The sequence below is a fragment of the Helicobacter sp. 16-1353 genome (assembly GCF_003288815.1).
In the GTDB taxonomy this organism is placed as follows: domain Bacteria; phylum Campylobacterota; class Campylobacteria; order Campylobacterales; family Helicobacteraceae; genus NHYM01.
This window is the reverse complement of the sequence record NZ_NHYM01000001.1, coordinates 115,344-172,650: the sequence shown is the minus strand read 5'-3', so window position 1 is coordinate 172,650 and position 57,307 is coordinate 115,344. Positions and strand designations below refer to the sequence as shown.

Here is a 57,307-nt window from a genome sequence, read left to right as displayed (position 1 = left end):
TTATAAACAAAATTATTTTAAACACATTCTATGTCGCCACGAGCAAGGGGCAATCCACGCTGCAGATGGATATGCTAGGGTAAGTGGGAATGTCGGTGTTGCGATTATCACCAGCGGACCGGGCTTTACAAATGCAGTTACTGGAATCGCCACTGCTTATACGGATTCAATCCCGCTAGTGGTTATTAGCGGACAAGTTCCAATAACACAAATCGGCACGGATGCATTCCAAGAAATCGATGCGGTTGGAATCTCTCGTCCTTGCACGAAGCATAATTATTTAGTTAAGAATATTAAGGAATTACCTAGAATCTTAAAAGAAGCGTTTTATATCGCTAGAAGTGGTCGTCCGGGACCTGTTTTGATAGATTTACCAAAAGATGTAAGTAGTGCAATTGGAGAGTTTAGTTATCCAGAGCATATAGAATTACGCACTTATAAGCCAATAACAAAGGGCAATGCAAGGCAAATATCAAAGCTTTATGAAGCTATAAAAAATGCTAAAAAACCGCTATTTTATATCGGTGGTGGAGCTGTTATATCAAATGCCACTCCAGAGATTAGAAAGATTCTGGAATTAACCCAGATTCCAGCTGTGGAAACGTTAATGGCTAGAGGCGTTTGTGGGGATTCTAATCCGCTATTTTTAGGAATGGCAGGAATGCACGGAAGCTATGCTTCAAATATGGCTATTTGCGAATGTGATTTATTAATATCACTTGGGGCTAGATTCGATGATAGGATAACAGGAAAATTAAGTGAATTTGCTAAAAATGCCAAAATCGCCCATATTGATGTTGACCCAAGCTCGATTGGGAAGATTGTAGATGTTAATTACCCGATAGTTGGGAATCTTAAAAATGTTTGTTTGGATTTAATCCCGATGTTAAATGATTTTGATAAAACTAAAATCAAACAATGGCTTGAAAATGTGGAATCCTACAAGGAAAAGCATTCATTTAGATTTGAGGATTCTAATAAAGTCTTAAAACCACAATGGGTTATAAGAAAGGTAGCAGAAATGGTAAAAGGAAAGGCGATTATATCCACAGATGTAGGACAACATCAAATGTGGGTGGCACAATTTTATCCATTTATGAATCCTAGGGAGTTTATAACAAGTGGTGGACTTGGGACAATGGGCTTTGGGCTTCCAGCGGCAATTGGAGTAAAGATTGCAAAAGGTGATTTGTATTCCATCAATATTTCAGGCGATGGGTCTATTATGATGAATATACAGGAGCTTATGACCTGCATTGAGCAGAGCATTCCTGTTATTAATGTCATTCTTAATAATAGTTATTTAGGAATGGTTAGACAATGGCAGACTTTCTTTTACGATGAGCGATATTCAAGCGTTGATTTATCCTATCAACCAGATTTTGTGAAATTAGCAGAATCTTTTGGCGGAATAGGATTCAGCGTTAGCACAAAAGCGGAGTTTGAATCTGCATTTAGGGAATCTATGCAAGCAAATAAGGTTTCTTTAATTGATGTGAAAATCGATAGATTAGAATCTGTTTTCCCGATGGTTCCAAGTGGCGAAGCCTTGAATAATATGATGTTAAATTAGGAGTTAAAGTTGAAAAAAAGACGAGTTGTATCAGTAACAGTTTTAAATGAACATAGCGTATTATCGCGTATTTCAGGGCTTTTCGCAGGTCGTGGATATAATATAGAATCTCTAACTGTTGCCCCATTGCCAGATAGGGAATTATCACGAATTACTATTGTTACAAGTGGCGATGAAAAGGTGTTTGAGCAGATTATCAAACAACTTCATAAATTAATTCCTGTTTTAAGTGTAATTGAAGATGATGATATGCTTGAGAAAGAAACGCTTCTTGCTAAAATATCCATTAATGAGGCATTAGGTGATATTGATGTTTTATGTAAGGCATATAATGGTAAAATCGCAAATGCGAATGATAAATATATCATTGTTGTGGTTACTGATAAACCATCAAGACTTGATAATTTTATAAAAGCATTAAAGCGATTTAAACCAAAAGAAATTGTTCGTAGCGGGGTAATAGCAATTGAGCGATATTAATGTTTAAGGAAAGATTATGCGATTATATGAAATGCTAGAAATCTCCAATATAGAGTTTGATAAAACGAGATTAAAGGATTTTGAGGTTAAGTCATTGCTACCGCCTGATTTTGCATCTAAGAATGATATTAGCTATATTCACGATGATAAATATTTATCACTTGTGGATAATTGCAAAGCTGGAGCGATATTTATAGATATAAAATATAAAGATAATTTTACTAATGAAAATATCGTTTTTGTGCCAAATCCATATCTTGTTTTTGCTAAATTATCGCATTTTTTCAAATCCACTCAATTACAAAATACCAAATCCAATAATCTACCCGCAAACGCTAGAATCTATCAAGGTGTTTTTATCGGGGAAAATGTTTTTATCGGGGAAAATTGCGTTATTATGCCAAATGTCGTGATTTGCGATAATGTAAATATTGGAAATAATGTCATAATCTATCCTAATGTAACCATATATGGGAAAACGATTATTGGAAATAATGTCATATTGCAAGCTGGTTGTGTGATTGGTGGAGATGGCTTTGGATATGCTCACACGAGTGATGGCAAACATATCAAAATTGAGCATTTTGGGAATGTAATTATCGAAGATGATGTTGAGATTGGTGCGAATGCTACTATAGATAGAGCAGTTTTCAATAGCACTATTATAAAAAAAGGTGCTAAAATTGATAATTTGGTTCAAATCGGGCATAACTGCGTTATTGGTGAGTATTCTATCTTGGTTTCGCAAACAGGTTTTGCAGGAAGCACAACAACAGGAAGAAATGTCGTCTTTGGTGGGCAATCTGGCACAGGAGGACACATACATATCGGTGATTTTACGCAAGTAGCTGGACGCGGAGCTGTATCGAAAAATCTCCCACCAAATACAAAATGGGGAGGACACCCGATAACAGAGATTCACGAATGGCAGAAAATGCAAGTAATACTAAGAAAACTAGTAAAAAACATAGATAAAACTAATAAAAACTAAATATTATTAAGTTTCATTTCTTTAAGATTCTCTTAGATTTAATCAATATTCTATATTTATCCTAAAGCCTAAATAGCTAGACTTTTAGGATTCTGCTTTAAATTATTTTAATTATTTATAGAAATAAACATCAACCCTTCGTTCTTCTTTTCTTTGCATTTCTCTACTTTTTTTGTCTATATCTCTAGGTGGTGCTTTGGCTTGACCCTCATTTGAAAAAAGTATTTCCATTGATGGATTTTTATCTTTAATATCATTAACTATAAAATTTATTCTTTTTTGTATTAGATTATTATTATAATCTTTATTACCCAAATCACAAGCATGTCCAACTATAATAGCCAATCTAGCAGTATTAATAGAATCTCTAGAATCTGCATTAAACTCATTTATTTTTTCTTTATTAATATTGGAGCGATTTCTATCAAAAAACACACTACTATTTTGCATAAATTTATTAGAAATTATCCCATTCTCAATAAAATCTTTTTTAATGGCAATAAGTTCATCTACAACTTCAACTTGAGCTGGAATCTCCTCAATAATTATTTCCTCTTGAATGATTGGTGTAATAACTACTTCTTCTTCTACTACATTGCAACTTCTGCAAGTAGAGCAAAATACAAATGCTAGTATAAGCAATAAAATGATAATTGCTATAAAAATAATTAATGGTCGTTTTATACAAGCTGGGCAACACATTTAACTTCTCCTTTTTAGAAATTTCTCCCTAATTAAACTTTAAAATACTAATTATACCTATTTTTTAAATCTACATAAAGCTGTGCTTCTTTTTTGATATTTAAAATTTCCTCTTCTCTTAGTGGACGAACGACTTTTGCGGGATTTCCAGATATTAACGACATTGGCGGATATTTTTTACCTTTTGGTAATAAGCTAAATGCACTTATAAAGCAGTCTTCGCCCACCACAACATCGTCCATTACGATTGAACCCATTCCAACTAAACATCGATTATTTATTTTACAAGCGTGTAGTGTTACCCTATGCCCGATTGTTACATCATCGCCCACAGTTACACTTAGTCCATTTGGATAGTTGCCATTATCTGGCTGATAAGTATGGATAATCGTCAAATCTTGTATATTCGTGCGTTTGCCGATTTTGATGCTATTCAAATCGCCCCTAATTATACTTCCAAACCACACACTAGAATCCTCGCCAATCTCCACATCGCCGATAATATTTACATTTGGGAAAATCTTTACATTATTGCCTAGTTTGGGAGTTTTGCCATTAAAATCAATAATTGCCATTTTTTATCCTTATTTCTAAAATTTTAAATATTATTGTTATACTTAAAAATCATTTTAAACTATCTTAAAATCAACTTTGTTATTACATATTATTCACTTTTTGATAAAATAAGAAATTTTATTTTAAAACTATTTGGAATCTTTATGAAAGTAAAAATTAACTTTAATGATTTATTATCTTATTTTAAAGTCAAAAAAAATATTGAGAATCTAATATATATTTTTCTAAATATAGTTTTTTGGATTTTTGTTTTTATGATTTTACTTATGAATGCCTATTCCGCTGGGAGTATTTTTCTCTACCACGATAATCACGACCATCATTTGGCATTTTTATCATATCTAGGCGGAATGGCGGCAAATGGGATATTGCCCGGAATCGATTTCTACTCCCCACATTCGATTTTTATCCCGCTTGTAGTTGGGATATTTTTTAAGATTCTAGGGGTTAATCAAGTAAATATAGGAATCGCCGATGGAGTGGTGATTTTTCTAACTATGGTTTTTGTATATAAAACTGCTAGATTTTTCCTACCAAATATTTTTGCGAAACTTGCTGTTTTGACTTTGCTTTTAAGCCACACGGGACGAGATAATCCGTGGTTTAATGACTTTATTATGCTTTTTGTGGCTATGGGTGTATATATTTTTGCTTCATATATCAAAGAGAGAAAAAACTATAAATTAATCATTCTAGGTATTGTTATCGCTTCTTTGCCCTATATGCGTCAGCAAGGGCTTGTAATAGGTTTTACTTTTCTTGCTCTGCCAATTATTTTATTCTATGCTGGGGCGATTATAAAGGAGCAGTATCAGCATATTTTTAAAACCTTAATTAAAACCTTTATAATCTCAAATCTCATCTTTTGGCTGTTTGTATTGCTTAGAAATGGATTTGAGGGATTGGAGATTTTATTTTCTTCGCTTACAAGCCTAGTTGATATGGCACAACCAGCGATTGGATACGAAAATACCATTCCAACAATAGCAAACTATCTTTTCAATTATACAACTGATGGAATGGATTGGCACGGGTATTTTATGCGATATTTATCCTATTGGTTTATTGTGATTTTACCCGCTCTCTACTTTGTCTATCGCCCATTTAGCCTAAATGCTAGTAAAATCGCCATTTTAAATGAAGATAGCATAAGATTTATAGTCGCTCTAATCACGCTCTCAACGATGATTTTCAATTATCCAATTAATGAAGATGCAAGGCTTCGAGTGCAGTTTGGCATTGGGATTGCGTTATTTATCGATGTTTTATATCTATGCTTTTGGAATAAAAACATCAAGATTCTATCCATAATCGCCCTAAGCATCGTATTTTTATTTATAAACCATACTAAGGTAAAACAATTTGTTGAAACTAGTATTAATAATTTTAATAATATCAAAACAACAAAAAGCAATTATTATAAAATGGGCTATGATACGCCATATGCGGGAATGAAATTTAAAGCAGATTATGCTTCACATTTACAAACATTACTCTCTAGCATAGAATCTTATCATCAAAGCCACCCAGATAAGGAGATTATTTTTGATGGTGAGTTAGTCGATATTAATAATTATTTATTTTTACTTTTTAGTAGCCCTAAAATCGCCTTGCAACACAAGTTTCCATATTATTATGGCACATTTAGTAGAGAGAGTTTTTTCCCAGATATACAAAATAAATTTGATGAGTTTGTGGCGACAAATAAGCCTATAATAATTGGCTGTGAAGATACTAGCAATAGGGCAATAGAGCAGGGCTACAAGGTATTAAATAAGATAAATGAGGCTTGTAATATCTTAGTTCCAATTGAGAATGAAAAAATTGAAAATTAGTAAGAGAAACTCTATAATTTATGGAAATTTTACAGATTCCATACAAGTAAATTAAGGAAAAATATGAAATTATCTTTTAGCGACATACTTTTAAAACTCCAAGAATTTTGGAAAAATCAAGGGGCGTTATTACTCCAACCCTACGATATACCAGCAGGTGCGGGGACTTTCCACCCAGCGACTTTGCTTAGAAGCCTAGATTCCAAAGAGTGGAATGTGGCATATGTCGCCCCCTCCAGACGCCCGACAGACGGCAGATATGGGGAAAATCCAAATCGACTTGGCAGCTACTATCAATTCCAAGTTTTAATCAAGCCCAGCCCGGAAAATATCCAAGAGCTGTATTTGGAGAGTTTGCGGCATTTGGGGATTGATACGAATAAGCATGATGTGCGATTTATCGAAGATAACTGGGAAAGCCCAACGCTTGGTGCGTGGGGACTTGGCTGGGAAGTGTGGCTTGATGGTATGGAAATCACGCAATTTACATATTTTCAACAAGTGGGCGGTTTAGAGTGCTTCCCTGTGCCGATTGAGATAACTTACGGCGTGGAGCGACTTGCGATGTATATCCAAGGCGTGGAATCTATCTTTGATATTGAGTTTAGCTCTTATAATGGAAAAAGCGTAAAATACGCTGAGGTGCATAAGGAGGGCGAATGGGAGTTTTCAAAATATAATTTTGAGGTGGCTGATACCAAAATGCTATTTTCACTTTTCGAGCAAATGCAAAATGAGGCAAAAAATGCCCTAGAAGCCGCTCTTCCGCTCCCAGCGTATGACTGCACGATGTTTAGCTCACATTTTTTTAATATGCTTGATGCAAGAGGGGCGATTTCAGTGACGCAGAGGCAGAATTATATCCTTAAGATTAGGGAGCTTGCCAAGGCGTGTGCGAGTATGTATAAGGAGCAGGAATCCCAAAGAGAGGAGCGAGTAAATGCGAGGTAAGGGCGTTAAAAATGCGAAAAAATCGGCGAATCTAGATTCTGCAGATTCTACAAAATTAGCGGCAAATCTTGCAAAAAAGCCAAAAGATTCCACGAAATCACAGAATCTAGGGCAGAATCTAGATTCTCTAAATCCAGATTCCGCGAATCTAAAATCCGCAAACTTTAAGAATCTAAAATCCGCTATAAATCCCCTAACACTCGGCGAAATCTACAAGATTCTAGATTCTATCTCGCCATTTGAATTGCAAGAATCTTGGGATAACTCCGGGCTTATAATTGGGAATTTGGATTCTAAAATAAGCCACATTTATCTAAGCCTAGAGGCGACAAAAGAAATCGCTCTAAATTTAGAGCCAAATTCGCTTTTAGTAACCCACCACCCGCTTATTTTTTCTCCCCTAAAATCCCTAGATTTTAAGAGCTATCCAAGCAATATAATTGAGATTCTAATCAAAAAAAATATCGCTCTAATCGCCCTTCACACGAACTTTGACAAAACGCACTTAAATAAATATTTCGTGGATAAAGTCTTAGATTTAAAAGATTTTAAACAAATAAAAAGCGAAAATATCGCAATTATTTTGGAATCTAAATCCAAAAGCCTAGAATCTATCGCCACTCACATAAAATCCCGCATAAATTCCACCATAAAAATCACCAAAGCGACGAACAAAATAAGCAAAATCGCCGTAGTTTGCGGGGCTGGGATAAGCGAGTGCGTGGGGCTAGAAGTCGATTTAATAATCACTGGCGATGTGAAATACCACGACGCAATGAAATTTCAAAGTTTGGGCGTCTCCATAATCGATGTGGGGCATTATAACTCCGAGTGCGAATTTGGGCGGATTCTATATCCTTATTTGAAAAAGATTCACTATAACGCTATAATACTAGATTCACAAAATCCATTCATCTTTAATTAAAGGAAATATATGAATAAAGATTTGCAAAATTTAATAAAACTATCAAAAATAGACAAAGAGGCTACAAAATTAGAGCCACAAATAGCAGAGATTGAAGATGAGGTAAATATAAAGATTAAATTACAAATGCAGTCTCAAGATGAGTTAGAATCGCTAAAAACTGATACCAAAAGAATAAAGCTTGAGATAGCAAATAATGAACTTTTGATTAATGAAAATAGTGAGAAATTAGCCCAAATCGATAAAAAAATAGCCAATGTTAAAAGTGAGTATGAGCTACGAGCACTTGATGCTGAAAATGGTCTTGCTAAAGAGAAAATCGCATTTGCAAATGAAGAAATATCTAGATTAGAAAAAGAACTTGAAGCTATTAAGGATAAAGAAAAAGAGCTATTACAGGCAATAGAACTAGCCACTAAAGACATTGAAGAAACAAAAATAGAAGTGCAGAAAAAGACAGCAAAAATCAAATTAGAATTACAAAAGATATTTGATAGCAAGGAAAAACTTGCAAAAAGTATAGATAATAAAGTCCTTGTGTTTTATGAAAAAATACGAAAATGGGCTAAAGATACAAGTGTTGTTGTGGTCAAAAAACAAGCTTGTAGCGGGTGTTTTATTAGGATTAATGATAAGGTTTATAGTGAATTATTAAAATCAGATGATATTGTTACTTGCCCTCATTGTGGCAGAATCCTATATATACAAGAATAATTAGGTATTAAAAGCGAATGTTTGCCACTATTTATTGGATTCTATGTGGCATTTTATATATTATTTCTTTACCTATTTTAATCTTTCTATCTATATTTAAGCCGAAATATAAAGATTCCATTCCAGCGAGATTCTTTCTAAGGAATCCGCCATTTAGTGGCGATGTGTGGATTCACGCTTGTTCGCTAGGCGAGATAAATTCACTCGAATCTTTGATAAATAATATTGATGAACGCATTATTTTATCAACTATTACAAATACCGGCTATAAAAGAGCAGTAGAGCTTTTTGGAGCAAAACCAACTATAAAAATATATTATTTACCTTTTGAGATTTTTATCCCATTTCTAATGCCAAAAAATATAAAAAGATTGATTGTTTTAGAGGCTGAACTTTGGTATATGTTATTTTATTGTGCAAAAAGGAGAGGTGCGAAAACAATATTGCTTAATGCCAGAATCTCATCAAAATCATTTCCAAAATATAAAAAAGTAGCATTTTTCTATAAGCAGATTTTCAAACAAATTGATGTTGTTTTATGTCAAATGGAAGCAGATAAGGAGAGATTATCAAATCTTGGTGCAAAAAATATAGAGGTTTTTGGCAATATAAAAGCTTTAAATTCTTTTCATATTACAAAAGAATTACCAAAATTTGATGGAGAATTAATTTTCGCCGCTAGCACACATAAAGGCGAGGAGGAGATGATTATCTCAAGTTATATAAATGTATTTAGAGATTCTAACAAACATCGCTTAATTATCGCTCCTCGCCACCCTGAGAGATTTGAGGAGGTTTGGGAAATATTGCAAAACTATCCACTAAAAAGTGCCAAATTTAGCGAAGTGGGAATGAATTATGACTATCAAATCATTCTTATTGATAAACTTGGCGAATTAATAAATATCTACAATATCGCTGATTGCGTGATTTTGGGCGGTAGCTTTGTAAAAGTGGGCGGACATAATCCTTTAGAATGTGCGTTTTTTCATACAAAAATTCTAAGTGGAACATATATTTTTAATCAATATGCTTTATTTGATTTAATTGAAGGTTATAAGATTATAAAAGCTAGTGAATTAATAGAATCCTTGCAAAATATAGAATCTCTTCCAAAAAGTTATATCAAAAATCAAGATTCCAAGCTAGAATTGGCACTTCAATACATAAAGTAAAACGATGGAAAAAGCCTATAAAATCCTATCATTAAAAGAAAATATATCACATAGAAAAGCTAAAGAAATGCTTGATTTGGGGCTTGTTTATTCAAATGGTGTGAAATTAAAAGCAAGCCAAATTATCTCTCCTAATATAAAACTAAAAATCATCAATATAGAATCTCCAAAAATTATTTTTGAAGATGAATATATCCTAGCTATAAATAAACCAGCATTTTTTGATAGCTATGATTTGGAGAATATTTATAAATCTTGGGTTTTATTAAATCGTCTTGATAAGCATACAAGTGGGGTTGTTTTGCTTACAAAAGAAAATGGGGATTTTAGGGAAAATGCCATAAAAGAGTTTAAGAATGAAATAGTTTATAAGGAATATTTGGCATTAGTAAAAGGAATAGTTGCAGAAGATTCTACGATAACTAAGCCCATAATGACTAAAAAGGGTAGTTATGCCACAAGTAAGATTGATTATAAATTTGGCAAAAAAGCAATAACTTCCATTTCACCTTTAAGGATTATCAATAAAAATACATTGCTTAAGGTGGTTATAAAAACAGGTAGAACACATCAAATAAGAGTTCATTTAAATGATATAAACCACCCGATTTTAGGTGATAATCTTTATGGTAAGATTCCCTATGAGCGATTAATGTTGCATAGCTATAAAATAAAATTGTTTGATTATGAATTTTGTGCTAAAGAAGGTGATTTTTGGAAATATCTAAAAGATTAATAGATAAGAATTTAGAATTTCTATTAAATGGAAAAATGAATAATTATGATGAATATATGGAAGTAAAGTATTTTATTAAAAGCAATATTGAGAATATTACTAATATTACATTTTATTTTGTAAATGCAGATTCCATAGATGCATATATTTTAGGATATATATTGAAATTAAAAGATATAAATAAATTAAATATAAATATTATTGTAAGCAATGCTAGATTGTATAACTTTTTGCAATATGCGGATTTTCATAAATTATTTGATGTAAAGATAAAAGAGTATGAATAGCTGGAATCTAATCTATCAAAATATGGATAGAGTGGCAATAAGTATATTTGGATTCAATGTCTATTGGTATGGAATCTTTTATGTATCTGCTTTGATAGTCGGGCTTTTAGCAGTGAAATATTTTATAAAAAAAGATAAATATCCAATAACAAATAATGAACTAGAGATATTTTTTATATATGCTGAAATAGGCATAATATTGGGAGCTAGAATAGGATATATTCTCATTTATGACCCAAATACGATTTATTATCTAACCCACCCTTGGGAGATGTTTAATCCATTTGTAAATGGTAAATTTGTAGGTATTAGCGGTATGAGCTATCACGGAGCAGTTTTTGGGTTTATTCTTGGGACTTTTATATATGCTAAAAGATATAAAAAATCAATATTTTTATTGATGGATTCTACTGCTATAGCACTTCCTTTGGGGTATATTTTAGGTAGAATTGGAAATTTTCTAAATCAAGAATTAATCGGCAGAGAAACTACACTAAAAATTGGAATCTTAGTAAATGATAAATTAGTCCATCCCAGCCAACTTTATGAAGCATTTTTAGAGGGATTCTGTGTATTTATTATATTATTTTTTATTCGCCATAAAGTCAAATTTCAAGGCGAGTTAATAGGGCTTTATATGCTATTTTATTCCATTGCTAGATTCTTTGTGGAATTTTTTAGAGAGGCAGATTCTCAAATGGGATATTTTTATGGAATCTCAATGGGGCAAATATTATCTATAATAACATTATTAATTTCAATTTTGTTTTTATATTTTGTTAGAAAAAAAGGTATTAAAAAACTACAACATTAAATAAAGGTGATTTATGATACTTAGCATTTTATTTATTTTATTTTATACATTTCCTGTTTGCATTATCGCATTATTGCAAATTAACCACATCAAACATAATAATAAAGTTGCAATCCTAAATAAAAATGATTTTAATATTGCTAAAGATTATGCAATCATATGCCAATATTTTCATATTTTTGAGAGCATTTTTAGTGGAATCCTATTTATATTTTGGATTAATTTTGGTTTATCTATGATTTATATGCTACTTGGCGATGGGTTTATAAATCAAATTTTATTTGTTATTTTATTTCTACTTATAAATGCCGTTCTTACTCTGCCATTAGAATCCTATAAAAAATTGGTTATTGATAAAGGTTTTGGCTTTAGTAAAAGCACCATTAAACTATATATAATTGATACATTAAAATCTTTATTAATGATGATTGTAATAGCTGGAATCCTATCAAGTGTGCTAATCTATCTAATACAAAATATTGCTAATTGGTGGATTTTTGGATTCTTATTTTTGTTTATCATTGCAATTTTGGCAAATATCATTTACCCAACTATAATCGCACCACTTTTTAATAAATTCACCCCTTTAGATGATGAGAATCTAAAATCAAAAATAACACAAATGATGGATAGCGTGGGCTTTAAGGCAAATGGAATCTTTGTTATGGACGCAAGTAAAAGAGATGGTAGGTTGAATGCGTATTTTGGCGGACTTGGGAAAAGTAAAAGAGTTGTGCTATTTGATACATTGCTCTCTAAGATTACACAAAATGAGCTTTTGGCGATTTTGGGGCATGAGTTGGCTCATTTTAAACATAAAGATTTACTAAAAAATATTTTTATTATGGCAGTTGTGCTATTTGTTTTATTTTTTATTGTGGGGAATCTGCCAAATATGATTTTTGATAATTTTCCTAGAAATGGTGCTACTACTATTTGTGTTTTGGTGCTTATATCTTCGTTTATATCTTTTTATTTTATGCCTATTATTAATTATTTTAGTCGTAAGGCTGAGTATAAAGCAGATAGTTTTGGCTCTACATTAACAAATCCCCAAGATTTAGGTAGTGCACTTGTAAAACTTATAAATGAAAATAAGGCTTTTCCATATTCTCATAAAATTTATATTTTTTTCTATATGTCGCATCCGCCATTAATTGAGCGTTTGAAAGCATTAAATTATGATTATAATAGCTAGATATGTCGATAAAAGATGTTTTAGAAATTGCAAAAAGAAAAAGATTAGGTAATAGAGCGTCTTTAGAATGTGAGATTCTGCTTTGCAATATATTAAAAAAAGATAGAATATTCTTGCATTTATATGACGATTTAAAGGTATCCAACCATACATTAAAAGAGCTTTTAAATCAGGTTGATTTGCTAAATATGGGCTACCCTATCGAATATATCACAAAGCAAGTTAGTTTTTTTTCGCAAACTTTTTTTATTGATGAAGGGGCATTGATACCTAGACCAGAAACTGAGATATTAGTAACTAAAACTTCTAATGTAATAAAGCAATATAATATTAAGCAAATATTTGAGATAGGCGTTGGCAGTGGGGTTGTTAGTATAATGCTTTGTATGTTACATAAAGATTTGAAAGTTATTGCAACGGATATATCGCTTTCTGCACTAAATATCGCAAGAAAAAATATAGAATTAAAATCCGCCATTATCCCGAATCTAAAAGAGAGAATATCACTTGTAAAGACAAATTTATTAGATGGTGTATTGAGAAATAATAATGATTTAATCGTATCTAATCCGCCTTATATCAACAATGATTATGCCATACCTAAAAATCTAAGTTATGAGCCTAAGGACGCACTTTTTGGCGGGAAAAATGGAGATGAGATTATAAAAAAGATAATAAATCTTAATCCAACATTTTTATGTCTTGAGATTGGATTTGACCAAGAATATATACAAGAATATCTAAGTAATTATAAATATATTGATTTTTATAGAGATTACTCTAATTTTATTCGCGGATTTGTGGCTAGAAAGATTTAATTTAAGCAATATCCAAAGTAATCTACTCTAAAAAATAGCATATAGATTACTCCAAAAATTCCATTATTTTTACCATATTATCTTTTTTTATACTTCTCATAATTAAAAACCAATCAATAATAATCCAAGGAAAAAGAGCCCAAGATAATAAAAGTTTAGCGACTCCAAGCCCAATCCGCCCTTGATAGAATCTATCTACACCAAATATCCCAAAACAAAGAGAAAGCACCAATGCCAATATAGGTGATTTTAAATCCAAAAATACAATCTCATCAGCTCTTTTTTTGGGTAAGGTGTCTAATTTTGATTTGATTATCATTAAATCTTCTTTAGAGAGCTTAGATTCTAGATAGAATAAATATTCATTATTATTTTCCATTCTTTTATCCTCATTTTTTTTAACAAATACAAATGAAATAGCACAGCCATTATCGTGACTAATGGAAACATCTATATCTTTTATATTGAAATATTGTATTACATTTTTATCTAATTTAATTTTTGGAGCATTTTTAGAATCCTTAAAAATTGTTATATCGTGGAATCTTAAATCTCCCCCAATGCCACAGCCCAATGCTTTAGAAAGTGCCTCTTTTGTGGCAAAAAAACCTGCTATTCTATTTATATTAAATCCATTATCATTTCTAACTAGTGCGATTTCTTCATTATTTAGAATCTTTTTTAAAAATATTTCCCCATATTTATTTACTAGGGATTCTATTCTTTTTGTAGAAACTAAATCTACACCAATCATTGAATCACAAAATCTATAAAGAAAACATTGCGAATCTTGCCATCAACAAGAAATTCATTTAATCTTTGAACTATTTCTTCTTTTAGTTTTTCTTTACCTCTTGTTGTGCTTACTTCTTCGAGTGATTTCGATGATAATATTTCTACGATAGTATCTCTTATTGCAGCGCGTTTGGAATTTAGCTCATTTTGCAATTCTGGCATAGTCATCTCTAACCCAATTGTAGTTTTTAAATATCTTCTTCCACTTTGCGTAAGTAGATTTACAATAAATTGGTCAAGTTGGTATATAGGTCCAATCCTTATGTAATTTGCATTTGTTTGTGTTACATCAGTTCCTATGCTCATATCTTGGCTTGTTGGCGTAGTTTCTGGTGTATTTGTAGTATTTTGTTTTGTCATAAAATAAAATGCCACACCAAGTAATATCGCAATTATAATAAGTGCAATGATGATGATTAAAACCACTTTACTTTTTTTATTCTTTTGCTCTTCTGCCATTTATTAGTCTCCAAAGGTTTAGATTATATATTTTATCAAAATTCTAAATATTTAAAAATTAGTTTTTATGATAATAACTAATGCTAGTTTTTCCAAATTTCCTATATTTATTTAGTGGTAAATCGCCTATATTTTGTGGCATAACAAAGTTTGATATATGCTCAAAAATAATCATTTTATCTTTTAGATTTGTATTTTCTAGTATATTAAAACATTTATAGTAATACTCGCCATTTGTTCCAAAAGGTGGGTCAAAATACAAAATATCAATGTTATTTGTAGCTAATAAACCACTCAAAAATACTATAGAATCTTTATTGTAAGCCCTAAGATTCTCTAATGATTGTTTAAAAAGATTAATATTACTATCTAGAATCTTAAATGCTAAAATATCTTTTTCGATAAATATAACCTTTTTTGCACCACGACTAAAAGCCTCAAATCCAATGCTCCCATATCCTGCAAAAACCTCTAAAAATACTTTATCTTGGATAAAATTTTGCAATGTATTAAATAAAGATTCCCTAACAATCGCTTTTGTTGGACGCGTATTTGGCAAAATATCCATATTTAATACCTTGCCTTTGTATTTTCCACCTATAATCTTTATACTAGATTTTACCTTATTGGTTGTTCTTTTTGATTGCATTATAAAGCCTATCAGTAAAATCCCTTATTATGTTTTCAATCTCATTTTTTAAGGCATCTTGGTTTGTGTTATCCTTTAAATCATCTTGTAGATTATTAATAGAATCTAGCGATTTTTTAAGATTCTCTAACTCATTCATATCAAGTATATTATTAAATTTTTCTACATTGATTCGCGGAATCTCGCTTATGCTTTTGTTGAATTTTTCTAAATCATTAAATAAAGATTCCCTATGTATTGGTCGCCGAATATCGGAATCCTCACCAAAAGTAACCAAACAAATGGGCTTATTAAAGCTTTCATCGATACAATCAGCGATTATAAAATCGCAATCCTCATAATTTGAAATATAATCTTTAAGGTAGGAATCTAATGTTTTTTGTAATATCACAGATTCGCAAACTATATTTATTTTCATAATAATCCTTATCTATAATAATTGCAAAGGGTCGATGTCGATACTAATCTGCTTATTTTTTAGTGAATAAACGCAATCTAGTAGCTCTTTTGGACTTTTAGCACGAAGTAGCATAAAATACCTCCAAACACCATTTATCCGCTCAATCGGGGCACGATTTAATCCAACTATCTCAATATTTCTATGAGATTCTACTATTTTTTTGCAAGACTCTATATTTTTTAAAGCAGTTTTATCATTTTTATTAGTTGATAAAATAAGGGCTAATTTTCTATATGGCGGATAAAAATCAACCCTATTTTTTAGCTCAAATTTTATAAAATCCTCATAATCGTTTATGAAATTTTGAAAAAATTGCTTATTTAATGTTTGGATAAAAACCTCTCCATCATCTTTCCTAGCACATCTTCCAGCGATTTGATAAAATAATGAAATAGACTTTTCCATAGCACGAAAATCATTGCTATTTAGTAGATTATCAATCCCCAAAATCACCGATAAATAAACATTATGATAATCGTGTCCTTTGCTAAGCATTTGTGTGCCAACCAAAATATCGATTTTGTGATTATTAAAATCATTTAGGATTTTCTTTAGCTTCGAATCTGTGGTGATTTCATCTCTATCAAAAATCTCTAATCTAGCCTCCTTGAAGTGCTCCCTTAGCTCCTTTGCTACTTCTTGTGTGCCAATATTTAAAGCACTAAAATCATTGCCATTGCAATACAAGCAAGATTTAGCAATAGCACGCGCATATCCGCAATAATGGCATATAAGTGCATTTTTCTTATTATGTAAACTCATTGAAATCGAGCAATTTTTACACTTTACACTTTTCCCACAATTTAGGCAAATAAGCGTCTTAAAATTCGCCCTAATGGGGACAAAAACGATGATTTGCTTATTTTTTTCTAGTGTTTTTGCGATTTTATCAATTAGATTTTGCGTGATTTGTGTTGGAGAGTTCTCAAAAATAATGCTTTTTTTACTATCAAAATGCCGACCTTTAAGGCGAAAAACCTCATTTGTTTTATTAAAATGATAGTAGCTCACAATGCTTGGCGTGGCACTTCCTAATATTAACTTAATATTATTTTTTATCGATAGATAAATACTTAAATCTCTAGCATTATATCGTGGAGCGGAGTTTGACTTATACGCATCATCGTGCTCTTCATCAACTATAATTAGCCCTAGATTCTTCACAGGTAAAAATAACGCACTCCTAGCCCCCGCAATAATCCTAAAATTGTCGATAGATTCTAGGATTTTCTGCTTTTTTGGCTTAGAAATCTTAGAATGCCAAATACAAACCAAATCGCCGAAAATATCTTTTAGCCGCTTTTCCATTTGCGGTGTTAGTGAGATTTCCGGCATTAGAAAAATGACATTTTTATTTTGCTTGATTATCTCTAAAATCATATGAATATAAATCTCAGTTTTTCCACTTCCCGTATCGCCAAAAAGTAAGGTTTTGCTATGATTTTTTATAAAAGAAAGGGCAAGATTCTGCTTTTGTGTGAGTGTATTTTGTATATGGATATTATCTAGATTTGCTACTAGTTTGGGCTTATTATTTTCTATACTTTGCGGGACAAACAAGCCATAAGCAATGCCTATATTACTACAATAATAATTACTTATAAAATTTGCTAATTGAATTTGTGTTGTATTAAAATATTCTTCTTTTTTATACGCTTCTTCGCATTGAAAATCTGGCTCTTGGACTTCATCTATAATAACGCCTAATGCATTTTTATTTTTAATCGTAATATTTGCTATTTGTCCTTGCGAAAAATTTGTTTTGCTTTTGTAGATTAATGGGGATAAGTTTAGTTTTAAAGGTGCAATCAAATAATATTTCAGCTACTGCTCCAATTTATAAACTAAATTCTTAATTTCTTCTTCTAGTTCAGCGTATTCTTGCGTTTTTTGAATATAAGCCTTAAGTATATCTTTAATATCAAGATTTGGCTTTAAGAGTAAAGATTCTATTTCATTTTTGGCACTAATATTCATACAAGCAATATTTACTTGAATCTTTTTCCCTCCAAGATATAAATCTACACTTAGCCTAGAATCCACTTATTTTTTCGCCTCATCAATCTTATTTATCAAATCCTCATATGAGCGGTCTCGCAATGCTAATTCCTCATATAGAGTGTTTATTTGTCGCTCTTTTTCTTGGGATTCTGTGATTAATGCACTATTTTCAAGTTGCAATTTTTCTATCTCATTATTTAACTCATTTAGTCTATTTAGCAGCTCATCTATTCGTTGGGTTAGTCTTTCTAAAATACTCATATTTTGCCTTTTTATTTAAAATAAAATATTATAATTGTAACAAAAATAATTTAATAGAATCCAAAAAATAAAATAAATTCTCAAGCAAACTTGTGTGTTTAACTCCAAGTAGGAGGTTTAAGATTTTAAATTTTTTAAAAATAGTGTGGTAGGTGGGATTTGATTTATTTTTGTTTGTTTATAAAGAACTTCGCCAAATCTTATTTTACTAGAAACTTCACTTCGTTCGTTTTACCAGAAACTTCACTTCGTTCGTTTTGACAAGACGAGAGCGAAACTCTAGTTGCAAAAAAGGGAGTTTGGCTAGGTCATATGTCCGCCCTCAATCGTGTGGATAAGTTAAATTCTAGTTACAAAAGGGGATTTGCAAGGAAACTTTGTTAAAGCTTGTTTTATGGAAATGGGGACTGATGAATTTGCTACTTTGATAGGAAAATGAATTTCCTTTAAAAGGCGAAATTCTCTCCTTAATCTTAAAATAATTCCTAAAATGTTAGCTTTCTATAAAGCGAAGTTTCATTACCAATCCATCAACTGCCGTGTTCCGCATAAAATTTTTAAGAATCTTACTTTTAAAAAAGTATTTTTAAAAAGGGCGGTGGATAGCAAAGATTAGCTTCGTTTTAAACGAAGTTCTCGCAGTTAAAGATATTTTTAAAAAAGCAAATAAATTAAAACTAATTTATAAAGATATATGAATATAATCTAACTTTAAAAACAATTTTTCAAGGCATAAAATGAATAAATTTTCCCTAAATTCCGCTTTTAAACCCGCAGGCGACCAGCCGGAGGCGATTGCAAAACTAAGTAAAAGCCTAGAATCTGGCAATAAATACCAAACCCTAATTGGCGTTACAGGCAGCGGAAAGACCTACACGATGGCAAATATCATTCAAAAGCTCCAAATGCCAACGCTTATTATGTCGCACAATAAGAGCCTTTGTGCGCAACTTTACAGCGAGTTTAAGGGCTTTTTCCCTAAAAATCATGTGGAGTATTTCATCTCACACTTTGATTATTACCAGCCGGAGGCGTATATCCCACGCAGAGATTTATTTATCGAAAAGGATTCTAGCATTAATGAGGACTTGGAGCGACTTCGCCTAAGTGCTACTACATCGCTTTTGGCGTATGATGATGTGATTGTAATTGCCACCGTGTCGGCAAACTACGGCTTGGGGAATCCAGCTGAATATATCCAAATGATTGAAAAAATCGAGATTGGTGATAGAAAAAAACACAAGGATTTTTTGCTAAAGCTCGTGGAGATGGGCTATTCACGGAGCGACACATATCTAAAACGAGGCGAGTTCCGCACGAATGGCGATGTGGTGGATATCTACCCAGCGTATATCGAGGACGAGGTGCTTAGAGTGGAGTTTTTCGATGATGAGTGTGAGCGGATTTCATTTATTGACGCCATTGATAATAAGGAGATTAAAAGGCTAGATTCCTATGTGTTATACGCCGCAAATCCCTTTATCGTGGGGCATAATCGCCTAAATACTGCCATTAAAAATATCGAATCCGAGCTAGATTTTAGATTGGCGGAGTTTAAGGAATCCAAAAGGGAAGTGGAGTATTTACGGCTCAAAGGTCGCACGGAGTTTGACTTGGAGATGATAAAAGAGAATGGAATCTGCAAGGGCATTGAAAACTACGCACGGCATTTGACCGGAAAAGCCCCCGGAGAGACGCCATATTCGCTCTTGGATTATTTCGAGCAGAAGCAAAAGCCATATCTAATTATTGTCGACGAATCGCATGTTTCACTGCCCCAGTTTGGCGGAATGTATGCGGGTGATAGGAGCAGAAAAGAGGTATTAGTAGAGTATGGATTCCGCCTACCAAGTGCGCTGGATAATCGTCCGCTAAATTTTGAAGAGTTTATAAATAAGGCTCCGCACTATCTCTTTGTCTCCGCTACGCCCGCAAAAATCGAGCTAGATTTAAGTGGGGGGAATACCGCAGAGCAGATTGTCCGCCCGACTGGGCTTTTAGACCCGAAATGCGAAGTTTTAGATTCCACAACGCAAGTAGAGCGGCTCTATGATGAGCTAAAAATCGTCATTGCTCGTGGGGAGCGGGCGATTGTAGGGACGCTAACGAAAAAAATGGCAGAAGATTTGTGTAAATACTACAACGAGCTAGGGCTAAAAACGCAGTATATGCATAGCGACATCGACGCAATCGAGCGAAATCACCTAATCCGCTCTCTGCGTTTGGGCGAATATGATGTGATTATCGGCGTAAATCTTTTGCGTGAGGGGCTGGACCTGCCAGAGGTGAGCCTTGTGGCGATTTTGGACGCTGATAAGGATGGCTTTTTACGAAGTGAAACCAGCCTAATCCAAACTATGGGGCGGGCAGCTAGGAACACCAACGGCAAGGTAATATTTTTCGCTAAAAAGATTACAAAAAGTATGCAAAAGGCAATTGACATCAGCGAATATAGGCGAAATAAGCAAGAGGCGTTTAATAAAAAACACAATATCACGCCAGTAAATACAAAGCGAAGTATCGAAGATGAGCTAAAAATCGAATCTAGCTCCCAAAAGTCCGCCAAGCTGGGGAAAATCCCGCGAAGCCAAAAGGATAAAATTATTAAAGAATTAAGCAAAAAAATGCACGAGGCGGCAAAAAAGCTGGAGTTTGAAGAAGCGGCAAGAATCCGCGATGAGATTGCAAAAATACGGCGTGATTAGGGGCTTTTTTGGGATTTGAGTTGCATAGCTGGGGTGCGGGAATCTCGGTGGGAAAAGCTTAGTTTAGCGTGGAATCTTGGCTTAAATTTACCACATTTAAAATTGGGGCAGAATCTCGTGCCGTGCTGGAATCTGTGAGCGTGTGAATTGTGGGTGTTAAAACTTGGCTGGAGCGAGAAAATTTCTATGATTAAATTTTTGTATTATAATTGCATTGTTTAGGGATTATCTTCTAACGGAGCTTCGGTGAAGTTAGGAGGTGTGGTATGGGTGAAGTGATAGCTTTTAGCTTGATTTTACTATTGCTTGTCTTAGTGCTGAAACACTAAGACAAAACCACTATTAAATTAAAACAATTTGATTTTAAGGCAACTCCGCTTAATAAATCCTTAAACAACAATCTTTTTGCCGAAGTAAGCGGGGTTGCTTCGGCTTTTAGCTTCATTTTACTTTTTATAAAACGCATCATTTAAATATTATTGCTTTGGATTCCGCTTAGATTCTTACTTTAGATTCCCCCAGATTCCACACTTTAGATTCTCAAAAACTGCAAAAATTCACAAATTCCCACATTTTTAAGAATAGATTCAGCAAAGTATAAGCAAGGGGGGGGGTAAAATCGATTTTTTTAAGCGAGTTTTAAGCGACGCGATAAATAGCGACGCGATAAATTCTAAGAGAATAGGAAATGAAAGGAGTGCAAAAATGTTTGCGAAATTATTAAAAGCTATATTTATACTTGTCATAGGTTTTGTAGGAATAGCGTTGCTTGGGGGAATCTACGCGCTTGTAACGCAATCAGGCTCATCGGCTGTAGCCACATCAGGCTCATCGGCTGTAGCCACATCAGGCTCATCAGCTGGAGAAGGTGCAATTATGCTTACCATAATGACATTAGGTTTGGCTTATGGAGTATTTATCACAATAAGAGCAACATTTAGAGGAGTAAAGAATACAATCAAAGAAAAGCCCGACGATGAGGCGCAAAACGCCCCATCAAACGCTACAGAATATAAGGAAAATTAAAGGAGAAAAACATGTTTTTTATTATTGCAATAGTTTACGGACTAAATGTGCTGTTTACAGAAGGATTTGCGACTTTTAAGAGTGAAATGGGTAAATCTTGGAGAGAGTTTTGGAGGCGGGGATTTGACTTTACGGGCAGGACGACAAGGAGAGAGTTTTTGCTAACTTGGTTTTCAGTGCCGATAGGTCTCCTTGTGATTGGACTTATTGCCATGTTCGTGCTTGCTATTAGCGATATAATTGGTGGTATTTTGCTAATTGTATTATTTATAGCCTTTATCGTGCCTGCTTTTGCTATGTATGTCCGCAGATATAGAAGATGCTGGAGTTAGCATTTGGATATTTATTTTAGCCATTCTCTTAGCTCCAATCGGCGTGGTTATTAATTTTGTTATTTGCTTATTGCCTAGTAAAAAAGTGGAAAATGATTTGCAAAATATTTCACAAAATGGAGAATAAATATAAGACTTAAGCGAGAATCCAAGTTTTTAGAAACTCCCAAGATTCCACAAAACTCGCTAGTTTCTCGCAGAGATTCCACAAAAAAGCAGAATCTAAAAAATGCGAAAAAAGTAATTCAATAATCGCCGTTGGCAATTTTGCATTTGGGCTTGGATACTGTTCTTAAGCCCCAAAACTCGCATAAAATCCCTTTTTGTTTTTGCTTAATTATACAAATTCGCCCCTTAAAATTTCACATTTATTTTCACGCCAAAATCCCCCCTAATTTGCAAGTATTTCGTAAGCAAGTCCCAATCTTTTTGATAAAATAAAATTTTTAAAATATCTTTATTTCAAATCCAACAAATCTCCCTTTAAATTTAAGCTAGATTCCCACTATAAGCCCTTAGCGATTTAATCCTAAATCTTACAAATATTTATAAGAAAATATTGTTAATATAGACTTAGGATTCCAAGAAATAATATTTTTACAGAATCTCTTTGTGATATAAATCACTGATATTTTTTAATGTTTTTCTATATAATGTAGTGCTTTTTAAGCAATATAAAATTTTAGGAGCAGATTATGAAAAAAATAGCAAGTATGCTTTTTGGTTTATTATTAGTATTAGGTTTTACGACTACATTAAGTGCGGCTGAGAAGTGCGGTGCTGGTAAATGTGGAGACACAAAAACAGAAAAACCTCAAAAATGTGGTGCTGGTAAATGTGGAGATTCTAAATAAATTATAGCTATAAAATTAAGATAAATGAAAAATCTATATATTATTTTTTCTAGCATAACTTCAAATTTCCAATCGCTATCTTTGCTATTTATCCGCTTTGGTTTGGCGTATGGATTCTATGAAACGGCGATTATGAAGTGGCACAATCTAGAATCTACTGCTGAATGGTTCGCTAGTATGGGCTTCATTCTTCCCACACTTAGCGTGTATTTTGTGGCGATTTTTGAGATATTAGCAGTTCCTCTTTTTATACTTGGGCTTTTTAGTCGCATTCTATCTATTCCGCTTCTTGTGATAATTCTCGTGGCGATTTTTGCCGTGCATTTTTCAAATGGCTTTAGTGCTGGGAATAATGGCTTTGAGATTCCACTTTATTACGGGATTATGCTATTTACTCTATTCGCCTTTGGTAGCGGAAAATTTAGCATTGATTATTTGATATTTAGAAAATAATGATAATTAATAGAAGAAATGCCATAAAGATTTTCTCTTCATCGTCCTTGATGTGTGTAGTGCCTAAGCTAATCGCTGATGATAATATTTCAAATAGCGATATGTTTAGGCTTTTATCTCTAGTGCAAGAAGATTTATTTCCATATATAAAGGAATTAAATATTGATAGTGCTGCATACTTAAAACTAATCTTAGCTCATTCAAAAGTATCACAAAAAACCAAAAATGCCATTATAAATGGTGCAAAGAATCTAGATAAAGAAAGCCTAGATATGTATAATAAACATTATATAGATTTAGATTTTTCAAATAGAGATAGATTGCTAAAACATATTTCAAAAATATCTTGGGGAGAAGATTGGATTTATGATATGCTTGTTTTTATTATGGAATCCATACTAGGAGACCCCATATATGGCATAAATACGAATGAAAATGGTTGGAAATGGCTAAATCACCACACAGGTTTGCCACAACCAAATAAGCCATTTTTATAAAAGATTAAATATGATTTATGATGTTTGCATTATAGGTAGTGGTGCTGGGGCTTCGTGTGTGGCGTATGAACTAAGTAATTTGAATTATAATGTTATTGTGCTTGAAAAGGGAAAATACTACAAAGAAGATGATTTTAGCAAAGATGAGCTTGCAGTATCTCGTCGCAAAATGTATATACCAAATCTCAAAGATGAATACCATATCATAAATGAGAAAAATGCCGATGGTGGCATAGATACATATATTGGCACTTGGAATTTTTGGAATGGCAGTATGGTTGGTGGAAGTAGTAATCTTATGAGTGGATTCTTTCATCGCCTAAAACCTAATGATTTTAAGCTAAAAAGTGTATATGGTGAAATTGAAGGTGCAAATGTGGTTGATTGGGCTATTAGCTATGATGATTTAGAAGCCTATTATACGAAAGTTGAGAATGTAATTGGCGTATCTGGAAAGGTAGTAAATCATAGATTTTTAGAGCCTCGTTCTACTAAGGATTTCCCATATCCAAAATTAGAAGATAGCGAAGTTACAAAATGGTTTGATAACGCTTGTAATGCCTTAAACATTACAAGTATTCCTACGCCAAGAGCCATTTTGCCATATAGCGATTTGGATAGATATGGTTGTGCGTATTCCCATTATTGCGGGGCTTATCCTTGTGCCACAGGTGCAAAAGGTAGTAGTAGAGCTGCGTTGCTACAAAAATGTAGTGCAAAAATAATCCCAGAAGCCTTTGTTTATAAACTAATTAGTGATAAAACTAGCATAAAAGAAGCCATTTATTACGACGCACATAAAAAATCGCATTCAATAAAAGCAAGAATTTTTGTTCTAGCAGCTCAAGCCATAGAAACATCAAGATTATTATTAAACTCTAAAAATAGGTATTTTCCAAATGGTATTGCAAATAATCACAATCAAGTTGGTAAGAATCTAATTTTTTCTTCAGGTGGCGTTGGTAGTGGGACATTTTATCTAAAAGATTTATCAAGCAATGATGCTTTTGCATTAATGCAAAGAGGTTTATTTTTCAATAGAAGTATTCAAGATTGGTATGAATTTAGCCAAGATTCCAAGATATATAAGGGCGGGACTATCGACTTTTTATTCGAGCATCCAAATATTATCCCAAATGTAATAGAGCAATTCTACGATAATGGCAATATAATCTGGGGCGATAATTTAAAACAAAAAATAGAGAAAAATATATATTCTAGCAGGAGATTGAATTTCGAGGTTTTTAGCGATTGGCTTCCTACAAATGATTGTTTTGTAAGTGTTAGTGAAACACATAAGGATAAATATGGTATTCCTGTGGCTGTTGTAAATATATATTCACATCCACATGATAGAAAAGTAGGGGAGTATTTATCAAAAAAAGCAGTTAAGATTCTACAAAAAATGGGGGCAAAAGATATAGATTTTAGCGTTGGCTCATCGCCCCCGGCGAATCTAGTTGCAGGTGGAGCACGATTTGGCAATGATATTAATAATAGTGTTTTGGATAAAAACTGCAAAGCACATGAATTAACAAATTTATATATCACAGATGCTTCATTTATGCCTACAGGCGGAAGTGTCCCTTATACTTGGAGTATATATGCAAATTCTTTTCGAGTTGCAGATATAATTAAAGAGCATTTAAAATCTTAATTATAATTCTGCCAATAAGGTTACCAAATGATAAATAAACTAACTTTTATCTCAAAACTAAAACCTGCTAATCAGCAGTTAATCAAAGATTCTGCAATCTTTGTGAAAATCAAACGAGATTCTATACTTTTTAATCAAGGCGATATTTGCAATAGTATATTATTCATAACTAAAGGTAGAGCGAAACTCATTCGGCAAAATGAAGCTAAAAGTATATTATTATTCTATTTTAGCTCTGGTGAGCAATGCAATGTAAATTTTATTAATAATGACACAATGCCTGCAATTGGCACAGGAATCGCCACAACAGATATAGAGGGTTATAGAGTTCCATCTAATATTGTTCGGGAGATTTTTATCCAAGATGAGGAATTTCAAAAATATATTTTCCAACAATATGCAGATAGAATCTTATATATGGCAAATTTAGTCGAGGAAGTTCGGTTTAAACGACTTGATTTACGATTAATCGAGTGGCTTAAAATGCAAGATTCTAATGTAATTTTCATATCACACGAGGAATTAAGCGATATTTTAGGCACTTCAAGAGAGGTAATAAGTAGAATCTTAAAAACCCTAGAATCCGATAATCTAGTAAAACTCCATCGAAAAAAGATTGAAATCCTAGAAAGCTTAAGGGCAATCTAATATTATTTGTAAAACCTTATGATATTTTGGATTTTTATGATTTTCTCTCTTGCTTTTTGGAATTTCTTATATCTATTTTCAATATTCATTCTCCACTGCCCAAATCCCCTTCTATATGCTTCTTGTAGGGGAGAATCAAATATATTATATAAAAAATTCTCCAATCTTTTATTAAATATCTCTTTATGATTAGAATCTAAGATTAAAGGCTCATTTAGTATTTCTAAATATCGTTTTTCATCACAATCAATAGCTTTTATAAACTCTATCATTTCATCTATACAAGTAAAATCTGCTAGATTGATAAATGCTTTTTTATTTAACCCCCCCCCATTTTCGTTTAAAGGATATGCTATTTTTATATCACCAAAATATATAGGGATACTTCCTGCTGCCTTTGCATCAAAAATTTTTTCGGTTATATAGCCATTGGTTTGGGAATTTTCAAATGCGATATTGAATTTATATTTTGATAAAAATTCTAACTTATCAGCCACTGCTTCGCCAATATTATTCTTATATTTTCCGCCAGAATCTACTCTTTTATATTTGCTTAGTTTATTAAAAATTTCCTCTCTTTTGCTATCTGCTTTATCATTGCTAACTACAAAGCTACAAAATGAGCGGTTAAATGGATTGGCAATCGTTGTTGTATTATTTAGGCATTTATCAAAGCTTTCATAAGTAAGATATAGCGGATACCGCAAATATCTATCTTCAAATATTAGATAATCAAAAGCGATTCCATAATCAGCAAAATTAAAATCACAGCGACAATTTTCTCCAGTTATAAAAATCCTAATACAATCATAATGAATATGTTTTGCCCCAAATACACTATAAAATATATAATCTGGATTCTTGGAATCTATGATAATCTCATATTTTTTGCTTAATATTTGCTCTATTGTAGATTCCAATCCTGCATAGCCATCTAAAAATGCAATTTTTTTGATTGGTTTCATTGCTTTATCTCTATATTTTTGATTTCGCCATCACTTATTTCAATCTTTTTTGTAGCAAGCTCTATGGTGCTTGGGCGATGTGCGATTAGAATAACGATTTTATCTTTTTTGATTAAATTAATACTTTTTTTAATGGAATCTTCCGTAGCTTCATCTAATGCACTTGTAGCTTCATCAAAAATTAATATTTGCGGATTCTTATATATTGCCCTAGCAATCGCTATTCTCTGTCTTTGACCACCGCTTAGATTTGCTCCATATTCATCTAGTTTTGTGTAGATTCCATCTGGAAGATTCTCCACAAAATCCCAAGCAAAACTTTGTTTTAAGGATTCTATTATTTTCTTTTCATCTATTTCACTTCCATATGCGACATTTACAGCGATACTATCGTTAAAAATAAAGATTCTCTGTGTTACAATGGCGATATTATCGCAAATACTTTTTTGTGTGTAATTATCAAGCGATATGCCATTTATCTTAACTTGACCTTTATTTGGTGTATATAATCGCAAAATAAGATTCACAATAGAGCTTTTTCCACTACCACTTTTACCTTTTAATGCGACTATTTCATTTTTATTAAATGTTAAATTAATATTTTTTAGAGCCACCACATTGTCATAATTTAAACTAACATTATCGAATGAAATAGATTCTATATTGTTTTTTAAAACTATATTTCCATCTTTTATTTGTGGGGCTCTATCGAGTATTTCAAAGATTCTATGTCCTGCGGCAAGTGCTGTTTGCATTCCAGCATACATTGAAGTTATTTTTTTTAATGGTGTGTAAATCATAAATAATGCCGCAACAAATGAAAAAAATGCCCCAGCAGTCATTTTTCCATCTATTACTTCATTACCACCGATATAAATCACAATAGCAACAACAATCGCCCCCAAAAGCTCCATAAGCGGATTTACAAGCTGATTTTGCTGAACCACTTTCATATTAATCTTAAAAAAATTATAATTTGCATCATTGAAATATTTGCTCTCAATCTCTTGGCTATTACTTGCTTTTATTAGCTCGGCGTTATTAAATATTTCGTTTAATTTGGCAGTTATATCAGAATTTTGCTCCATTAGTTTTTTAGAGATTTTCTTAATCTTTTTAGCGATTATATTAATAGGAAACATAGCAAGAGGTATTACAATAAGCCCAAAAATAGCTAATTTTGGACTTTGGTAAATAACAACCCCAATTAACGCTATAATAGTAATGCTCTCTCTTGCGAAATCCCCTACATAGTTTGAAACGGCATTCCTTATAGATTCAATATCATTTGTAATTCTTGCTACAAGCTCACCGCTACGCATTTTATTAAAAAATTCCATCTCTAAGCTTAGCATATGGGCTAAAAGCTTATTGCGAATCTGCCTTACAATGTCCTGTCCAATATAATTCATCAAATATGATTGTGCATACATTCCTACACTTTTACCCATATATGCAAAGATTAAAACGATGGGTAAAATTATTAACATTGTGGAATCTTTATTGATGAAAACATCATCAAGAACAGGTTTTACAAGGTATGTAATTAAAGCGGTGCATAATGCAGTTATAATGCCAGCACCAATAGCTATGATAAATCTAGGATAATGACCTTTTATATAAGGCAGAAATCGAATTATAAATATTTTCATAAATGTTATTATAGTTTAAAAGAGATTTTTATTTCTGTATTTTAAATAAATATATCTTAAAATACATTCCAAAGTAACGGGAGATTAATATGCAAAAGAAAATTGACAAAATAGAAGAATTTCTAACTAAAGAGGTAAAAAAACGCGGATTTAGTAATGTTGTATTTGGGCTTAGTGGCGGTATTGATAGTGCTGTTGTGGCATTTTTTTGTAATAAGATTTTTAAGAATAAAGCAAAAGCATTTATTTTGCCATCACATTCAACAAATCCAAAAAATACACAAGATGCCATTAGATTCGCTCAATCCATAGGGCTTTACTATGAGATTATTAATATCGGCGAACTACAGGATAGCTTCATAAATACCATTGACTTAGAAAATGATACTAATAGTTTTCATAGAATAGGAAACTTCTGTGCTAGAGCTAGAATGTGTATTTTATATGATAAATCATTTTTACATAATGCTTTGGTTGTAGGAACTAGCAATAAAAGTGAGCTAATGCTAGGATATGGAACGCTTTATGGGGATTTAGCATATGCTATTAATCCTATTGGTGATATATATAAAAGTGATATTTTTACGATAGCCAAAAAGATTGGAATCCCAAAATATATCATTGACAAAAAGCCTTCTGCAGACCTTTATATCGGGCAGAGTGATGAGGGCGATTTAGGATATTCTTATAATCAAATTGATAAATTATTAAAGCAAATAGTAAAAGGTTTTAGTGAGAAAGAATTAATTGAAAATGGTTTTGAAAAAGCATTTGTAAAGTCTATTTTTAAGCGAATAAAACAAAATAGCTTTAAAGGCGAACCTCCAAAAATAGCTAAAATGTAGGATTAATAAAATATGAGATTTATTGATAGCTATTTTTATAAACCAAATTTTTGGCAGAAGATTCTAAGTATTGTGCTTTTGCCTATTTCATTATTATATTTCATTGTAGCGACATTAAGAAGAAAGATTCAAAGATATTATAATTTTGGAATCCCCATTATAAGCATTGGGAATCTAATCGCAGGTGGAAGCGGAAAAACACCATTTTTGCAAGAAATAGCAAAAGATTACGATGATATTGCAATTATATCAAGAGGTTATAAGCGTAAAGGCAAGAATCTACTTATAGTAAGTATTAAAGGCGTTATACAAGCATCGCAAGAAATGAGTGGCGATGAGGCATATATGCTTGCTTTAAATCTACCAAATGCAAGTGTAATAGTATGTAAAAATCGCAGAGATGGAATCCTAAAAGCAAAAGAATTAGGCTCTAAATGTGTATTTTTAGATGATGGATTTAGATTTAATTTTAAAAAACTAAATATTATTTTAATTCCGCAATTAGAGCCATATTTTAGATTCACACTTCCTAGTGGAATCTATCGCGAGAATCCATTTTATAAGAATCCAAAAGATTTATTTATAAAAGAGGGGGTTGATTATAAACGAGAAGTTATTATAGAGAATCCAACAGAAAGAATGCTATTAGTAACAGCAATTGCGAATCCAAATAGACTTGATGTATTTTTACCAAACAATATTATCGGTAAAATCACCCTAAGCGACCACTCAAATTTTGATTTAACAATGCTAAAGTCGCAATATAAAAACTACAATGCCACATCGCTACTCGTTACAAAAAAAGATGAGGTGAAGCTTAGTAATTGCGAGATTCCGCTAAGTATTTTGGTATTAAAGATAAATATCAATGAGAGCATAAAAAAAAGAATTAAAGATTATATAGAATCCTAAAATATTAGAATCTAAAATTTTAAAGCCCATACTATCGCACAAAGTAAGAATATAATACAAAGTAGAATCTTAATGTAATTATTATTTATCATTTGAAAAATTTATGATTATCATTCCGGCAAATTTATCCGGTTTATTTTTTTCTTGCTTATAAAATTCTATACGAAATTTTGTATTAGCCTTATCAATGGCAAATTTATCCATTAAATCGCTTCGTTTAATTTCTATGTCAACCTCATTTTTTATATTTTGTTTAGAAAAACCTATAACATTTACACGATAGCCCAAAGGCGGAATCAAAAAGCTTTCTTTAAGTGGGATAATAGTTCCTATAGGGACTTCAATCTCATTTCCATCTATTACTAGGCTAACATTTTTTAAACTATAATCAAAATCAATAAAAAATGGATTAAGATATACTATATTTTTATTTCCATTCTTTATTCTAAATACTTCATTATCTTCGAAAAGCCATACAATAGGCGTATTTGAATAGAAACTTACATCATCTTTTTGTATTGGAAAAAAGTTTAATGTAGATTTTATATTATGTAGCGGAATCTCTATGATATTATTTATTACGATATTCATATCTTTATCATTGATTAGGCTATTTATCGTTTTTATATCTAGATTAAAATCTCGCTCAAAACTAATATCCATATTTTTTAGCATTGCTTCGATGGCAAGGAGATGATAATAAACTCTTTGATTTAATGGAAGACTTTTGGAGGCTTCATTGGCAAAAGCCATTTTTTTATTTAATGTGGCAAAATATGTAAGACTTTTTTCCTGTTCTTTATCTCCTTGAGATGTGTTTGTATTTCGCACACGATAGCGATGTAATTCATTTAGTAGATTTTCATTTATATGCTCTACAATCTTAGATACTTCTGTATTTAAGTCATCATAAGTAAAAAGGGTGTTTTGGTCTATTATAGAGCAGTTTCCCCAGCGATTTTCATTTAGTAGATTATTAATATATTTTTCTCTGTAGAATCCACTTCCATCGTGCAAATGTAGAATCCTGACAATATTATCATTTAATATGATATTTTTTATATTTTGGATTATTTGATATTCTGGGTCGCTTTCGCTTAAGTCGGCAAATTTTCTATTCATATCGCCGTAGATTCCGCGATTATTCTTTAAAATGCTATATTGATTGAGATTTGGCACAACCCAAACATTGCCATTATGTATTTTATAATGTTTAATAAAAATAGAAGTAGCATTAAATCCACCCGGCTCATCACCTTGAATCCCGGATATGATAAGCAAAGCAGGTGAATTGTCGCTTATGGGGCTAGTTGAATCTAGTTTATACAAACTAAAATCGATAGGTTTTGAATCTAGATTCAGCAAAAATACACAAATAAAAAATATGATTTTTTTCAAACGCTACTCCAAATAATAAATTTGCCATTATAGCAAATAAATTATGGAATGAAATATGCTTATTTTATACTAAATTAAAGGAGTAAAAATGAGCAATGATGACATATTGGCTACTTTAAAAAAACATTTACCTGAAGTTGAGGAAGAATCTCAAGTAAATTTGACAAAAACACAAATTCACAATTTTGGAGAAAATATGAAAGGGATAAATGAATTTATTGGTGCAGCTCAAACATTGGTTGTAAATCTTAATAAGATTAGGAATCTTGCAGAAAAAATACAATGGATTGATGATTTATTAAAACAAGAAGAAAATACAAGCACCATTCAAATACTAAATACCGAGCGACAAACGCATATCGCAAATATAAAATATATGCTTGAAAATTCTAAATTTATGGGTGTGGGGCTTTTTGACACGGAGCTTTCTTGCGTTATAAATGGTAAAAGATTTAGTTTAAATATAGAGAATCCTTTGCATTTTATCGATGATAATATGCTTGAATATTGCATTCTTAAAAATGATGAATTAAATGATTTACTTCTAAAGGTAAGCCAACGATTAAATGGCGATGATGATAATTCTAGTGCTGTAAAAGAATTTGATGATTTACCTAGTGATATACTAAGTGATAAATTATTTTAGATTCTAGAATTTTTTTAAATCAACATCATTTCCTAGTAATTCTTTAACGCTTTCTTTTGGCGATTTGCCTTGTAGTATTTGATGAACTTGTTTTGCAATTGGCGTATATATATTATGTTTTGTGGCAAGTTTCTCAACTGCTTGTGTGCTTAAAACTCCCTCAGCAATTTCGCCTAATTCTTCTAAGATAGTTTTTAGTGATTTATTTTGAGCTAGTGCATATCCAACGCGATAGTTTCGTGATAAAATCGAATTCGCACTTAAGAATAAATCTCCCGCACCACTTAATCCTAAAAATGTAGATTCCTTTGCTCCAAAAAACATTCCAAATCTACACATTTCAACCAAACCTCTTGCAATCATAGATGCTTTAGCATTATTTCCTAATACTAATCCATCGCTTATTCCACCTGCTATTGCAATGATATTTTTATATGCTCCCCCGACTTCTCCACCAATAACATCATTATCAAAATATATTTTCATAAAGCTTGGAAAAATATTAGCAATATCCTCAACCTCTTTTTGTTTTTTAGTATGGATATTTAACGCACAGGGCATACCTTTCAAAACTTCTGTTGCAAATGATGGACCCATAAGATAGCCGATATTTAGATTTGGAAAATATTCCTTAAAAATATCGCACATAAAAGCACCACTTGATATTTCAATACCTTTTGATGCCACTAAAACAATGGATTCTCTCTTAAAATTGACATTTTTGAGCCATTCCCTCATCGCCTCACTTTTTATCGCAATAATAATATATTTGCATTCTAATGCCTTATCTAAGCTTATTTGCCTAACTTTATGTGAATCATAGGTTTTTAAAAGACTTAATTCTCTTCTTGATACAATGCCAACATTATTTTTTTGACTAAACCCAAATGCCAATGCTCTGCCCCAAGTGCCACCGCCGATAACCGCAATATTTATTGCATTCTCATCATCGTTTTTTTTCATATTTTTCCTATATTACATTTTTGTTTTTGCAGTAATTCCCATCAAACTAAGTCCCGTTGTAATGGATAAAGAAACGATTTTTAGGATACTTATAATACTACCTTCATTTGGATTATTTAATATTTTTGAAGAGTTATAGCAAAAGTGTAGCTTTGAAGCGAGATTCTTAAGATATTCAGGGAGTTTTTGTAATGCCCTTTCGCTAAATGCACCCTCAAGAATTTTTGGTAAAAGTAAAGCATAAATCAGCAAATCTTTCCACATAGAATCTAAATTGCTAAAATCATACATTTCTTTTGCTGTGCTTTTACCTAGAATCGTGTGGATTCTAGCATTTGCATAATTAATATAATAGATTGGATTATTGGAATCTTCGTTTTTTAATACATCAATATCAAATTCCAAATGTGTATCTGCCTTTTTACTTAAAAATACAAATCGCAATGCGTCTGCACCGATTTCATCTATAATATCCTGCATTAATATAAAATTACCCGCTCTTTTGCTCATTTTATATGGTTTTCCGCCTTTTAGCAGACTTACCATTTGGGATAATATAATCTCAAGCTTATTGCTATCATATCCTAGAAAATCGATACTTGCCTTGATTCTTGCGATATATCCGTGATGGTCTGCCCCCCAGATATTAATATATTTATCAAATCCTCGCATAAATTTATCATTATGATAGATTATATCACCACATAAATATGTAGGACAGGAGGAATCTCGCACGATAACCCTATCTTTTTCATCGCCCTTTAATGTGGATTTTAGCCAAATCTTAGAATGTTCTTTCTCATCATTATATATCGCATTATTTTCTCTTAATTTTGTTAAAACAGGCACAAAATCTTTCATTAGCGATTTTTCACTTATAAAATTATCAAAAACTATATTTGCATTTTTGAGATTATCTTTTATTAAATCAAGCATTTTTTCAACGCCAAAATCGCTAAGTTTTTGGATAGTTTTTGGGATAATTTTCTCATTACTATATACAAACTCTTTGTCGAATTCTTTAAATGAAAATATCTCGCTTCCAAATTTTTCTATCGCTTCGTTTGCTAAATCAACGATATATTCACCCTTGTAATAATCCTTTGGATATGAAACTTCTACTTTTTTCATCTCTTGCCCTTCGATAAAAGGCAAATCAAGTATTTCTTTTTGCTTTCCAGAATCTTTTAGAATCTTTTGCCCTGCGATAAAAATCGAATAGCCAAGCATTTCTATTTGACTTCCAGAATCGTTTATATAATATTCTTTTTGTATCTCATATCCTAAATATTTGCCTATTCTAGCTAGTGTATCACCGAAAATCGCTCCCCTTGCGTGTCCTATGTGAAGTGGTCCTGTTGGATTTGCACTTACAAACTCCAAAAGGATTTTTTGATGTTGATTTTCATCTTTTGCAAAATTATCTTGATTTTTTAGGGAATCTTCTGCCACTTGCGATAAAAATTCATCGCTTAATTTGAGATTTATAAATCCATTTAGTGTTGTAATGATCTCAAATTCACGGATATTTTGTAGCTTATTTTTTATTTCTTCTGCTATTTCTTTTGGGTTTTTATTCTCTTGTTTTGCTAGAATAAATGCGATAGGCGTAGCAAAATGTCCCATTTTAGAATCCTTTGGAATCTCTAAAATGACATTTTGTCCTAAGGTAGAATCTAGTATATTTTTAATGCGTTTATACATAAATTAAGCTTTTTTGGCTTTTTCTTCTTCTTTTATATCTACACTTTCTTTTATATTCTGCTTATTTTCAACTTCTTTATTTGCGACATTTTGCGTATTGGCTTCATCTTCTTCATCATCTTTTACGGCTTTTTTGAAGTTTTTAATCCCACTTCCTAAGCCTTTTGCTAAATCTGGGATTTTTTTCGCCCCAAATAATAAAACCACAATAGCTAATATAATCAATAGTTCTGGAACACTAGGCATTGCCATTTTTCAATCCTTAAATTAAATTTGTAGGGTATTTTATAATAAAAAGTATAAAATTTATATAGGCTTATATGGTCTTTGCTAAAGATTTGTTATTTTTGCCATAGTTGGAGTATTTTTTGACTTTTGGATTTAGTATTTTTAAATTTTATTGATTTTACAATACCTAAAAAACCATCAAAAGCATTATTAAAATCATCATTAATGATAATAAAATCAAAATTATCTATGCCCTGCATTTCATTAAAAGCTAATTCTAATCTATCCTCAATAATCTTTTGATTATCTAATGCACGAGATTTTAGGCGAGATTCTAAGATGGATTTATTCGGCGTTGTGATAAAGATAGATGTGGCATTTGGATAATGCTTTTTAATCGATTTTTGACCTTGAATATCAATATCAAATAAAACTATCTTGCCTGAATTTAGGGCATTTATAACTTGGCTATTTTGTGTTCCATAATAATTATTATGCACCTTAGCCCATTCTAAAAATATATTATTTTTAATACCATCTAAAAATTCATTTTCTGTTATGAAGTGATAATGAACCCCATCAATCTCACCCTCTCTCATTTTCCTAGTAGTAGATGAAATAGAAAAATAAACATTATTTGTATGTTTTAAAAGCTCATTACAAAGGCTTGATTTTCCCGCACCACTTGGACCTGATATTATTATAATATTAGAATCCAACATCATTTATTGCTTTTTACTTGGGAATGTTATATTAATAGTGATTTGAACCCCGCTTAAAAGCTCACGCAGTTTATCGATAGGGAGCGATTTAATAATCTCTGATAAATCCACATTTACATTGCTAGTGGAATCTCCTATGTTTATATGTGTATTTGTATCATTATTTTGTATTGGATTTTCTATAGGTTGATTTGGTGGTATTTGCTCTTCTTCTATGAAGTCATTATCACCAAAGTTAAAGTCATCAATCTTATCATCAATATTTGTTTCATCTAAGTTTGTTTCATCTAAAACCTCACTTAATGCTTCTTGTGTAAGCGAACTAAGCTCATTATTGTGAATCTTAAGATTATTTTGTGGCGGCATTGTTTCTTCTAGAATATTTGTTAGCTCATTTATAGTATCTTTATTTAGAATCTGTGGTTCTGTGTGCGGGGTATTAAAATCTTCATTAAATGTATTATCATTATTTAATGATTCTTCTTGTAATCTTAGCAACGCTTCATCATCGAGATTATCAAGCTCCTCATCGCTTAAATCATTAATATTTTTTATATTATTTTGATTTATTGCGGATTCTGTGGCATTAAAATCATTAGTGTTAAAATTATCAGCATTAAAATTATCAGTATTGAAATCATTGGTATTAAAATCATTAAAGTCGCCGAAATCGCTTATATCTTGTGCTTCTAAATCTTTGACATTATTTTCATTAAATTCAGTATCTTGTATATTTAGATTTGAATTATCATCGAAATGAATATTTTCTATTTTGGAATCCTGCATATTCTGCATATTCTGCATATCTTGCTTGGATTCTTGAGAATCTTGAGAATCTAATATTTGTTGGGTTTGTGGATTAGACTGCACATTTTCTTTTTTTGTGTATATATCACCGCCAACTAAACCTTTTGGTTGATTTTTTTGTTGAGATTGTAAAAATTCATCTTGTAATGCAAAAATAGAGTTAAAATCAATATCATCATTTGCATTATCTTTTAATGTTTGATTATCAATATTAATGGATTCTTGTTTTGTAGATTGTGGTATTTCTGGTGAATCTAAATCAAATGATGTATCCATAGGAATAATATCATCATCTTTTATATTTATATTATTTGGTTGTGTATATTCTAAGTTATCGTTAAGTAAATCGTCCTCATCGTCGCTATAAGTAAAGTTTATTTCATCATTATCATTCATCATATTATTATCTATATCGGGATTATTTAGGTTTATATCGTCATTTTGATTAGTAACTTTTGTAGTGTTATCATCTATACCAATATCATCAAATGAAATAGGAGTTGTATCCTTTATACCTGATAAAAACTCATCATCATTATCACTAAATTCCGACAAATCAATATCATTTATATGTTGTTTTATATTATTAGTATCATTTGATATATCTAAATCTAATACATTTGTATCTGGCAATCTATCATCAACATCTTTAGGATTTTCTTGTTGAATAGGTTTGACATCATTATATGAAGAAAAACTCATTTCATTATATTTTTCTTTTTTTAAAACATCGTAAATATCAGTTGGTAAAAATGGCTTACGAATATAATCATCAAATCCGCTAATAGCAGCCTTATCTTTTGATAGAATAAGACAAAATTTTGTAGTTATTAGTTTCTTTTTAAGATTTTGAAAACTATCTAAATCTAAAACTCCATCATCTATAAAAATACAACTATAATCCTCTTGAAGTGAAATATCCGCTATAGAATTTATATTATCAAGCTGAATAGCAGCCTTTCTCGCAGAAATGCTGAATATTTTTCTAACAGCTGCATTCGTATTAATAAGTAAGAATTTCATTTGCTCTCCATTTTATAATAAAGCCTATTATTACGATAAATATGAAATTATACTAAAATTACACAACAATTATTAAATAAATTTATAATAAAGCTATTTATATGGCTTGACTTACTAAAAATCTATAAGGATAAAATGATGAAAATAGCTATTATATTTTTCCTATTGCATACTTTTTTATTTGCGGATTCTATATATTTTATGCCATATCAGGCAAATGACGCAATAAAGCACTTAGTAAAAGAATTGAGAAATGCTAAAACAGAAGTTCAAATCGCAATCTATAGTTTTACAAATAGGGAAATCAGCAAGGCAATTAGAGATTCCGCAAAAAAGGGCGTAAAATATAAGATAATTTTTGATTATAAAAGTAATGTTGATAATACCTATTCATCTATTGGCTATCTTGCAAAGCTCAATAATGTTGAAGTTTGCACACTAAAGGGTAGAATCTCAAGTAATGGAAAATATAATGGAATTATGCATAATAAACTTGCGATAATAGATAATAAAAGCATTATTTTTGGCTCGGCAAATTGGTCTAAAAGTGCATTTGAATTAAATTACGAGATGCTAATTATTAGTCAAAATAAGGATTATATAAATGCCGCAAAAGGTTATTTTAATAGAATGTTTAGTGAATGCCAATCATACTAGAATCTATGTGCCATTATTTGGGATATGGTTTTAAATGCTAGTAGAATCTCTTCTTTAAAGTGAAACATCATCGCTGGGAGTGCCACAATAAGCACGATAAAAGCTATTATAACTTTTAATGGCAGCCCAATAACAAGTAGATTAAATTGCGGGTGAGCTCTAGTAATCATTCCAAATATAATTTCTGATAGTAGGATTATCCCAACTACTGGAAAAGCTATAGTAAATCCTATCACAAAAAGACTCGCCATAGCTTTTATGAAATAAACCGCCATATTATCGCTAAACATAAATCCGCCAAGTGGCACACTTTGGAAGCTTTTCGCGATTAATGCAAAAACTAGATGATGATAATCTAAGCTTAGAAATATGAGTAATCCAACAAGGCTTAGAAGCTGTGCTATGATTAGATTCTGTGAGCCACTAACAGGGTCATATGCGCTTGAAACACTCATTCCAATACTAAATCCTAGAATCTCACCTGCATAGGCAATCGCACTAAAAACAATCTGTAGGAAAAATGCACACATAAAACCAAATAATATCTCGCTTAACCCAGCGAACATAAATTCTAATATGCTAATATTTGTATTAAATGGCGGAAGTAGCGGGAAAAATAATATCGCTAGGAAAAATATCATCGCACCTTTTACCGACATAGGGATAAGCCTAGAATCAAAAAATGGAAAAAATGCAATAATGCCACTAAATCGCAAGATGAGAAGCAAGAAGTTTGCGACATTACCCTCACCAAAATAGCTGACAATCTCCATCTAATACCTTTTAACCTTGTGAAGCTACATTTGGGTTATTTTACAATCTTTTAAATAGAATTTTCTATCACACATATTTGCAATCTCATTATCATGCGTTGCAATAATCATAGAAGCATTATATTTTTTTATATATTCAAAAACTACATTCATAACTTTTAGTGATGTTTTCCTATCAAGATTCCCTGTGGGCTCGTCGGCAAAAATGATTTTTGGCTTTTTAGTCAAAACCCTAGCGATGGAGAGCCTTTGTTGTTGTCCGCCACTAAGAGAGCTAATTTGCTGTTTTAAAACACTTGCGATGCCAAAGGATTCCAATAAATCCATATCGATTTTTTTATTAGTAAGTATAGAAGCGACTTGTAGATTTTCTAATGCACTAAATCCACGAAAAAGATAATGTGATTGAAATATAATACCTATTTCTTTTCGCCTAATCTCTAGGATTTCCGCATCATTTTTTGAGTAAATATCATCAATGCCATTTAGGCTAATCTTCCCACTAAGTGGTGGGAGAAGAGTTGAGAGATTATTTATAAAAGTAGATTTGCCACTTCCACTAACCCCGAGAATCGCCACACTACTTGCACTCTCTATGCTAAGATTCACATCTTCATATAAGAGACTATCAAAGCTATGAGATACATTTTGGGCGACTACGAGATTCATATAAATTATTTCATTTGGTTGGCTACTTCTTTAGCGAAATCCTCTTCTTTTTTCTCAATGCCCTCACCAAGCTCAAATCTCACATATTCCACGACTTTAATCTCATCATTTAGCTCTTTTGATTTTTCGCTCAAAACTTGCTCTATAGTTTTCTTATCGTCCATTACAAAGAATTGCCCAAGCAAGGTTAATCGTTGGTCTAAAAGTGTAGAATCTGCAATAAATCTATCCATCAATCCCGGTAGAATCTTATCCCAAATCGCCTCTGGTTTTTTCTGCTCTCTTAGATTCTCCTTAAATTTCTCTTGTTGCTTGGCTAGAATTTCGCTTGTAAGCTCCTTTTTACTTACAAACTCAGGGACTACTTGCAAATGCTTTCCAAGTCGTTTTCGCTCCTCGTTTTCCTTTTCAATCTCACCTTTTAGGGCGATTTTTTCTTTTTGGATAAAGTTATCATCAAAGCTATCACTGCTAATAAATTGCGGTTTCATCGCTGCTGCGTGCATACATAGATTTTTGCTTAGCTCGATTAGCTTATCCTTAGAATCTTTATTTTTAAAACTAAGGGCGATAATCGTCCCAACTCTACCATTTGAATGCAAATATCCATTTACAATTGTATTTTTTGCGTCAATTGATACAAATCTTCTAACAACGATATTTTCGCCGATTTTTGCAATCTGGGTTTTTAGGTATTCTTCAAAAATATTTCCATCAATTTGCGATTTATTTAGCTCCTCTACACTAGAAATATTAGAACTTGAGATAATATCTAATGTTTTTATACCTAGATTTTTAAAATTATCATTTTTAGCAACAAAATCTGTTTCGCTATTTATTTCAACCATTGAGGCTTTTGTAAAATCACTATTTACATTTAATGTTATCATTCCCTCACTAGCGATTCTATCAGCTTTTTTCGCAGCTTTGCTAAGCCCTTTTTCTCGCAAATATTCCACTGCTTTTTGCAAATCTCCATTTACTTCCACTAGGGCTTTTTTGCATTCCATCATACCTGCATCGGTCATTTCTCGCAATTGTTTTACTAAAGAGGCGGGAATATCCATTATTCTACTCCTTGTGTTGTTTCTTGTATTGTTTTGCTCTCTTCGACTATAGATTCAAATTCTGCTATTTCCCCAATATTTTCTTGAGAATCCCCATCTTTTTCTTGATTATTAGATTCTACATTTAAGTCTTTATTCATTTCCCTTCCCTCGATTATCGCCTCGCTAATCTCCTTGCAAAATAGCTGGATTGAGCGGATTGCATCATCATTCCCCGGGATTGGATAATCGACTTTATCAGGATTGCAATTCGTATCAAGTGGGGCGATTACGGCTATTCCTAGATTTCTCGCTTCTTCTACTGCGATATGCTCTTTTACTACATCGATTATAAAAATCATATCTGGGAGCTTTTTCATATGTCTAACGCCACCAAGGTATTTTTCAAGCTTTTCTTTTTTTCTAGTTAGCATTAGCTTTTCTTTTTTGGTTAAGAGGTCGATTTGTCCGCTATTTTCCATCTCCTCGATTAATTCTAATTTTCGAACGGATTTTTTAATAGTGCTAAAGTTTGTCAGCATTCCGCCTAGCCATCTATAATCCACATATGGGGCGCTTACGGCTTGGGCGTATTGGCGGATGGTTTCTCCAGCTTGTTTTTTCGTGCCGACGAACATTATCGTTTTGCCCTCAGCTGCGGCATCTTTGACAATGCTATAAACATAGCGGAAGTATCGAAGTGTCTTTTGTAAGTCTATAATATGTATATTTTTCCTAGAACAAAAAATGAACTTTTTCATTTTAGGATTCCATTTTCGCGTTTGATGCCCGAAATGCACACCGCACTCAAGCAAATCTTTCATTGTTACCATATTTTCTCCTTGTATTTTAATTTTGGTTTATTCCGCCACATTCATTTAAAGATTCTGCTTATTTAGCTTATAGCTTTTTAAGCAAATCTCAACCATTCAAGAATTAATGTGTGTGAATTTCCATTTTAAGATTCCGCCATTTTATAAAGTTGGAATCTTAAATTTTAGGTAAATGAAAACTGCAATTTTATAATATTTTTTTAAATAAAAAGCTTAAAGATTTTCAAATTTTATTTTAGTTTTATATTTAAAATCACACTTAAAAAATTCACATTTACTTCACATTTAAGCAAAATGTAAGTTAGGGGGGGGGTAGAATTGATTTTCTCATAAAATTTTTAACTAGGAGAAAAAATGAAAAAACTTTTATTAGTTTTAGGGCTTTTAGTAGGCGGATTAAGCGTGGCGAACGCAGATGAAGAATCTGGAGCATTTATCGGTCTTGAAGCAGGATATGCTGGATATGAGTTTAAAGTCGAACAAGGTGAAAACTCACTAAAAAAGACAGATGGTGGCGTTGCATTTGGTGTAAATGCGGGTTATAAATACTTTGTAAATTCTTGGTTTGGTGTGCGTGGATATGCGAATTTTAGCTATCTAACAGGTAAAATAAGTGCTGCAGATTTTAATAATGCTACTGTAAATAATATGGTTTATGCTGTAAATGCCGATGCATTGTTTAACTTCTATAACAATGAGTCTGTTTCATTTGGTGCATTTGTGGGACTTGGCGTAGGTGGAACTACATGGGAAACTAAAGAAGGCGGTTTAAAAGATACAAATAGCGGACTTTATGCAGACGCAAAAGTGGGCTTACGAACAAATATCGCTAAACATCACGGCATTGAGCTAGTAGCGAAAATACCATTTGTAGGCGTAAAGAAAAACTTCGATGATGGTAGCGGTGGTTCATATAAAGTAACAACTAAACAAAACTATCAAGTAGTTGTAGGATATAATTACACATTCTAAAATCTGCACTCCTTTAAAAACAGATTTGGAAACTTCTTTATATTAATGCATTTCTGCTTCCACTCAAATATTGGGGGGGGGTGGAAATAAATTACATCAATGTAACTTTTAAATTTCCACAAAATCTTAAGAAAATCTAGAATCTAAATAGAATCTTAAAGTAAAAGCTAAAGATTTTTAAAAAATACTTAAATCTTTTTATTTCGCTTTAAATTTTAAGCTTTTAAAAAATTCTCAATTATGGGGTAAATCTTACATCAATGCAACTTCTAAATTTCTATAAAATCTTAAGAAAATCTAGAATCTAAATAGAATCTAAAAGTAAAAGCTTAAAGATTTATCGTTTTCTTAATCTTTTTCTTTGTTTTGGTGTTCTAATAGTTGGAATAATTTCTTTTAAAATCAGCCCAACTTCCACACTCAAAGCCTTATTATTAATATCTAAAATCCAGCATTCATTTTCCCCATTAAATGGAATCCCGCTTGGATTCTCCCCTAAAAGGGGCTCTAATTCCTCATATTTTTTCACAAAAACTTTATTATCGCACATCGTAAAGCAATTCTTCCCATCAATATAAATAAAATAATCATCACCCATATTTCTAGCTTCAATCTCCCCACATTCATTTAACACATCGCACACAAACTCCACAAATCCCGCATCACTCATATTTTCTCCATTTCGTGTTATAATCATCAAGTATATCAAAAATCTAGGAGATTTGAATGACTTTTTCACACCCATTTCAGGCGATTTTTAATAAAGATTCTAAGGTTTTGATTTTAGGTTCATTTCCATCGATAAAATCCCGAGAATCTAATTTTTACTATGCTAATCCACAAAATAGATTCTGGGATATTCTAGGCATAATTTTTAATGAAAACATTCCCAAACTATCCAAAAAAACACCTAAAGAAAAATATAGCGAAGTTTTTCAATCACAAATAGATTTTTTATTACGACATAATATCGCTATTTGGGATATTGTAAAGATTTGCAATATAGACAAATCAAGCGACGCCACATTAAACCCTATAAAAATCAATGAGATTGAAAGATTATGCGAAGATTCTAGGATTAGGGTGATTTTTACAAATGGCAAAAAAGCCACAGAGATTTATAAAAAATATTGCAACAATATTAAATTAGATTCTTTTGGATTGCCATCATCGAGCAGTGCAAATGCAAGATATAGTATAGAATCTTTAGGCATAAAATGGCAAATCATCAAACAATATTTGTAAATTCTACATTTTTTAGCAATCGTGGTGAAATCATTAAAATAGATTCTAGTATTAGATAAATGGCGTTCGATTATGTGCTTAGTTGAGAGTAGAAATCAATTTGTGATTAGATAGACTTTGCCATCATAGCGGAATTTCCAAATCTTTTGGCTTTAAGATTCGCCTTTATAAATACTTTAAAATCTCATTTTTTCATTATCAAAACTAGCTTTTATATATTTTTCCTTTTTAGATTCTTATATATTTAGAATCTTGGCGGATTTTAAAAGATTAGATTCTATAAAATCTTTAATGGTAGATTCGCGGGAATCTAGCGGGGCTTTAAAGAATCCGCTGAGATTCGTGGAATCTGTGCGAGAATCTAAAATGAAATCTGTATGGAATCTGGTGGAGTTTGTGGAATCTGTGGCGAGAATCTTAGCGAGTTTATGGAATCTTGGGCTTTAAGATTCTTGGGGCTGTTTAGGATTCCATAAATAGCACATTAAAAGCGAAAATATCTAAAAATATCACGCCTTAAATGGGGCTTATTAAAAAGCCGGCTGGGAAATTCTAATGCCCCAGCCTCGATATGCCACATAAAAAGGAGTTATTAAAATGCAAGGGAGCTAGTGTATTCGCAACACCATTAACGCCTAGAACTCCCACAGGTGGCATACGCCCCTTAAAATGCTATTTCCTTACTTGTGTGTTTTGTCGTGTCTTAAGATGTTAGTTATTTAAGTCTCTATATTCATCGCAACCATCTTGAGAACCTAAATCACAGGCTTTTCCAAAATATTCTTTTGCTTTAGAATAATCTTGCCTTACGCCTTTTCCCTTATAATACATTGCTCCAAGATAAAAGCAACTTTTGCCATGTTGCTTATCACAGGCTTTTTTATAAAATTCTGTAACTTTAGAATCATCTCCCCACGCTAAAGCGGACAAAGCAACTAAAAGCCCTAAAATTATCTTTTTCATTTTTCCCCTTTAAGATTCCCTAAAATGTGAAGTTATAGCCAAGTGAAATTTGATAATTTTGCTTAGTCAGTATACCAGCAAGTCCGCCAAAGCTCTCCTTTGCCTCGATAAATGGGACTTTTACGATGAATTCTACTCCGTGATGTGAGATATTTGCCCTAAGCCCTATTTTTGCGTCCATATAAAGTCCGCTAGGTTTAAAAGTGGTTGTTTCCATAGTGTCGTAGCTATTTACATAGCCCCTAAATTTTATATCCCAGCTACTCCCGCCAAGTCCAAGCCCAGCAAATGCCCCAAATATGCCGTATTCGCCATTATAAAAATTATATAAAACATCAGCATTTGCCGCAAAAACCAAAGCAGTTATATTAATGCCTCCTCCCCCTGCTTCAGTTTCGTGCATAGAGTAGTTTAGGCTACCATAGGCACGAATTCCAACATTTGGTTGCAAGAAAAACTTATAGCCGACCTTTCCGCCGACTGCCCCGCCGGTAAATTTGTATCTGATAACAGATAGTAGGGAATCTCGCATTTGCATTTCGTCCATTCCCATTTCAAAGCCGATAAAAATGCCAGATTTTTCATCTTTATTTACTTGAAGTGCTTTAATGCCCCTAGATTGGCGACTTGGCTTTATCTTGCTACTTGGCTCAATAACGGAGCGATTTGTATTATTTGCTGGACGAATAGTGTAAATATCCGATTCTGCTATTATCATTTCATTTGCCATTATGTGGCTAAAACCGCCCACTAAAAGCCCTAAAATTATCTTTTTCATATTTCTCCTTTTTCATATTTTTGATTTTTAGAATCCCAGTGGATTCTTAAGATTCTTGGCTAAATACTATTTACTCACCATTTTGTAAGACATTTTGCGGAATATTTTGCAAATCATTTTCCACTTTTTTACTAGGTGATAAGCAAATAACCAAATTAATAATCTCTCCAATTAAGCCAACAACCAATTTAATAACCCCGCTACTTGTGAATGCACTTAAGAGAGCAGATGTGAATGCACTTAAGATAATAATTAAAATAAATACCCAAATGCTAACCCCAACATCTCTATATCTGCGGACAAATATAGCAAGAGTAGGCACAATAAGAGCAATGAATAACATACTACCAATTATTCCTAAAATGCCACCAATTGCTCCCAAAAAGCCACCGCCATCACCATTAGCCATAAGTGCGAGTAGAATAATCACACCACAGCCAATCACAAGAAGCCTTACCAGCACTGAAAGACAAGCTAGTAAAAACTCTCTCCTTGTCGTTCTACCCGTAAAGTCAAACCCCTGCCCCCAAAACTCACTCCAAGATTTACCCATTTCACTCTTAAAAGTCGCAAATCCTTCCGTAGATAGCACATTTAGTCCATAAAATATTGCGATAATAAGAAACATTTTTTTCTCCTTTTATTTTCTCATTCTTTTAGAACTTATCGCGTCGCTTAAAACTTGCTTAAAAAAATCAATTCTACCCCCCCCCTTGCTTATATTTTGCTGAATCTATTCTTAAAAATGTGGAAGTTTAGAATCTTGGCGGATTCTTAAGATTCTTATCTAAATATTAGATTTCTTACCCATTTTGCGAGGCGGTTTGCACTTCATCGTCGGGCTTTTCCTTGAATGTATTCTTTACTCCTCTGAATGTCGCTCTTATTGCGATAAACACTCCATAAGCCAAACCTAATATCATTATGGTAAGCATAATTGCACCTAATCCAGCCGATGAGCCTGATGTGGCTACAGCCGATGGACCTAGTTTTATCACACCCAAGTAGATTCCCCAAAGTAGCATTGTCCCCACAGCACCTATAATAAGTATAAATATGGCTTTTAATAATTTTGCAGACATTTTTGCACCCCTTTCATTTCCCATTCTCTTAAAATTTATCGCGTCGCTTAAAACTTGTTTTAAAAAATCAATTCTACCCCCTTGCTTAATATTTGATTATATGCTGGATTTTTGGGATTTGGGGAAAATATGGGGGAATATAAGCGAATCTAGTGTGTGGAATCTGCGTGGGATTCGTGGGAATCTAGTGCGTAAAATCTAAGTGGAATCTAGACAGAATCTAGAATTCATGCATAAAATCTAGCAAATCTGCGTTGGAATCTTATGGAATCTACATAATCTTATGTGTGGGGAGTTTATGGAATTTATGCGGAATCTAAATAGAATCTATTTAAGCAATATAGATTAATTAGATATTTAGGTTTATATCATTATTTGAATAGGTGGTTTAAGTGATATTATTTCTTAGAATCTCCATATATTTTTTTGCACTATTTTTCCAACTAAATCTAGCAATATTTTTATAACCATATTTAATTAGATTCTGTGATATTTTGGGATTGGATTCAAACTCATATAATGCCATTTCCAAACTCTTTTTTATATCAGGATTAAAATACATTGCTGCTTCCCCACATACTTCCTTAATGCTTGAAAATGCTGTGGTTAAGACGGGCGTCCCAAGTGCCATCGCCTCTAATGTAGGCAGTCCAAATCCCTCAAATTTCGATGGGTAAATTAACGCCTTTGCATTTGATAACAATCCTCTTAAATCCTCATCACTCACATACCCAACTTGTTTTAATACCTGCTTAGATTCTGCTATTTTGGCTAGGTTTTCAAACTCTTTGGAAAAATATTTGATTTCTCCTACAAATATTAATTTTCGTTTTATTTTGGATTCTAGAAATGTCCGCAATAGATAAACTAAGCCCTTTCTTGGGTCGTATCCGCCAACATAAATATAATAATTTTCACGCTTTTGTGTTGGTTTTGAGATATTATCTACTCCGTGTGGAATGACAAATATCGGCTTTTTGGGCTTAAAATACCGCATAATTTGCGATTTTGAATATTCGCTTGGCGTTAGAATGATTTTGGCTAATTTAATTTGGGTATTGATATATTTGTGATATTTGTATTTTCTAAATGGATTTCTATTTAATATAAGTGGCAAAACATCGTGTATCATTAAGATATTTTGTTTAAATTGTGGCAAGATTCCACCATTCCAATGATAGTGGATAAAATCACAAGATTCTAATTCCCCCCCCCCATAATCACTATATCTAATGAGCTTAAAAGGGAAGTTTGGCAGACATTGCAAAGGTCTAGATTCTTGGGTAAATAAAACAAACTCTACATCATATTCTATATGTTGCATTAGATTTAGCAGACTTTTAGCTACGCCTGTGTTTGGATATGTAAGGACACTCGCTTCAATGGCTATTTTCATTATTTATTCTTTAAGAGATTTATCTAATAATATTTGTGCGTCTTTTACTATTTCTTTATCAACAACAATATCAAAATATTTGAATTGATACCCACTTTGCCGAATCCCGCGCAATAAATCCCCACTATTTCTATATTTTAAATCCAACTCGGCAATCTCAAATCCATTTGTGGTATTTATAAAATCTTTTAATCTCGCAGAATCCGCCCTATTCGTATATAAAAAGCAATATCCCTTAAGTCCATTTCTACTTACTCGCCCTCGAAGTTGATGAAGCGTAGCAAAGCCCAATCGCTCCGCCCCAACGATGATAATACTTGATAATCTAGGAAGTGAAATCCCCACTTCAAATAAAGTCGTGGCGATTAAAATATCTCCGCTCTCCCTAAATTCCTCTATAATCTCCTCTTTTTGCTTGTCTTTTCCGTGCGTTGAATAAACATTTTTAAAGTTTTTCTGCCAAAAGGGAAGCCCCTCTTCAATAGATTGGTAACCAATGGAATCGCTTTTTTCAACAAGTGGGTAGATAATGGCTACTTGCTTTTTTTCTAAAATATCATTTTTGATATGGTTTAAAAGTGCGGGGAAATCAACTTTTGAGATGATTTTAGTATCGATATTTTTCTCAAATGGCAAATCATAAATATTGCAAAAATCAACTAGATTCGATTCAATCATCGCCATTGTGCGTGGAATGGGTGTAGCTGAGAACTGAATATTATGCGGCTTTTTGCCATCAATTTCAAGCATTTTTTCTAATCTTAATCTTTGATTTGTCCCAAAGCGATGTTGTTCATCAGTCATAAATAAACTAAAAGATTCCAGATTCTTATATAAAAGCGAATGTGTTCCTATGAGAAAATCGCAATTTGGAAGTTTATCATCTTTTATAACAATTCCAACATTGACAAAGCTAGGCAGGAATTTTTTTGCTTCATTATAGAGTTGGCGAGCTAAAATCGTTGTAGGTGCTAAAAGTATAGATTTTCTAGGATATGCCATCATCACACAAGCCAAAATTACAATAGTTTTGCCACAGCCAACATCTCCCATTACCACGCAGCGAGTTGCTTGTAGTGAATTTAGCTTGGAGTGCAAAGTATCGATGCAATTTTGTTGTCCTTTTGTAAGAGCGAAAGGGAGAGATTTTATAAAATCCACATAATTTCCATCAAGCTTATTTAGAGAATTAAAGATTGTTTTTTTGCTTCGTAGTAATTTCATATGATAAAAAATTTCTACAAATTTTACTGCATTTAGGTATTTACCAAAAAGCCCTTTGTATTTTATAAATTCTTTTAAATAATCTTGTGAAGATTCTGGGTGGAATATAGTATAAATGCTATCTATTATCTCATTTGTGAATCCTAACTTCGATAAATCATCTTTATTTATAATCTCACGAAATATATCATTAAGATTATTATTTTGCATTTTTATAGTTGGAAAATTCATAACAATTTTATTAATATTTGTAGCTATTTTTGGTTGTGTTATACGCCATATTGCATTAAACTCAAAGCGACCTAAAATGTATATTTCTTTATCTATGGGGAAAATCTTGTTATGAAAAGGCTTTGCGTTAAAAATAGTGATTTCTAACATTTCATCAAAATCTATTATAAGGGCTTCATATTTTAGGATTCTACCCATTTGTTTTTTGTGTAAGATTTTTATTTTTAGCACACCTTCATTGATAGAATCCTTATCTAAACTATGAAGTATCGTTGTATTTGTATAAGATTTTGGTGTAAATAATATAGCTTCAAATAGGTTTGAAATGCCTATTTTCGCTAATCGTGTCATTTATCTACTACTATGCTGAAACTTAAATTATTCACTTCTTTGTGGGATTTTATATAATCATTTAATTCATCTAAGCTTAGGTTTTCTATTTTCTTTGTTAGCACCTTGTCGTAATCAAGGCTCAAACCACGATGAAAATTTATATATTTTTTATTTAATCTCTGGCTTAATGTCTCATCGCTTAATACCCTTGAACCAAGAATATATGCCTTTGCACTATCTAATTCCTCTTTTGTAACACTATCTTTGATAAATGTAGCAATTGTTTCTTTTATAGCATTGATTGCCTCATCTTTATTTTCAAGATTTGTTTGCAAATATCCCATTGTATGCGAAGTTACATTATTTATTACATTGTAAAAATATACCGAATATGCAAGTCCTCTTTTTACTCTTATTTCTTCCATAATCCTTGAGCCAAATCCAGAACTACCCATAATAAAACTCATAACTTGTGCTTTATGCAAACTATTTTCATAATTATCAAAGTAAAATGGAGAAGCAAAATAAATATATGCTTGTTGCGTAGGTTTGATTGCTGTTATTTCGCCAATATTTTCTGTAGGATAATATTTTTTACTTTTATATTTCTCGCCTTTTGGTAAAAACTCCAAGATAGATTGTAATTTTTGCTTTGTTTTTTCTAGCTCTATATCTCCACCGATTAGTATTACTATATTATCTAATACGAGTATTTTTTGTAAGAAATCTTTAACATCATTTAGTGTTATTTTATCTATACTATTAATATCTCCTAATGGTGGATTCTCCAATGGAGTGCCTTTGAAAATAAGCTTATTTAGGTTATTTTGCGCAATATAATCAAAATCATTTTCTTTGCTAAGAATATAGCTAGTAATATTTAATTTAGTTTGATTAAATGCCTCATTTGTAAAATTTGGGTCGCTTAAAAGCTCACCTAAAAGCTTTATCGCTTTATCTTCTTTTTGTTTTATAAACTCCAAGCTAAAACCAAAACTTTCCATTCCATTATTTACATTTAATCCTATAGCATTGGATTCTAACTCATATGCGAATTTGTATTCCCCTTTTTTATGAGTTCCTCGCTCTAGTAAATCTGCACTAAATGAAGATAAACCAACTTTTGGTTCAAATATACTTCCTCCGCCATTAAATATAACCCTAATAAAACCAATTGGAAGCATATTAGAATCCTCGAAAATCACAGGAATCCTAGTATCTTTGATATGTAAGTATGTTAAGCTATTTTGTGCCACTTCGTCCCCTTTTACTAAACTAATACTAAAAAAAATAAATAATAACAATCGTCGCAAACTTTTCTCCTAACATATTTTTAAAATATTATACGCCGTGTCGCGAATCGCTGGAATCTCCCCTGCATCACGAATTACTTTTATTAATTCTTGCGTATTCATCGAGTTTGTAGCACCTGCACTTGCCACGACATTTTCTTCCATCATTGTGCTTCCTAAATCATTAGCACCAAAATTTAACGCCAATTGTCCTATAAATTTTCCTTGCGTAACCCACGAACTTTGGATATTTTTAAAATTATCTAAATAGATTCTACTCGCACTTAAAAGCCTTAAATAGCGATTTGAACTAGCCTTTTGCAAATGTGGAATCTCTCTTTTTAAGGGCGTATTATCTGGCTGAAAACTCCACAAGATAAATGCTCTAAATCCATTTGTTTCATCTTGTAAGTCTCTAATTCGCTTAAAATGCTCGACAATATCGCTATTATTTTCAATGCTACCAAACATCATCGTAGCCGTCGTTTTCATATCCAAATAATGTGCGGTTCTGTGAATCTCAATCCATTCACTAGAATCTAGCTTTTTTGGAGCGATTATATCTCGCACCCTATCGCTTAAAATCTCCGCTCCAGCTCCCGGAATAGAGCTTAGCCCTGCATTTTTCAACGCCTCAAGCGTTTCTTTTACGCTAAGCTTGGAGATTTTAGCGATATAATCAATTTCAATTGCCGAAAAGCCGTGAATGGTGATATTTGGATATTTGGTGTGAATGTGAGAGACTAGCTTTTCATACCACTCTAGCTTCAAAGTTGGGTGAACGCCACCTTGGAAAAGTATCTGTGTGCCACCAATTGCGATTAATTCATCAATCTTAGAATCTATTTCTTCAAAACTTAAAATATAACTATTTTCCTCATTTATTCTTCGCTTAAAAGCACAAAATTTACAATCCACCCAGCAAATATTCGTGTAGTTGATATTTCTATCAATTACAAAAGTGGCGATTTTATCGCTGTGAAGCTCATTTTTCACCTCATAGGCTTTACGCCCTAGCTCTTTTAGTGGTGTATTTTCAATCTCTTTTAAAATCTCATTATCATTTATTCGCTTCATATATTTCCTTACAAATATTGCCTAGAATCTCGTTCCCATAGTAAATTCAAATCGTGATATATCATCGCCCTCTTGTGGATTTATCGCAAATGGGAATACGAATACTAGAGGACCAATTGGAGAAACCCACTCTAAAGCGAGTCCCCAAGACATTCTTGCTATTTCATCAAATCTTTTTACACCAATCATACCATAATCAAAAAATGCCGACACACGCATATTTATCGCCTCTAATAAACCATAGCTAACTTCAACAGAATTTGCAAAAATATAATTTCCACCAATTCTTAAGCCATTTCTATCTCTTGGTGTTAATGAATATGTCGTATATCCTCTAACCGTTCCAATTCCACCCATATAGAATGTATTTGTTATTGGAACGCCTTTGTAGCCATTATTCATATCCATAGTATCGCCAAATATTGCCCCGACTTGTGCCTTATATCGTAAAATCAAATCAAAATCAATAATATTTTTTAGATAATAATAAAACCCTGCTTTCCCATATAATTTTATATAATCTGCATCTCCACCAAGTCCTGCGAACTCAGAACTAGCTTGTAAAATCGCACCATTTTTAGGGAAATAATAATCATCTGTGTTGTCGAAATATATTCCGGGCGTTAATGCACTTTTTAGTATTCCTTGTCTAGGAAAATATTGCGAATAGAATATCTCATTATACATATCAGTAAAATCACTTATATGTGTTTTTGCTAATTCGTAAGTGAGATTAACGCTTAGAGTATCTGTTAGATTTCGTCCTACAGAGAAATTGAATCCCGTTGTATTCTCAATATAATCATAATTATCAAAATAACTTTTATATAGATTAATCGATGCACTATATGCAGAATCTAAGATTCTAGGATTTGTAAGTCCGATATTATAAAGTTGTGTATATTTACTCCAATTTACATATAATTGCACATTGATACCAGTTCCAAATAGATTCCGCTCTCGCAAAGTGGCATTTATCATTAGCTTATCATAGCTTCCATATCCAAGCCCAAACATTACTTCGCCTGTTCGTCCCTCTTGCACTTCGACAAGCAGATTCATAGAATCTTCGCCCGTTCGAATCTCACTTATCGTTACCTTATCGAAGAATCCACTTCGGCGAAGAGCATTTTCACTCTTTCGTATATCTGTAATGCTATAGGTATCTCCGGGGGCGATTAGCATTTCTCTTCGTATAATTCTATCGGCACTCACAGTATTTCCTGTGATAACTACATCATTAATTGTAACTTTCTTACCAATATCAATGCTATATATTACTTTGACTTTTTCTTCTTCCTCATTTTTATCTAAATCAGGTGCTATTCTCGCATATGCATAGCCTTTATCCATAATGTGAGATTTTATCACTTCAATATCTTTTCTAACACTCTCGATATTAAAATATTCATCTTCTTTAATATCTACTAAATCATTCAAATCTTCTATTGGAAATATATCTTCAACATCATCATTTTTTCTTATTTCTACTCCACTTACCTTGTATCGCTTACCTTCGATAATTTTATACATTAGAATTGCATTGTAATTTGTAAAATCCGCACTCACAAGTGGGGTTGATATAATGGCATCTAAATAACCTTTACGCATATAAACATCTTGGATTCTTAGATTATCATATTCTAATTCTTTTGCTTTAAGCTCTCCGCTACTCCACCACGGAAGCCAGCCTAGCCAACTATGTCGCTCCTTATTTGCACTTAAAGATTCTAAATCATCTTTATCAATCGTAGCACCCTCATAAACAGCTTTTCTTATAATGATATTCTCACCTTTATTGACATTAAAAATAAGGCTTACGGAATCTTCTATTCTTACACTATCGATTTCAACAATAGAGCCATATAATCCTTTTTCTTCTAATGCGTTAATAATGACTTGTTTTGCATATTTTTCTTTATAAACATCATAGGTATCACCTTTTTTAATGCCTATTAGTTTTTCTATCTCTTGTGTTTCTGTTTCGCTACCATAGCCTTTTATCTCAATGTTGCTTATACTGGGTTTTTCTGTAAAGTGAAAGGTTAATACCCCATCATTAAAATCCACATAAATATCATCAAAATAATCTTGCTTATAAAATGCGAGTATAGCGTCATTTACCTTTTTATAATCTAGATTCTCTCCTATCTTTAAACCTGATATTTCATTTGCAATTAAGTTTGACATTCTAATTAATCCATCGTATTGTATGGATTTTATTTCACTAGAAATTGCAAACACACTCAACATACATATTAAAATAATAACTTTCATAAACTATTAAGCCTTTATATTTTATAGCTTTCACTTTTTCTTATATGATAATATAAATTTAAAGTTATAATTTTACTTAAAATTTGTTAAGGAATGTTTATATAAAGGATTTTCAATGAAAGCTGGGATAATTGGACTTGGGCTTATGGGTGGGTCGCTTGGATTGGCGTTGAAAGATAGTGGGCTTTTTAGCACGATTGTAGGCGATGATATAAATAAGATTCATAGGCGTCAAGCCGTGTATTTGGGGCTTGTAGATGAGTGCTTGAGTATGGAGGAAATTTTGGATTGCGATGTGGTTTTTATCGCTACGCCAGTGGATTCTATCGTGCAAATTATCAAAGATATTAAAAATTTGCGAGAAAATCAGCTAATAATCGATTTTGGTGGCACAAAAAAAGAGATAATCGCTTCTATTCCGCCACATTTACGAAAGAATTTTTTGAGTTTGCACCCAATGTGCGGCACGGAGAATTTCGGTCCAAAAGCAGCTTTCAAAGAGCTATATCAAAATCAAATTATGATTTTTGTGGATATTAATGATAGTGGGGAATATCAAGTCGAACTTGCAAGGGAGATTTGCCTAAATCTTGGAATGAATATCGTAAAAATGGATAGAATCGCCCACGATAGGCACACGGCGTTTATCAGTCATATGCCGCATATTTTAAGCTATGCGTTGGCAAATACGGTCTTAAAGCAGGAAAATCCCCAAGATATTGTGGCGATTGCTGGAGGGGGCTTTCGCGGAATGAGTAGGATTTCAAAATCAAGTGGGGTTATGTGGTCGGCGATAGCAAAGCAGAATAAAGATGAGATTCTAAACTCCATAAATGCCTTTCAAAATGAGCTTAAAAATGCGGTGGAGATGATAGAAAGCAATGATTTTGAGAGCCTAAAAGAGTGGATGAGTGACGCAAATAAACTCCGTGATATTATATGAAAAATAATCGATTTTTTTACCACATTAAGGGGCTTTGGCGGTATTTTTGGGATAGATTTTTAAGAGTGCTTTTGCCAAGTTTGCATAAATATTTTTATTTAGATTCTAGGGACAAGCTCTTGGAAAACGCCAAAAATAGGGCGGATTATGGATATATAATAGATAGGGTGAATTATTATAATAGATTAACTTCGCTAGATTCGGCGAATCTAGATTTTAAAGATTCTAAAGATTCCACGAATTTAGACTCTAAAAAATCCAAAGATTCCGCCCCCAAATCGCCTAAATCAACGCCTATTAAAATCATAAATTTCACGCTCCCAAAAAAAGGGCTAAATTACTTTTTTGACACGCATGAATTTATACGATATTTCGAAGATAATCTAAGCTTTATTTTAGAGGGAGGCGATGTGAATTACGCTATTTCTAAACCTAGCATTTGCAAATCCCGTCCAATTGTGCCGATAAATGGGAACTTGGAATCTCAAGCAAAAAACGCCAATAATATCTTGCTAAATTTGGATAAAATCCGCCATTTTCTTTTCATAAATGACCCCTATAAATTCGAGGATAAGGATAATTTATTGTATTTTCGTGGGGGCGTGTATCAACGCCATAGAGTGGAGTTTTTTAAGAAATATTTTAGTGATAAACGCTGTGATATCGGGCATACGGGAAGCGTGAGTGCAGAAAATCGTGCATTTGTAAAGCCAAAAGCGAGTATAAAGACGCACTTGAGCCATAAATTTATATTATCTTTAGAGGGGAATGATGTGGCGAGTAATCTAAAGTGGATTATGAGCTCAAACTCCCTTGCAGTAGCACCAAAACCCAAATTTGAAACTTGGTTTATGGAGGGGAAATTAAAGGGCGATTTTCACTACATTGAGATTGATGAAAATTACGAAAATGTGTTTGACAAGCTGGAATTTTATGCCAAAAATACGGACTTGGCAAATAAAATTAGGCTTAATGCAAACGCCTACTGCAAACAGTTTTTCGATAAAAATAGAGAGCAAATCATCGCCCTTTTGGTGCTAGAGAAATACTTTAAAAACGCTAGATTTAATAAATTTTAA

General features: G+C 32.3%; 65 protein-coding genes (1 of these 65 running past the window's edge). 32 read left to right on the top strand and 33 right to left on the bottom strand.

The features are described 5' to 3' along the window. The 3 genes in view from CCY99_RS00815 to lpxD are tightly spaced (at most 16 nt apart) and all read left to right on the top strand, a layout consistent with a single transcriptional unit that may run on beyond the window. Positions 1 to 1,573 carry the 3' portion of an acetolactate synthase large subunit gene (locus tag CCY99_RS00815; protein WP_258442874.1) on the top strand. The gene continues 125 nt to the left of window position 1, outside the view, so only the last 1,573 of its 1,698 coding nucleotides appear in the window; the start codon falls outside the window, past its left edge; the stop codon is at positions 1,571 to 1,573. A gap of 9 nt (positions 1,574 to 1,582) precedes the next feature. After that, positions 1,583 to 2,053, top strand: coding sequence for an acetolactate synthase small subunit (gene ilvN / locus CCY99_RS00810; RefSeq protein WP_112059517.1), 471 nt, complete (start codon positions 1,583 to 1,585; stop codon positions 2,051 to 2,053). A 16-nt stretch (positions 2,054 to 2,069) separates the two neighbouring features. Then, positions 2,070 to 3,044, top strand: coding sequence for a UDP-3-O-(3-hydroxymyristoyl)glucosamine N-acyltransferase (gene lpxD / locus CCY99_RS00805; protein ID WP_112059516.1), 975 nt, complete (start codon positions 2,070 to 2,072; stop codon positions 3,042 to 3,044). Positions 3,045 to 3,155: 111 nt separating this feature from the next. Here the strand turns inward: lpxD and CCY99_RS00800 are convergent, their stop codons facing one another. Further along, the gene (locus CCY99_RS00800) at positions 3,156 to 3,746 is read right to left on the bottom strand and encodes a hypothetical protein (protein ID WP_112059515.1); all 591 of its coding nucleotides are present in this window, start codon (positions 3,744 to 3,746) and stop codon (positions 3,156 to 3,158) included. Positions 3,747 to 3,793: 47 nt separating this feature from the next. Next, complete coding sequence (locus CCY99_RS00795) at positions 3,794 to 4,321, bottom strand: gamma carbonic anhydrase family protein (RefSeq protein WP_112059514.1); 528 nt, start codon at positions 4,319 to 4,321, stop codon at positions 3,794 to 3,796. A 144-nt stretch (positions 4,322 to 4,465) separates the two neighbouring features. Between CCY99_RS00795 and CCY99_RS00790 the strand changes: the two genes are divergently transcribed. From CCY99_RS00790 to CCY99_RS00745, 10 genes are all read left to right on the top strand, one after another. Beyond that, positions 4,466 to 6,157 carry a glycosyltransferase family 39 protein gene (locus CCY99_RS00790; RefSeq protein ID WP_112059513.1) on the top strand — a complete coding sequence of 564 codons (1,692 nt, stop codon included), beginning with the start codon at positions 4,466 to 4,468 and terminating at the stop codon, positions 6,155 to 6,157. A gap of 63 nt (positions 6,158 to 6,220) precedes the next feature. Then, positions 6,221 to 7,108, top strand: a complete 888-nt coding sequence (gene glyQ / locus CCY99_RS00785; RefSeq protein WP_112059512.1) for a glycine--tRNA ligase subunit alpha — start codon at positions 6,221 to 6,223, stop codon at positions 7,106 to 7,108. Beyond that, positions 7,098 to 8,033: a Nif3-like dinuclear metal center hexameric protein gene (locus tag CCY99_RS00780; protein WP_112059511.1), complete on the top strand. Its 936-nt coding sequence runs from the start codon at positions 7,098 to 7,100 to the stop codon at positions 8,031 to 8,033. The genes glyQ and CCY99_RS00780 overlap by 11 nt, the downstream gene beginning before the upstream one ends. 9 nt (positions 8,034 to 8,042) lie before the next feature. Further along, positions 8,043 to 8,747 (top strand): C4-type zinc ribbon domain-containing protein, encoded by a 705-nt coding sequence (locus CCY99_RS00775; RefSeq protein ID WP_112059510.1) that lies wholly within the window; start codon positions 8,043 to 8,045, stop codon positions 8,745 to 8,747. Positions 8,748 to 8,764: 17 nt separating this feature from the next. After that, positions 8,765 to 9,922, top strand: a complete 1,158-nt coding sequence (gene waaA / locus CCY99_RS00770) for a lipid IV(A) 3-deoxy-D-manno-octulosonic acid transferase (RefSeq protein ID WP_112059509.1) — start codon at positions 8,765 to 8,767, stop codon at positions 9,920 to 9,922. A 4-nt stretch (positions 9,923 to 9,926) separates the two neighbouring features. Beyond that, the gene (locus tag CCY99_RS00765) at positions 9,927 to 10,658 is read left to right on the top strand and encodes an RluA family pseudouridine synthase (protein WP_112059508.1); all 732 of its coding nucleotides are present in this window, start codon (positions 9,927 to 9,929) and stop codon (positions 10,656 to 10,658) included. Next, positions 10,637 to 10,945: a hypothetical protein gene (locus CCY99_RS00760; protein ID WP_112059507.1), complete on the top strand. Its 309-nt coding sequence runs from the start codon at positions 10,637 to 10,639 to the stop codon at positions 10,943 to 10,945. Before CCY99_RS00765 ends, CCY99_RS00760 begins: the two co-directional genes overlap by 22 nt. Beyond that, positions 10,938 to 11,759, top strand: a complete 822-nt coding sequence (lgt, locus tag CCY99_RS00755) for a prolipoprotein diacylglyceryl transferase (protein WP_112059506.1) — start codon at positions 10,938 to 10,940, stop codon at positions 11,757 to 11,759. Before CCY99_RS00760 ends, lgt begins: the two co-directional genes overlap by 8 nt. A gap of 13 nt (positions 11,760 to 11,772) precedes the next feature. Further along, positions 11,773 to 12,957 carry a M48 family metallopeptidase gene (locus CCY99_RS00750; protein ID WP_112059505.1) on the top strand — a complete coding sequence of 395 codons (1,185 nt, stop codon included), beginning with the start codon at positions 11,773 to 11,775 and terminating at the stop codon, positions 12,955 to 12,957. 2 nt (positions 12,958 to 12,959) lie between these two features. Next, positions 12,960 to 13,775, top strand: a complete 816-nt coding sequence (locus CCY99_RS00745) for a HemK/PrmC family methyltransferase (protein WP_112059504.1) — start codon at positions 12,960 to 12,962, stop codon at positions 13,773 to 13,775. 46 nt (positions 13,776 to 13,821) lie between these two features. Here the strand turns inward: CCY99_RS00745 and acpS are convergent, their stop codons facing one another. The 7 genes from acpS to CCY99_RS00710 are packed head-to-tail and all read right to left on the bottom strand — an operon-like array spanning position 13,822 to position 18,400. Next, positions 13,822 to 14,529, bottom strand: coding sequence for a holo-ACP synthase (gene acpS / locus CCY99_RS00740; protein WP_112059503.1), 708 nt, complete (start codon positions 14,527 to 14,529; stop codon positions 13,822 to 13,824). Continuing rightward, positions 14,526 to 15,029, bottom strand: coding sequence for a flagellar basal body-associated protein FliL (gene fliL, locus CCY99_RS00735; protein ID WP_112059502.1), 504 nt, complete (start codon positions 15,027 to 15,029; stop codon positions 14,526 to 14,528). The genes acpS and fliL overlap by 4 nt, the downstream gene beginning before the upstream one ends. A 58-nt stretch (positions 15,030 to 15,087) precedes the next feature. Beyond that, positions 15,088 to 15,678 carry a 16S rRNA (guanine(966)-N(2))-methyltransferase RsmD gene (gene rsmD / locus CCY99_RS00730; protein ID WP_112059501.1) on the bottom strand — a complete coding sequence of 197 codons (591 nt, stop codon included), beginning with the start codon at positions 15,676 to 15,678 and terminating at the stop codon, positions 15,088 to 15,090. Further along, positions 15,653 to 16,096, bottom strand: coding sequence for a hypothetical protein (locus tag CCY99_RS00725; RefSeq protein WP_112059500.1), 444 nt, complete (start codon positions 16,094 to 16,096; stop codon positions 15,653 to 15,655). The genes rsmD and CCY99_RS00725 overlap by 26 nt, the downstream gene beginning before the upstream one ends. Positions 16,097 to 16,108: 12 nt before the next feature. Then, on the bottom strand, positions 16,109 to 17,950 hold the full coding sequence (locus CCY99_RS00720; RefSeq protein ID WP_258442873.1) for a primosomal protein N': 1,842 nt from the start codon (positions 17,948 to 17,950) through the stop codon (positions 16,109 to 16,111). A 12-nt stretch (positions 17,951 to 17,962) separates the two neighbouring features. Further along, a complete protein-coding gene (locus CCY99_RS00715) occupies positions 17,963 to 18,181 on the bottom strand; it encodes a hypothetical protein (RefSeq protein ID WP_112059498.1) in 219 nt (72 codons plus the stop codon). After that, entirely contained in the window at positions 18,182 to 18,400 is a 219-nt protein-coding gene (locus CCY99_RS00710; protein ID WP_112059497.1) for a hypothetical protein, read from the bottom strand. A 737-nt stretch (positions 18,401 to 19,137) separates the two neighbouring features. Here CCY99_RS00710 and uvrB point away from each other — a divergent pair. Together uvrB and CCY99_RS09770 are read left to right on the top strand one after the other, a co-directional pair. Then, positions 19,138 to 21,105: an excinuclease ABC subunit UvrB gene (gene uvrB, locus CCY99_RS00705; RefSeq protein WP_112059496.1), complete on the top strand. Its 1,968-nt coding sequence runs from the start codon at positions 19,138 to 19,140 to the stop codon at positions 21,103 to 21,105. Between the two features lie 15 nt (positions 21,106 to 21,120). Beyond that, positions 21,121 to 21,243, top strand: coding sequence for a hypothetical protein (locus CCY99_RS09770; protein ID WP_258442872.1), 123 nt, complete (start codon positions 21,121 to 21,123; stop codon positions 21,241 to 21,243). Positions 21,244 to 21,430: 187 nt separating this feature from the next. Here CCY99_RS09770 and CCY99_RS09395 read toward each other — a convergent pair whose 3' ends face one another. Continuing rightward, a complete protein-coding gene (locus tag CCY99_RS09395) occupies positions 21,431 to 21,574 on the bottom strand; it encodes a hypothetical protein (RefSeq protein ID WP_181646780.1) in 144 nt (47 codons plus the stop codon). A 236-nt stretch (positions 21,575 to 21,810) separates the two neighbouring features. Between CCY99_RS09395 and CCY99_RS00700 the strand changes: the two genes are divergently transcribed. The 3 genes from CCY99_RS00700 to CCY99_RS09390 are packed head-to-tail and all read left to right on the top strand — an operon-like array spanning position 21,811 to position 22,590. Then, a complete protein-coding gene (locus CCY99_RS00700) occupies positions 21,811 to 22,131 on the top strand; it encodes a hypothetical protein (RefSeq protein WP_112059495.1) in 321 nt (106 codons plus the stop codon). Positions 22,132 to 22,142: 11 nt separating this feature from the next. Then, complete coding sequence (locus tag CCY99_RS00695) at positions 22,143 to 22,463, top strand: DUF805 domain-containing protein (protein WP_112059494.1); 321 nt, start codon at positions 22,143 to 22,145, stop codon at positions 22,461 to 22,463. Continuing rightward, positions 22,432 to 22,590 (top strand): hypothetical protein, encoded by a 159-nt coding sequence (locus tag CCY99_RS09390; RefSeq protein ID WP_181646790.1) that lies wholly within the window; start codon positions 22,432 to 22,434, stop codon positions 22,588 to 22,590. Before CCY99_RS00695 ends, CCY99_RS09390 begins: the two co-directional genes overlap by 32 nt. Before the next feature lie 9 nt (positions 22,591 to 22,599). On the opposite strand, the gene CCY99_RS09765 is transcribed toward CCY99_RS09390, so the two are convergent. Then, entirely contained in the window at positions 22,600 to 22,728 is a 129-nt protein-coding gene (locus CCY99_RS09765; RefSeq protein ID WP_258442871.1) for a hypothetical protein, read from the bottom strand. Positions 22,729 to 23,158: 430 nt separating this feature from the next. On the opposite strand from CCY99_RS09765, the gene CCY99_RS09385 reads away from it, so the two are divergent. From CCY99_RS09385 to CCY99_RS00675, 5 genes are read left to right on the top strand one after another with little or no spacing between them, the layout of a single operon-like run. Next, a complete protein-coding gene (locus CCY99_RS09385) occupies positions 23,159 to 23,317 on the top strand; it encodes a hypothetical protein (RefSeq protein WP_181646779.1) in 159 nt (52 codons plus the stop codon). Between the two features lie 24 nt (positions 23,318 to 23,341). Next, positions 23,342 to 23,770, top strand: coding sequence for a DoxX family protein (locus tag CCY99_RS00690; protein ID WP_112059493.1), 429 nt, complete (start codon positions 23,342 to 23,344; stop codon positions 23,768 to 23,770). Next, positions 23,770 to 24,267 carry a hypothetical protein gene (locus CCY99_RS00685; RefSeq protein ID WP_112059492.1) on the top strand — a complete coding sequence of 166 codons (498 nt, stop codon included), beginning with the start codon at positions 23,770 to 23,772 and terminating at the stop codon, positions 24,265 to 24,267. The genes CCY99_RS00690 and CCY99_RS00685 overlap by 1 nt, the downstream gene beginning before the upstream one ends. Positions 24,268 to 24,277: 10 nt before the next feature. Beyond that, positions 24,278 to 25,924: a GMC family oxidoreductase gene (locus CCY99_RS00680; protein ID WP_112059491.1), complete on the top strand. Its 1,647-nt coding sequence runs from the start codon at positions 24,278 to 24,280 to the stop codon at positions 25,922 to 25,924. Between the two features lie 27 nt (positions 25,925 to 25,951). Further along, positions 25,952 to 26,572 carry a Crp/Fnr family transcriptional regulator gene (locus tag CCY99_RS00675; protein WP_112059490.1) on the top strand — a complete coding sequence of 207 codons (621 nt, stop codon included), beginning with the start codon at positions 25,952 to 25,954 and terminating at the stop codon, positions 26,570 to 26,572. Positions 26,573 to 26,574: 2 nt separating this feature from the next. Here the strand turns inward: CCY99_RS00675 and CCY99_RS00670 are convergent, their stop codons facing one another. After that, entirely contained in the window at positions 26,575 to 27,537 is a 963-nt protein-coding gene (locus CCY99_RS00670; protein WP_112059489.1) for a glycosyltransferase family 10, read from the bottom strand. After that, complete coding sequence (locus CCY99_RS00665) at positions 27,534 to 29,189, bottom strand: ABC transporter ATP-binding protein (RefSeq protein WP_112059488.1); 1,656 nt, start codon at positions 29,187 to 29,189, stop codon at positions 27,534 to 27,536. The genes CCY99_RS00670 and CCY99_RS00665 overlap by 4 nt, the downstream gene beginning before the upstream one ends. A gap of 89 nt (positions 29,190 to 29,278) precedes the next feature. Here CCY99_RS00665 and CCY99_RS00660 point away from each other — a divergent pair, with 89 nt between their 5' ends. Together CCY99_RS00660 and CCY99_RS00655 are read left to right on the top strand one after the other, a co-directional pair. Further along, positions 29,279 to 30,034: an NAD+ synthase gene (locus CCY99_RS00660; RefSeq protein WP_112059487.1), complete on the top strand. Its 756-nt coding sequence runs from the start codon at positions 29,279 to 29,281 to the stop codon at positions 30,032 to 30,034. Positions 30,035 to 30,046: 12 nt separating this feature from the next. Next, positions 30,047 to 30,946 (top strand): tetraacyldisaccharide 4'-kinase, encoded by a 900-nt coding sequence (locus CCY99_RS00655; protein ID WP_112059486.1) that lies wholly within the window; start codon positions 30,047 to 30,049, stop codon positions 30,944 to 30,946. A gap of 81 nt (positions 30,947 to 31,027) precedes the next feature. On the opposite strand, the gene CCY99_RS00650 is transcribed toward CCY99_RS00655, so the two are convergent. Beyond that, on the bottom strand, positions 31,028 to 32,344 hold the full coding sequence (locus CCY99_RS00650; protein ID WP_112059485.1) for a M99 family carboxypeptidase catalytic domain-containing protein: 1,317 nt from the start codon (positions 32,342 to 32,344) through the stop codon (positions 31,028 to 31,030). 88 nt (positions 32,345 to 32,432) lie between these two features. Between CCY99_RS00650 and CCY99_RS00645 the strand changes: the two genes are divergently transcribed. Next, entirely contained in the window at positions 32,433 to 32,990 is a 558-nt protein-coding gene (locus CCY99_RS00645) for a flagellar FLiS export co-chaperone (RefSeq protein WP_112059484.1), read from the top strand. A 3-nt stretch (positions 32,991 to 32,993) separates the two neighbouring features. On the opposite strand, the gene CCY99_RS00640 is transcribed toward CCY99_RS00645, so the two are convergent. The 5 genes from CCY99_RS00640 to CCY99_RS00620 all read right to left on the bottom strand — a co-directional run bounded on the left by CCY99_RS00640 (position 32,994) and on the right by CCY99_RS00620 (position 38,437). Continuing rightward, positions 32,994 to 33,926: an NAD(P)H-dependent glycerol-3-phosphate dehydrogenase gene (locus CCY99_RS00640; protein ID WP_112059618.1), complete on the bottom strand. Its 933-nt coding sequence runs from the start codon at positions 33,924 to 33,926 to the stop codon at positions 32,994 to 32,996. A 39-nt stretch (positions 33,927 to 33,965) separates the two neighbouring features. Continuing rightward, the gene (gene argS / locus CCY99_RS00635; protein WP_112059483.1) at positions 33,966 to 35,657 is read right to left on the bottom strand and encodes an arginine--tRNA ligase; all 1,692 of its coding nucleotides are present in this window, start codon (positions 35,655 to 35,657) and stop codon (positions 33,966 to 33,968) included. A gap of 3 nt (positions 35,658 to 35,660) precedes the next feature. Beyond that, entirely contained in the window at positions 35,661 to 35,909 is a 249-nt protein-coding gene (locus CCY99_RS00630; protein WP_112059482.1) for a twin-arginine translocase TatA/TatE family subunit, read from the bottom strand. A gap of 89 nt (positions 35,910 to 35,998) precedes the next feature. Beyond that, positions 35,999 to 36,607 carry a guanylate kinase gene (gene gmk / locus CCY99_RS00625; RefSeq protein WP_258442870.1) on the bottom strand — a complete coding sequence of 203 codons (609 nt, stop codon included), beginning with the start codon at positions 36,605 to 36,607 and terminating at the stop codon, positions 35,999 to 36,001. 3 nt (positions 36,608 to 36,610) lie between these two features. Further along, the gene (locus CCY99_RS00620; RefSeq protein ID WP_112059480.1) at positions 36,611 to 38,437 is read right to left on the bottom strand and encodes a hypothetical protein; all 1,827 of its coding nucleotides are present in this window, start codon (positions 38,435 to 38,437) and stop codon (positions 36,611 to 36,613) included. A 138-nt stretch (positions 38,438 to 38,575) separates the two neighbouring features. Here CCY99_RS00620 and CCY99_RS00615 point away from each other — a divergent pair, with 138 nt between their 5' ends. After that, positions 38,576 to 39,094, top strand: a complete 519-nt coding sequence (locus CCY99_RS00615; RefSeq protein WP_258442869.1) for a phospholipase D-like domain-containing protein — start codon at positions 38,576 to 38,578, stop codon at positions 39,092 to 39,094. On the opposite strand, the gene fliR is transcribed toward CCY99_RS00615, so the two are convergent. The 4 genes from fliR to rpsB are packed head-to-tail and all read right to left on the bottom strand — an operon-like array spanning position 39,091 to position 42,415. Continuing rightward, the gene (gene fliR, locus CCY99_RS00610) at positions 39,091 to 39,867 is read right to left on the bottom strand and encodes a flagellar biosynthetic protein FliR (protein WP_112059478.1); all 777 of its coding nucleotides are present in this window, start codon (positions 39,865 to 39,867) and stop codon (positions 39,091 to 39,093) included. The genes CCY99_RS00615 and fliR overlap by 4 nt on opposite strands. Positions 39,868 to 39,891: 24 nt before the next feature. Continuing rightward, positions 39,892 to 40,536, bottom strand: a complete 645-nt coding sequence (locus CCY99_RS00605) for an ABC transporter ATP-binding protein (protein WP_112059477.1) — start codon at positions 40,534 to 40,536, stop codon at positions 39,892 to 39,894. Positions 40,537 to 40,541: 5 nt separating this feature from the next. Next, on the bottom strand, positions 40,542 to 41,606 hold the full coding sequence (gene tsf, locus CCY99_RS00600; protein WP_112059476.1) for a translation elongation factor Ts: 1,065 nt from the start codon (positions 41,604 to 41,606) through the stop codon (positions 40,542 to 40,544). Continuing rightward, positions 41,603 to 42,415: a 30S ribosomal protein S2 gene (gene rpsB, locus CCY99_RS00595; protein ID WP_112059475.1), complete on the bottom strand. Its 813-nt coding sequence runs from the start codon at positions 42,413 to 42,415 to the stop codon at positions 41,603 to 41,605. The genes tsf and rpsB overlap by 4 nt, the downstream gene beginning before the upstream one ends. Before the next feature lie 354 nt (positions 42,416 to 42,769). Here rpsB and CCY99_RS00590 point away from each other — a divergent pair, with 354 nt between their 5' ends. Further along, complete coding sequence (locus CCY99_RS00590; RefSeq protein WP_112059474.1) at positions 42,770 to 43,387, top strand: outer membrane beta-barrel protein; 618 nt, start codon at positions 42,770 to 42,772, stop codon at positions 43,385 to 43,387. A gap of 337 nt (positions 43,388 to 43,724) precedes the next feature. Here CCY99_RS00590 and CCY99_RS00585 read toward each other — a convergent pair whose 3' ends face one another. Then, positions 43,725 to 44,057 carry a transcriptional regulator gene (locus CCY99_RS00585; protein ID WP_112059473.1) on the bottom strand — a complete coding sequence of 111 codons (333 nt, stop codon included), beginning with the start codon at positions 44,055 to 44,057 and terminating at the stop codon, positions 43,725 to 43,727. A gap of 56 nt (positions 44,058 to 44,113) precedes the next feature. On the opposite strand from CCY99_RS00585, the gene CCY99_RS00580 reads away from it, so the two are divergent. Continuing rightward, positions 44,114 to 44,632: a DNA-deoxyinosine glycosylase gene (locus CCY99_RS00580; protein WP_112059472.1), complete on the top strand. Its 519-nt coding sequence runs from the start codon at positions 44,114 to 44,116 to the stop codon at positions 44,630 to 44,632. A gap of 252 nt (positions 44,633 to 44,884) precedes the next feature. Then, on the top strand, positions 44,885 to 45,079 hold the full coding sequence (locus tag CCY99_RS09380) for a hypothetical protein (RefSeq protein WP_181646778.1): 195 nt from the start codon (positions 44,885 to 44,887) through the stop codon (positions 45,077 to 45,079). A 264-nt stretch (positions 45,080 to 45,343) separates the two neighbouring features. Here the strand turns inward: CCY99_RS09380 and CCY99_RS00575 are convergent, their stop codons facing one another. From CCY99_RS00575 to bamA, 9 genes are all read right to left on the bottom strand, one after another. Next, a complete protein-coding gene (locus CCY99_RS00575) occupies positions 45,344 to 45,595 on the bottom strand; it encodes an SEL1-like repeat protein (RefSeq protein ID WP_112059471.1) in 252 nt (83 codons plus the stop codon). Between the two features lie 19 nt (positions 45,596 to 45,614). Then, positions 45,615 to 46,373 carry an outer membrane beta-barrel protein gene (locus CCY99_RS00570; RefSeq protein WP_112059470.1) on the bottom strand — a complete coding sequence of 253 codons (759 nt, stop codon included), beginning with the start codon at positions 46,371 to 46,373 and terminating at the stop codon, positions 45,615 to 45,617. A 70-nt stretch (positions 46,374 to 46,443) separates the two neighbouring features. Next, entirely contained in the window at positions 46,444 to 47,001 is a 558-nt protein-coding gene (locus CCY99_RS00565; RefSeq protein ID WP_112059469.1) for a DUF805 domain-containing protein, read from the bottom strand. 175 nt (positions 47,002 to 47,176) lie between these two features. Continuing rightward, on the bottom strand, positions 47,177 to 47,455 hold the full coding sequence (locus CCY99_RS00560) for a hypothetical protein (RefSeq protein ID WP_112059468.1): 279 nt from the start codon (positions 47,453 to 47,455) through the stop codon (positions 47,177 to 47,179). A 388-nt stretch (positions 47,456 to 47,843) separates the two neighbouring features. Then, positions 47,844 to 48,851 carry a glycosyltransferase family 1 protein gene (locus CCY99_RS00550; protein ID WP_112059466.1) on the bottom strand — a complete coding sequence of 336 codons (1,008 nt, stop codon included), beginning with the start codon at positions 48,849 to 48,851 and terminating at the stop codon, positions 47,844 to 47,846. Between the two features lie 3 nt (positions 48,852 to 48,854). Further along, positions 48,855 to 50,657 (bottom strand): ATP-dependent DNA helicase RecG, encoded by a 1,803-nt coding sequence (recG, locus tag CCY99_RS00545; RefSeq protein WP_112059465.1) that lies wholly within the window; start codon positions 50,655 to 50,657, stop codon positions 48,855 to 48,857. Continuing rightward, positions 50,654 to 51,952 carry a pitrilysin family protein gene (locus CCY99_RS00540; protein ID WP_112059464.1) on the bottom strand — a complete coding sequence of 433 codons (1,299 nt, stop codon included), beginning with the start codon at positions 51,950 to 51,952 and terminating at the stop codon, positions 50,654 to 50,656. Before CCY99_RS00540 ends, recG begins: the two co-directional genes overlap by 4 nt. Before the next feature lie 9 nt (positions 51,953 to 51,961). Then, the gene (locus tag CCY99_RS00535) at positions 51,962 to 53,008 is read right to left on the bottom strand and encodes a dehypoxanthine futalosine cyclase (RefSeq protein ID WP_112059463.1); all 1,047 of its coding nucleotides are present in this window, start codon (positions 53,006 to 53,008) and stop codon (positions 51,962 to 51,964) included. A gap of 21 nt (positions 53,009 to 53,029) precedes the next feature. Next, the gene (bamA, locus tag CCY99_RS00530; RefSeq protein ID WP_258442868.1) at positions 53,030 to 55,285 is read right to left on the bottom strand and encodes an outer membrane protein assembly factor BamA; all 2,256 of its coding nucleotides are present in this window, start codon (positions 55,283 to 55,285) and stop codon (positions 53,030 to 53,032) included. Between the two features lie 115 nt (positions 55,286 to 55,400). Between bamA and CCY99_RS00525 the strand changes: the two genes are divergently transcribed. Continuing rightward, complete coding sequence (locus CCY99_RS00525) at positions 55,401 to 56,228, top strand: prephenate dehydrogenase (protein WP_112059462.1); 828 nt, start codon at positions 55,401 to 55,403, stop codon at positions 56,226 to 56,228. Beyond that, complete coding sequence (locus tag CCY99_RS00520) at positions 56,225 to 57,307, top strand: glycosyl transferase family 90 (RefSeq protein WP_112059461.1); 1,083 nt, start codon at positions 56,225 to 56,227, stop codon at positions 57,305 to 57,307. The genes CCY99_RS00525 and CCY99_RS00520 overlap by 4 nt, the downstream gene beginning before the upstream one ends.

Bases quoted from the DNA above. Each gene is read 5' to 3' on its own strand.
- recG (WP_112059465.1), bottom strand. From the start codon at position 50,657: ATGACACGATTAGCGAAAATAGGCATTTCAAACCTATTTGAAGCTATA.
- CCY99_RS00620 (WP_112059480.1), bottom strand. From the start codon at position 38,437: ATGAAATTCTTACTTATTAATACGAATGCAGCTGTTAGAAAAATATTC.
- CCY99_RS09385 (WP_181646779.1), top strand. From the start codon at position 23,159: ATGAAAAAAATAGCAAGTATGCTTTTTGGTTTATTATTAGTATTAGGT.
- bamA (WP_258442868.1), bottom strand. From the start codon at position 55,285: ATGAAAGTTATTATTTTAATATGTATGTTGAGTGTGTTTGCAATTTCT.
- CCY99_RS00765 (WP_112059508.1), top strand. From the start codon at position 9,927: ATGGAAAAAGCCTATAAAATCCTATCATTAAAAGAAAATATATCACAT.
- CCY99_RS00565 (WP_112059469.1), bottom strand. From the start codon at position 47,001: ATGTTTCTTATTATCGCAATATTTTATGGACTAAATGTGCTATCTACG.
- CCY99_RS00550 (WP_112059466.1), bottom strand. From the start codon at position 48,851: ATGAAAATAGCCATTGAAGCGAGTGTCCTTACATATCCAAACACAGGC.
- CCY99_RS00800 (WP_112059515.1), bottom strand. From the start codon at position 3,746: ATGTGTTGCCCAGCTTGTATAAAACGACCATTAATTATTTTTATAGCA.
- lpxD (WP_112059516.1), top strand. From the start codon at position 2,070: ATGCGATTATATGAAATGCTAGAAATCTCCAATATAGAGTTTGATAAA.
- CCY99_RS00725 (WP_112059500.1), bottom strand. From the start codon at position 16,096: ATGAAAATAAATATAGTTTGCGAATCTGTGATATTACAAAAAACATTA.
- CCY99_RS00525 (WP_112059462.1), top strand. From the start codon at position 55,401: ATGAAAGCTGGGATAATTGGACTTGGGCTTATGGGTGGGTCGCTTGGA.
- CCY99_RS00590 (WP_112059474.1), top strand. From the start codon at position 42,770: ATGAAAAAACTTTTATTAGTTTTAGGGCTTTTAGTAGGCGGATTAAGC.
- CCY99_RS00790 (WP_112059513.1), top strand. From the start codon at position 4,466: ATGAAAGTAAAAATTAACTTTAATGATTTATTATCTTATTTTAAAGTC.
- CCY99_RS00655 (WP_112059486.1), top strand. From the start codon at position 30,047: ATGAGATTTATTGATAGCTATTTTTATAAACCAAATTTTTGGCAGAAG.
- CCY99_RS00575 (WP_112059471.1), bottom strand. From the start codon at position 45,595: ATGAAAAAGATAATTTTAGGGCTTTTAGTTGCTTTGTCCGCTTTAGCG.
- CCY99_RS00580 (WP_112059472.1), top strand. From the start codon at position 44,114: ATGACTTTTTCACACCCATTTCAGGCGATTTTTAATAAAGATTCTAAG.
- CCY99_RS00560 (WP_112059468.1), bottom strand. From the start codon at position 47,455: ATGTCTGCAAAATTATTAAAAGCCATATTTATACTTATTATAGGTGCT.
- CCY99_RS00645 (WP_112059484.1), top strand. From the start codon at position 32,433: ATGAGCAATGATGACATATTGGCTACTTTAAAAAAACATTTACCTGAA.
- CCY99_RS00660 (WP_112059487.1), top strand. From the start codon at position 29,279: ATGCAAAAGAAAATTGACAAAATAGAAGAATTTCTAACTAAAGAGGTA.
- rsmD (WP_112059501.1), bottom strand. From the start codon at position 15,678: ATGCAATCAAAAAGAACAACCAATAAGGTAAAATCTAGTATAAAGATT.
- CCY99_RS00535 (WP_112059463.1), bottom strand. From the start codon at position 53,008: ATGAAGCGAATAAATGATAATGAGATTTTAAAAGAGATTGAAAATACA.
- CCY99_RS00605 (WP_112059477.1), bottom strand. From the start codon at position 40,536: ATGAATCTCGTAGTCGCCCAAAATGTATCTCATAGCTTTGATAGTCTC.
- CCY99_RS09390 (WP_181646790.1), top strand. From the start codon at position 22,432: ATGTCCGCAGATATAGAAGATGCTGGAGTTAGCATTTGGATATTTATT.
- CCY99_RS00585 (WP_112059473.1), bottom strand. From the start codon at position 44,057: ATGAGTGATGCGGGATTTGTGGAGTTTGTGTGCGATGTGTTAAATGAA.
- gmk (WP_258442870.1), bottom strand. From the start codon at position 36,607: ATGTTGGATTCTAATATTATAATAATATCAGGTCCAAGTGGTGCGGGA.
- CCY99_RS00700 (WP_112059495.1), top strand. From the start codon at position 21,811: ATGTTTGCGAAATTATTAAAAGCTATATTTATACTTGTCATAGGTTTT.
- fliR (WP_112059478.1), bottom strand. From the start codon at position 39,867: ATGGAGATTGTCAGCTATTTTGGTGAGGGTAATGTCGCAAACTTCTTG.
- CCY99_RS00665 (WP_112059488.1), bottom strand. From the start codon at position 29,189: ATGAAAATATTTATAATTCGATTTCTGCCTTATATAAAAGGTCATTAT.
- CCY99_RS00615 (WP_258442869.1), top strand. From the start codon at position 38,576: ATGAAAATAGCTATTATATTTTTCCTATTGCATACTTTTTTATTTGCG.
- CCY99_RS00685 (WP_112059492.1), top strand. From the start codon at position 23,770: ATGATAATTAATAGAAGAAATGCCATAAAGATTTTCTCTTCATCGTCC.
- CCY99_RS00710 (WP_112059497.1), bottom strand. From the start codon at position 18,400: ATGAGTATTTTAGAAAGACTAACCCAACGAATAGATGAGCTGCTAAAT.
- CCY99_RS00695 (WP_112059494.1), top strand. From the start codon at position 22,143: ATGTTTTTTATTATTGCAATAGTTTACGGACTAAATGTGCTGTTTACA.
- CCY99_RS09395 (WP_181646780.1), bottom strand. From the start codon at position 21,574: ATGATGCGTTTTATAAAAAGTAAAATGAAGCTAAAAGCCGAAGCAACC.
- acpS (WP_112059503.1), bottom strand. From the start codon at position 14,529: ATGATTGGTGTAGATTTAGTTTCTACAAAAAGAATAGAATCCCTAGTA.
- lgt (WP_112059506.1), top strand. From the start codon at position 10,938: ATGAATAGCTGGAATCTAATCTATCAAAATATGGATAGAGTGGCAATA.
- glyQ (WP_112059512.1), top strand. From the start codon at position 6,221: ATGAAATTATCTTTTAGCGACATACTTTTAAAACTCCAAGAATTTTGG.
- waaA (WP_112059509.1), top strand. From the start codon at position 8,765: ATGTTTGCCACTATTTATTGGATTCTATGTGGCATTTTATATATTATT.
- rpsB (WP_112059475.1), bottom strand. From the start codon at position 42,415: ATGGTAACAATGAAAGATTTGCTTGAGTGCGGTGTGCATTTCGGGCAT.
- CCY99_RS00570 (WP_112059470.1), bottom strand. From the start codon at position 46,373: ATGAAAAAGATAATTTTAGGGCTTTTAGTGGGCGGTTTTAGCCACATA.
- CCY99_RS00795 (WP_112059514.1), bottom strand. From the start codon at position 4,321: ATGGCAATTATTGATTTTAATGGCAAAACTCCCAAACTAGGCAATAAT.
- CCY99_RS00630 (WP_112059482.1), bottom strand. From the start codon at position 35,909: ATGGCAATGCCTAGTGTTCCAGAACTATTGATTATATTAGCTATTGTG.
- CCY99_RS00520 (WP_112059461.1), top strand. From the start codon at position 56,225: ATGAAAAATAATCGATTTTTTTACCACATTAAGGGGCTTTGGCGGTAT.
- uvrB (WP_112059496.1), top strand. From the start codon at position 19,138: ATGAATAAATTTTCCCTAAATTCCGCTTTTAAACCCGCAGGCGACCAG.
- CCY99_RS00780 (WP_112059511.1), top strand. From the start codon at position 7,098: ATGCGAGGTAAGGGCGTTAAAAATGCGAAAAAATCGGCGAATCTAGAT.
- CCY99_RS00690 (WP_112059493.1), top strand. From the start codon at position 23,342: ATGAAAAATCTATATATTATTTTTTCTAGCATAACTTCAAATTTCCAA.
- CCY99_RS00775 (WP_112059510.1), top strand. From the start codon at position 8,043: ATGAATAAAGATTTGCAAAATTTAATAAAACTATCAAAAATAGACAAA.
- CCY99_RS00750 (WP_112059505.1), top strand. From the start codon at position 11,773: ATGATACTTAGCATTTTATTTATTTTATTTTATACATTTCCTGTTTGC.
- fliL (WP_112059502.1), bottom strand. From the start codon at position 15,029: ATGGCAGAAGAGCAAAAGAATAAAAAAAGTAAAGTGGTTTTAATCATC.
- CCY99_RS00675 (WP_112059490.1), top strand. From the start codon at position 25,952: ATGATAAATAAACTAACTTTTATCTCAAAACTAAAACCTGCTAATCAG.
- argS (WP_112059483.1), bottom strand. From the start codon at position 35,657: ATGTATAAACGCATTAAAAATATACTAGATTCTACCTTAGGACAAAAT.
- CCY99_RS00670 (WP_112059489.1), bottom strand. From the start codon at position 27,537: ATGAAACCAATCAAAAAAATTGCATTTTTAGATGGCTATGCAGGATTG.
- CCY99_RS00680 (WP_112059491.1), top strand. From the start codon at position 24,278: ATGATTTATGATGTTTGCATTATAGGTAGTGGTGCTGGGGCTTCGTGT.
- CCY99_RS00745 (WP_112059504.1), top strand. From the start codon at position 12,960: ATGTCGATAAAAGATGTTTTAGAAATTGCAAAAAGAAAAAGATTAGGT.